Source organism: Mycobacterium sp. (genome assembly GCF_035640695.1).
GTDB lineage: Bacteria > Actinomycetota > Actinomycetes > Mycobacteriales > Mycobacteriaceae > Mycobacterium.
The window spans coordinates 1-56905 of the sequence record NZ_DASQVQ010000038.1 but is presented as its reverse complement, the minus strand read 5'-3'; the positions used below and the strand labels follow the sequence as shown (position 1 = coordinate 56905).

Sequence of the window (56905 nt, the reverse complement as noted above, 5' to 3'; positions counted from 1 at the left end):
ACAGCCCCAGCAGATACTTGTTGAACACGATGTCCGAGGCCACCGCCACCACCCACGCCATTCCGCAGTTGGCGTAGAAGCCCAGGATGGCGTTGAGGAAGTCAAACATGTCGGCTTCCATCAGGATCAGCGCGATCAGCAGGTTGACGCCGAGGAAGACGAGCCGGCCCGGGTAGCGCTTGGTCACCCGGGTGAACGAGTTCGTCCAGGCGAGCGAGCCGGAGTAGGCGTTGGTGACGTTGATTTTGATCTGGCTGAGCACCACCAGCACCACCGCGACGGTCAGTGCAAGCCAATGCGGCATGAAGTTGCGGTAGATCTCGAGGAACTGGTGCACCGGCTGGTTGGCGATGCCGGCCGACCCCGCGACATTGACGATGAGGTAGACCGCCAGGAACAAACCCAGGATTTGCTTGACGGCGCCGAAGAACACCCATCCCGGTCCGGCCAAAATCATCCACGTCCACCAGCTGCGCCGATTGGCCGGTGTCCGCGGTGGCATGAAGCGCAGGTAGTCGATCTGCTCGGCGATCTGGGCGATCAGCGACAGGCACACGCCCGCGGCCAACAATGCCGACCCGGCACTGGGTGCGGTGTCGTGCTGGCCGCGGTAGGCGAAGAACTGGCCGACCGAATCCGGGTGGCTGATCACCAGGTACGCGAACGGGGCAGCCATCAGCAGCAGCCACAGCGGCGTGGTCCAGACCTGCAGCGATGAGAGCACCTTCATGCCGTAGACGACCAGCGGAAAGATGATCAGCGTCGATGCCGCGTAGCCGAGCCACAATGGGATGCCCAGGCCCAGCTTCAGCCCTTGAGCCATGATCGAGCCTTCGAGGGCAAAAAAGATGAACGTGAACGTCGCGAAGATGACGTTGGTGACCACTGACCCGTAGTAGCCGAAGCCGCTGCCGCGGGTGATCAGGTCCAGGTCGATGTTGTAGCGGGCGCCGTAGTAGGCCACCGGAAATCCCGTGGCGAAGATCACCACCGAGAAAATGAGGATGCCCCACAGGGCGTTGGTGGTGCCGTAGGAGATGCCGATGTTTGCACCGATCGCGAAGTCGGCGAGGTAAGCGATGCCGCCGAGCGCGGATATGCCCACCACGGCAGTCGACCATCGTCGGTAACTGCGCGGCGCGAACCGCAGCGTGTAGTCCTCCAGGGTCTCCCTGGTGGCGGTCATGGTGTCGAGCTGTGTGTCGATGTCGGCGCCGATGTCGGGCAGCGCTTCCTTGTTGAGTTGCTCAGTCATGGCTCGTCCCTCCAGCGAACTCTGCGCGACGGTACGGTCGGGTTGTTTCGAGGTTGTGACAGCCGCATTCCGGCCGTGAGGCCGCAGATGACCAAGGCCTCTTAGCAGTCCTGCCCAGCGCAGCTGACCGTGGCATGATCGGCCCCCATGCGCTTGACACCGCACGAACAGGACCGGCTGATGATTTCCTATGCCGCCGAACTGGCCCGGCGCCGCCAGGCGCGCGGACTGCGGTTGAACCACCCCGAGGCCGTCGCGGTGATCACCGACCACCTGCTCGAGGGCGCCCGCGACGGCCGCACCGTCGCTGAACTGATGGTCAGCGGCCGGGCGGTGCTCGGCCGCGCCGAGGTGATGGACGGCGTGCCGGAGATGCTCGATGACGTACAGGTGGAGGCGACCTTTCCCGACGGCACCAAGCTCGTCACCGTCCACCAGCCGATCACCTAGCCGCGCGCATGATTCCCGGTGAAATCCGCTACGGCAGTGGTGATGTCGACATCAACGCCGGTGCCCCGCGGCGGACCGTGACGGTCGTCAACACCGGTGACCGCCCAGTGCAGGTCGGCAGCCACCTGCATTTCCGGCAGGCCAACGCGGCGTTGTCGTTCGACCGCGATACCGCATACGGGCACCGGCTGGACATTCCCGCCGGCACCGCGGTGCGCTTCGAACCCGGTATCGCCCAACGTGTCTCGCTGGTGCCACTCGGCGGACGCCGGGAGGTGCCCGGACTGACCCTGAGCCCGCCGGGAAGGCTCGACGCGCGATGACCGCGCTGTCACGGGCGCGCTACGCCGAGTTGTTCGGACCCACCACCGGCGACCGGATCCGGTTGGCCGACACCGATGTGCTGATCGAGATCACCGAGGACCGCAGCGGCGGACCGGGAAGAGCGGGTGACGAGGCGGTGTTCGGCGGCGGCAAGGTGCTCCGCGAGTCGATGGGACAGGGCACCGCCACCCGCGCCATGGGCGCACCCGACACCGTGATCACCGGCGCGGTGATCCTCGACCACTGGGGAATCGTGAAGGCCGACATCGGTATTCGCGACGGACGTATCGCGGGGATTGGCAAGGCCGGCAACCCCGACATCATGGACGGCGTGGATCCGCGGTTGGTCGTCGGCCCGTCCACCGAGATCATCTCCGGCAATGGGCGCATCCTCACCGCCGGCGCGATCGACTGCCATGTGCATTTCATCTGCCCGCAGATCATGACCGAGGCGCTGGGCGGCGGTGTCACGACGGTGATCGGCGGTGGCACCGGCCCGGCCGAGGGCAGCAAGGCCACCACGGTCACGCCCGGCGCATGGCATCTGGGCCGGATGCTGGAGGCGTTGGATTGCTGGCCGCTGAACATCGCGCTGCTGGGCAAGGGCAACACGGTCAGCGCCGAGTCCATGTGGGAGCAGTTGCGCGGCGGCGCTTCGGGTTTCAAGGTGCATGAGGACTGGGGCTCGACCCCGGCGGCGATCGACGCGTGCCTGACGGTGGCCGACGCGTCGGGTGTGCAGGTGGCCCTGCACTCCGACACGCTGAACGAGGCGGGATTTGTCGAGGACACCATCGGCGCGATCGCCGGGCGCACCATCCACGCCTATCACACCGAGGGCGCCGGCGGCGGCCACGCACCCGACATCATCACGGTGGCCGCCGAGCCGCACGTGTTGCCCAGCTCCACCAACCCGACCCGCCCGCACACCGTCAACACTCTTGATGAGCACCTCGACATGCTGATGGTGTGCCATCACCTAAACCCGGGCGTGCCCGAGGATCTCGCGTTCGCCGAGAGCCGGATCCGTCCGTCGACGATCGCCGCCGAGGACCTGCTGCACGACCTCGGCGCGATCTCGATGATCGGCAGTGACTCGCAGGCGATGGGCCGCATCGGTGAGGTGGTGATGCGCACCTGGCAGACCGCGCACGTGATGAAACGCCGCCGCGGTGCCCTGCCCGGCGACGGCGCCGCCGACAATCACCGGGCCCGCCGCTATGTGGCCAAGTACACGATCTGCCCGGCGATCGCCCATGGACTCGACCGCGAAATCGGCTCCGTGGAGATCGGCAAGCTGGCCGACCTGGTGCTGTGGGAGCCGGCGTTTTTTGGTGTCCGCCCGGACGCGGTGATCAAGGGCGGCATGATCGCCTGGGCCGCGATGGGCGACGCGAACGCGTCGATACCGACACCGCAGCCCGTGTTGCCGCGGCCGATGTTCGGGGCCGCGGCGCCGGCGGCGGCCGCAACGTCGGTGCACTTCGTCTCGCAGCAGGCCCTTGACGCGGGCCTGGCCGAGCGGCTCGCCGTGCGCCGGCGCCTGGTGCCGGTCGGCGATGTCCGCGGGATCGGCAAGGCCGACATGCCGCTCAACGACGCCTGCCCGCGCATCCAGGTCGACCCCGACACGTTCACCGTGCGCATCGACGGCGAGGTCTTCCACGAGCAGCCGGCAACCGAGTTGCCGATGGCGCAACGGTATTTCCTGTTCTGATGGCGACGTTCTGATGGCTGATCTGGCGACACTTCTGGCACTGGCCGACTCGCGGCTGCCGGCCGGCGCGCATGTGCATTCCGGCGGTGTCGAGGAGGCGGTCGCCGGCGGGCTGGTCACCGATGTCGCGACGCTGCGCGCGTTTCTGTGCCGCCGGATCCGCACTCATGGTTTGGTGACCGCGTCGGTGGCCGCGGCCGTGCATCGCGGGCGCCTGTCGATCCGCGCCGCCGACGCCGAAACCGACGCCCGCACACCGGCTCCCGCCGCGCGGCAGGCGTCGCGTGCCCAGGGCCGCGGGCTGGTGCGGCTGGCCCGGAGAGTATGGCCGCATTTCGACTGGGCGCCCCTCGGTGCGGCCCCGCATCTGGCGGTCGCCGCCGGGACGGTGGGCGCGGCCGCCGGGATCACGCCGCGCAACACCGCACTGCAGGTGGTGTACACGACGATGACCGGCTCGGCCACGGCCGGGCAGCGGCTGCTGGCGCTGGACCCGGCCGACGTGGCGACGCTGAGCTTCGAGCTGGCGCAGTTGTGCGAACAGACCGCCGCCGCCGCGTGCGCCGCACTGAGCGACCTGTCGGACCCGCTGCTCGACGAGTTGGCGCAGCGGCACGCCCAACGATCCCGACCGCTGTTCGTTTCCTGAAAGGCCCCCGATGCCACCACATTTCGTCGACGGCCAGCCACACGTCCATGTGGACCGGCCGAAGCGCCCCCGCCGGCCCGACGAGCCGCTGCGCATCGGCATCGGCGGACCCGTCGGCTCGGGTAAGACCGCGTTGGTGGCCGCGCTGTGCCGAGCGTTGCGCAGCGAACTGTCGCTGGCGGTACTGACCAACGACATCTACACCACCGAAGACGCCGACTTTCTGCGCCGCCATGCGGTGCTGCCCGATCGCCGCATCGCCGCGGTGCAGACCGGGGGTTGCCCACACACCGCGATCCGCGACGACATCACCGCCAACCTCGACGCGATCGATGACCTGATGGCCGGCAACGACACGCTGGATCTGATCCTGGTCGAATCCGGGGGCGACAACCTGACCGCAACGTTTTCCTCCGGGCTCGTCGACGTGCAGATATTCGTGATCGACGTGGCCGGCGGCGACAAGGTGCCCCGGAAGGGCGGTCCCGGGGTCACCTACTCGGACCTGCTGGTGATCAACAAGACCGATTTGGCCGCGTCGGTCGGTGCCGACCTGGAGGTGATGCGCCGCGACGCCGCGGCCGTACGGCGAGACCGGCCCACCGCGATGATTTCCCTGACCGCGGATCCGTCGGCCGGGCCGGTGCTGGCGTGGGTGCGCGAGCAGCTGCGCATCGCGCGGACGGTGTGATGCATTCGGACGTGCTCATCGCGGCGCACCCGGGCAGGCCCGCGTGCATCGAGTGCCGGGGGGCGGTGCAGGCACGCCGCACCGGGCCCGACACCGTTCACCTGGTGTCGGCGGCCGCCGGCCCGTTAGGCGGCGACACGATCCGGATGCGGGTGATCGTCGAGGCCGGCGCGCGGCTTCGGTTGCGCAGCGTCGCGGCGAGCCTGGCTCTGCCCGGCGCCGCCAGCGCGCGGTCGCGCACGTGCTGGCTGCTCGAGGTCGCCGGTGATCTCGACCTCGACCCGGAGCCCACCGTGGTGGCCGCCTCCGCACGCCACCACAGCGACACCCGGCTGCAGCTGACCGAGGCCGCGGTTGTGCGGATCCGTGAGCGCGCGCAGATCGGCAGAAGCGGCGAGCGCGAGGGGTTCTGGTCGAGTTCGCTACACGCCGACGTTGGGCCGGCACCACTGCTGCGCCACCGCGTCGAGCTGGGCGCCGGGTCGCTGACCGACGACGAGATCGCGGCACCGACCGCGCACGTCGGCGAATTCCGTTACCCCGCAGCCGAGACCGAGCCGGCCGGAGTGACGCTGGCGTTGGCCCGCGGCGGATGCCTGTCGAGCTGGCAAGGCGCTCGACTCGCTTAGGTCCGACGGAGACGCCCCGCGGGGCCTACGCGGCGACGGCCTCGATCACGCTGTGCGGAGAATCCGCCGTCAGCACCGCGGTGCGGCGCAGCCCGGCCCTGTGCAGCAGCGCGTCGAACTCCGGCAGCGAGCGTTCGCGCCCGTTGACGACTGCGAGCATGTTGAGGTCCATCAGTGGTGCCAGGCTGTCCTCGCCGTTATCGCCCACAACGAGTTCGATGATCGCGATCCGGCCGCCCGGTTCCATCGCCTCGCGGCACCTGCGCAGAATCTTCACGCAGCTCTCGTCGTCCCAGTCGTGCAGGATGAACTTCAGTAGATACAGGTCACCGGATGGAACCGAGTCGAAGAAGTCGCCACCCACGACCTCGGTGCGTCCGGCGAAGCCGTTTCGAGCGATGTCCGGCTCAGCGTCTCGGGCGATGTTGGGCCGATCGAACACGATTCCATGCAGACCCGGGTCGGCCTTCTGCAGCAGCGCCAGCAGCGCACCGCCGGCCCCACCGACGTCCACTGCGCACCGCACATTCGTGGTGTCGATCAGGGCGGCGAGTTCCGGCGCCCACACCGATGTGCCGCTGCTCATGCCGGCAGTGAATTCCTGCGCCAGCTCGGGGTTGTGTTCCAGGTAATCGAAGAAATCCATGCCGAGCGCGTTGTGTGCCTGGCTGTGGCCAGTGCGCACCGACGCGCCTAATTTGAGCCAGGGCAGCCAGGACGCCCTGTTGTTGAGCCCAATGGCCAAGGCACGCAGAGAACGGGGCGCTTCCGTGCGCAACGTGTCGAGCAGTGCCGTGCCTCGAAACCGGCCGGCGTCGTCGGTGGTGAGCAATCCGAAGGCAGCGCAGGCGCGCATCAGCCGGAAGGTGGTACCCGGCGCGGTGCCCTCGCGTTCGGCGATCTCCTGCGCGCTAAGCGGGCCGGCGGCCAGATGGTCCGCCAGCGACAGTTCGGCGGCCGTTCGGACGATCTGGCTGACACAGAAGCCGAAAATCATCTCCGTCATTTCTCGATGGGGGTCGACGACAAGGGCGTAATCAGACTGCGGCTGCGGCATCGGGTCTCCTTTCAACGATGGTGGGGACCGGTGCGGGGCCCTCCATGGGACAACGCCCCGTATGGCCGAAACCGTTCAATCGCGCAGGAGTTCCACAGTTTGTTTTATCTACGCTGGCCGTCCAGATCCGCGGTCAGCTGTTGAATCGTCTCGTCGAATCCCCGGTCGCGGCGGCCGCCGCCGTTGGCCTGCTGTCGATTTGGCTCGCGCAGTACCTGTGAGTGCGACTCGCGACGAGCGGCGGGTCCTAGCCGCTTTTCTCGAGCGCCACCATCGCGGCGGCGACCGCATAGTACTTGTTGTCGCCCAGTTGGCGAACGGTCTTGATGTTGAACGCCTTCTCCAGCGCCTTCGCGTCGTCGTCGGTGACGCCGGCCAGCGCCGCCGGGGACGCGTCCAGGATCTCCTTGAGCGACTTGTCCTCGTACGCCTTGTCGAGGGCCTTTGCGAGGTCAACGGATACCGACATGACTTCCCTCCGATCAAGCAGTGGTGCCCAACATCTCACGCCGAACGGAAAATACCCTAGTCCGCCAACCTCGGACCCAACAGACCTCCGCGCACGGCGATGTCAGGTCAGCGTGTAGCCCATCGGCAGCAACACGCTCTTCGACTGGCAGAAGTGCTCAACACCCTCGGGGCCGTTCTCTCGTCCTATGCCGGAATTCTTGTAGCCGCCGAACGGTGAACCCGGATCGAAGGCATACCAGTTGATTCCATATGTCCCGGTACGGATTTTCGCGGAAATCTCGATGCCCTTCGGCACGTCGGTCGTCCAGACGCTGCCGGCCAGCCCGTACACCGAGTCGTTGGCGATCCGGATCGCGTCGTCCTCGGTGTCGTATCCGATGATGCACAGCACCGGCCCAAAGATCTCCTCCTGCGCGATCGTCATCTCGTTGCCCACGTCGGCGAAGACTGTGGGCTGCACGAAGTAGCCGCTGTCCAAACCTTCGGGGCGGCCGCCGCCGGTGACCAGCCGCGCGCCCTCGGCGATGCCCTTCTTGATGTAACCCTCGACCCGGGCGCGCTGGCGCTCGGAGATCAGCGGACCGATCTGCGTGGCCGGGTCGGACGGCAGCCCGACGGGCAACGCCTCGACGAAATTCTTGATGGCTTCGACGATTTCGTCATAGCGCGACCGCGGCGCCAGGATTCGCGTCTGGTTCACGCAGCCCTGCCCGGCATTCATCAGGCCCGAAAACACCAGCATCGGCACCGCGGCGGCCAGGTCGACGTCCTCGAGGATGATGGCCGCCGACTTGCCGCCCAGCTCGAGCGTGCACGGCTTGAGCATGTCGGCCGCCCGCTTGCCGATCTCACGACCGACATCGCTGCTGCCGGTGAACGTCAGCATGTCCAGATCGGCGTGCGAGGTCAGCGCCTGTCCGGTCTCGACACCGCCGGGCACCACCGACAACACACCCTCGGGCAGCCCCGCCTCGGCGAAAACCTCCGCGAGCGCGTTCGCGGTCAGCGGGGTCTCCGCCGCCGGTTTCAGCACCACCGTGCAGCCGGCCAGCAGCGCCGGGCCGAGCTTGTTGACGGCAAGGAACAGCGGCACGTTCCAGGCCACGATCGCGCCGACCGCGCCGACCGGCTCCTTGCTGACAATGGTCTGCCCGTACGCGCCGTTGCGGGTCTCGGTCCACGTCACCTTGTCGGCCGCGCCGGCGAAGAAGTTCAGCGATCCGAGGGAGCCGGCCCAGTGCATGGTCTCGACGATGGTCGGCGGCGCACCGACCTCGCCGGTCAGCAGGTAGGTGAAGTAGTCCTTGCGGTCCTCGAGCAGCTTGACCGCGGCCTCGATCACGGCGGCCCGCTGCGCCGGCGGGGTGGACGGCCACGGTCCGTCGTCAAATGCTCTCCTGGCCGCCGCAACCGCCGCGTCGACGTCGGGCGCCGCAGCAAGTGGCACCCGGCCGACGTACTCACCGGTGGCCGGCGAATGGACCTCGATGACCTCGTTGGTCGACGGCGAAGTCCACATGCCGCCGATGAACAGCTTGTCCCATTCGGTCTTGTAGTCGGTCATGCGCCTCCTGTCATAGCGGAATCCAGGGCGGTCCAGTAGGTGCCGTCGAGCATCCTCACCAGCGTGTCACGGTGCAGGATCATGCTGTCCCGATCGTCGGGCAGTTCACCTTGACCAAAAGCAATGGCGCGCAATTGAATTCGCACCATGATGATGGCGTGCCGGAGCGCGGCGTACGCGGTGTAGAAGTCCAGGTCGGCGGGACGATGGCCGGTGATGTCGGCGTAGGCGTCGGCGACGTCGTCGCGACGCAGGAAGTCCGGCAGCCCGGGCAGGCCCGCGGCGTTGGCCAGATCCTGGAAGAACCGGTGCAGGAAGATCATCCAGCCCAGGTCGAGCTCCCGCGGGCCGAGCGAGGCCATCTCCCAGTCCAGCAGGGCCACCGGTGTGAAATCGCGGTAGATGATGTTGCCGATCCTCGCGTCGCCCCACGAGAGCACCGGGTCCGACTCGTTCGGCCAATGCTCGCGCAGCCAGTCGAAGCCGCGCTCGATCAGCGGCACGTCCGCGCCGATCCATTCGTAGTACTCCTCGGTGTGCCGGACATGGGCGTGCAGCGCCGTCTCGCCGGGACGCCGACGATCGAGGAATCCGAAATCGGCCGCCGCGGCGGCGTGCACCCGGGCCAGCTGTTCGACCGTCGCGTGCTGCAGCCGCCGCCGGTCGGCGGCGCTTGCGTCGGACAGCCAGGACCCGAACGTGTACGGCATCACGTCGGGGGGAATCTCACCGTCGATTCGGGTCATCACGAAAAACGGCGCGCCCATCGGTGCGGGGTCGTTCTCGCACCACAGCACCCCCGGCACCGCGGGCCGGTTCAGCTGTGTCCGCAGCCGCCGCAGGGTCAAGAACTGGCAGCGCATGTCGTAGTGCGGAAACACCGGGCGCGACCGCGGCTGCGGTGCGATCCGCACCACGAGCCGATGCGGTTCGCCGTCCCAGCCGGCGTCCACCAGGATCGTTTCGCTGGACATGCCGGTGGACGACGGCACCGTGGCCGACGCGACGGCGGCGCCGGGCTGGCGGCCGGTCAGCCACCGCTCGAAGTCGGCGCGCAGCAACTCGGGATCACGCTGCGACGCGCTGGGGCGGGCCCGCTCCGCAGCGGCGTACTCGGCCATCATCGACCACCCTAACCCAGCCGCAACCACAACGAGAACCTGTTCCAGTCAAGCATCAATGCGGCCGAAGAACCAGCACCAGGTTGCTGACCAGAAATTCCCTCAGCACCGGCGTGCGCATCATCCACCACGCCCATCGAGGGTGGTAGCGAGGAAATGCGGCCTCCAGTGCCCCCGTGGCGTCGGCCCACCGCAACCCGTCGGCCGCCGAGACCGCGAACAGTGAAGACCCGTAGTTGTTCTTCGCCGGATGTCCGTGCCGTCGGGCGTACCAGGCCGCCGCGCGGGCACCGCCGAAGTAATGCGTCAGGCCCATTTCGTGGCCGCCGAACGGGCCCAGCCACACCGTGTAGGACAGCACCGCCAGCCCACCCGGTTTGGTGACGCGCAGCATCTCATCACCGAGCCGCCACGGCCGCGGCACGTGCTCGGCGACGTTCGACGACAGACAGATGTCGACGCTGTCGTCGGCGAACGGCAGCGCCATGCCCGAGGCCCGGACGAAGTTGGCGGCTTCCCGGTCGACGGTCGGCCCGGCGTGCATCTCGGCCGCGTCGGGCTCGACGGCCAGGTACTGCACGCCCGCCTCGGTGAATTTCTTCGCGAAGTAGCCGGGACCGCCGCCGACGTCGAGCAGCACTCGGCCCGCCGGCGACGCACCGTGGGTGGCCCGCCACAGGTCGTCGACCATCGCGACGGTGTCGTCGGCCAGCGCGCCATAGAAACGATGCGGTTGTCGCTGCTCGAACCGGAACTCCGCCAACAGCCGCAGCGAACGACGCAGGGTTGCCCGCCCGGCGAAGATGTCGGTGGCCGCCATCGGCCTGAGGCTACGCTGAACCGGATGTCGTTCGCCGCGAGGAATCGAGGGGGCGTCGGCGCGGTGCTGCTGCTGTGCTGGCGCGACATCGGCCATCCTCAGGGTGGCGGCAGCGAGATGTACCTGCAGCGGATCGGCGCGCAATTGGCGGCCTCGGGGATCGCGGTGACGCTGCGCACCGCGCGGTATCCGGGTTCGCGGCGCGACGAGGTGGTCGACGGGGTGCGCATCAGCCGCGGCGGTGGCCGCTTCTCGGTGTACCCCTTGGCGCTGCTGGCGATGGCGGCGGCCAGGGTCGGGCTGGGCCCGCTGCGGCACGTGCGGCCCGACGTGGTGATCGACACGCAGAACGGGTGGCCGTTCTTCGCCCGGCTGGTGTTCGGCAGGCGGGTCGCGGTGCTGGTGCATCACTGCCACCGCGACCAGTGGCCGCTGGCCGGCCGCTGGCTGGGCCGGCTCGGCTGGTACTGCGAGTCGCGGCTCTCGCCGCGGATGCACCGGCGCCACCAGTACGTGACGGTGTCGCTGCCGTCGGCGCGCGACCTGGCCGACCTCGGCGTCGGCCCCGACCGCATCGCGGTCGTGCGCAACGGGCTTGACCAGGCTCCGCCACACACGCTGAGTCTGCCGCGCGCCGCGGCCCCGCGGGTCGCCGTGCTGTCCCGGCTGGTGCCGCACAAGCAGATCCAAGACGCCCTGGCGGCGGTCGCGGTGCTGCACAGGACGATGCCCGCTCTGCACCTCGACATCATCGGCGGCGGCTGGTGGCGGGACCGGCTGATCAACCACGCCGATCGACTGGGCATCTCTGCTGCGGTGACATTCCACGGACATGTCGGCGATGTCACCAAACACGAGTTGCTGCAACGGGCGTGGGTGCATGTACTGCCGTCGCGCAAGGAGGGCTGGGCGCTGGCGGTCACCGAGGCGGCCCAGCATGGCGTGCCGACGATCGGTTACCGGTCCTCGGGCGGATTGAACGATTCGATTGTCGACGGGGTGACCGGCATGCTGGTGGACGACCGGGCCGAGCTGGTCGAGCGGCTCGAGGAGCTGCTCTCCGATCCCGTGCTTCGCGATGAGCTTGGCCGCAAGGCACAGGCCCGCAGCGCGGAATTCTCTTGGCGGCAAAGCGCTTCCGCGATGCACACCGTACTGCAGGCGGTGCTGGCCGGCCAGCGGGTCAGCGGCCTGGTCTGACTACCGCACCTCGCCCGCTGCGGACCGCGCCGACCGCCATGCCCGCGGCGCCGGCCGCCAGCACCGCCAGCCACACCAGATGCGCGGCCACCATCAGCGCGCGCCGGCCGGCCGATGCGCCGGGCCGGTCGCCGCCGACCCGGTACACCGTCAGGTCGTGGTCGTGGTAGGCCACCGGCAGCTCACCGAGAGTCCTTGCCGCCGAGCCGGTTTCACCACCGGTGCCCGACTCGACGACGACCCAGCCGGTGCCTGCGCGAGCCAATGACGCCGGATCGGCGCCGGTCAGCAGCAGCCGCTGGACGTCGCGGGCGCGACGGCCCTCGCCGCGCACCGTCTGCCCCGAGATCGTCAGGTCACCGGTCGACAACACCTCGGCACGCACCCACCGCGGCAACGGATCCAGCACCGGCGCGGCACCCGACCACCCGAACCGGCGCATCGTGTCGGCGGGCAGCGCCGCGACCGGGCGCGGCTCGGCGTTGATCGTCGCCGCCACCGCCGCCCACCCCGGCGGGTAGCGCACCGCGACGACCTTCCCGCCGACACCCCAGGCCAGGTCCGCCAGCACCGCCACCAATGCCACGCAGCACGCCGCAGCGGCCAATGCCGGTCGCAGCCAACGCCGCAATGTCAGCACCGCGGCCGCGCCGGCCAGCGCATACCCGGGCATCGCGAGCGCAACCCACTTTTGCCCGTCGCGTACCACGCCGAGTTCCGGAACGGCCCGCAACACCGCCCCGACGAGCGACTGGCCCGGGCCGGTGGCCATCCCCGCGGGCACCAACACCGCCACCGCGCCCAGCACCAGCAACGCCACCGCGACCGGCCGGTGCCGCAGCGCCGGTACCCCGATCGCCACGATGCCGAGCAACACCGCGGCCGCAACCACCGCGAAAGGCGTTGTGCGGGAAGCGGGTACCGCACCGGCGTTCCAGATGCCGCCGAGTGACGCCAGGCTCGTCAGCGTGCCCAGACCCGGCTCGGCCCGCGCCGCGAACGCCGCCACACCGCCGTCCTGGGGTGCCGCCGGCGATCCGCCGAGCGCCGAGGCGCTCAGCCACGGCAACGCCACCAACACCGCGACGCCGAGCGCACCCGCCCCGCACAGCCAGCGTCGACACCCCGCACCGGGCGCCGCGACGCACACCAGCGCGACCGTTGCGGCCATCATCAGCCCGGTCGGGGTCAACCCGGCCAGCGCAATCCAGAATGCGAGCGACCACCACGCGGCCGTCGCCCCCGAACGCAGCTTGATCATCGCGGCAGCCACCCACGGCAGGCAGCCGTAGCCGACCAGCAGGCTCCAGTGCCCCTGCAGCAGTCGCTCGCCAACATACGGATTCCACACCGCGACCGTGGCCGCGACGAATTCGCCGGATCGCCGGGCGTCGGGCACGACATGGGCCGCCAACCGCGCCGCACCCGAGCCGGCCAGCCCCAGGCCGGCAATCAGCAGCGCCTTGACCACGACGCCGCCGTCGAGTACGTGCGACGCGACCGCGACGGCGAAGTCCTGCGGCAGCGCGCGCGGAGCCGACTCGGACAATCCGAGCGCGTCGTCGGACAGATACGACCGCGGGGTCGACACCGCGTCGCGCAACAGCAGGTAGCCCGGGGCCAGCAGCGGCGCCGTCACCACCAACGCGAGCACCAGCGCGTAGGCCGCCGGAGCCGCCCGGTCGGCGACATCCGGCGCTAGCCGGCTACCTGGGCGGCGCACCCGGTGGAGCGGTTGGCGGCGTCGGGCGCCGCGTCGGCAGTTTCTCGGTTGCCGCCTCGGCGCCGGACACCGGTTCGGCCGCCTCCCCGCGCGGCCCGAAGAACCCGTGGTCGGCGGTGTCGAGGCCCGGGTCGATCAGCGTGTCCTCGGCCCGCAGGCTGAACAGGCCCAGCAGCACGCCGCCGACGATGGCGATCACCCCAATCGCGGTGAACGTGATCGGCAGAATGCGGCCCCACAGCGCAATCTGATCGCGTTGGTCGCGCGCGGCGTTGATCTGAGACTCGACGGTCGGCTCCGTGGAGGTCACCGTGTAGTCGACAAACGTCGTCTCCGGCTTCAGCGGATCGCGGGCGTAGTACTGAAATGCCCGTTCCTTTTCCTTGACGATCGTGCCGCTGATCGGATCCACCCAGAAGTCACGTTGCGCGGCGTAGTACCGGGTCATCGTGACCGGGTCGTCGGGCGGGCCGGGCAGTCCCCACTCCGACGCGCGGGCGGTGACCGTGCCGTCCTCGCTGCGGTCATACAGCGACGGGTACTTGATCGGCTCGGCGAGCTTGCCGTCGTTGTCGTAACCGACGTTCTGCTTGAAGTGATAGGCGGTCAGCCCGTTGACGTCGTCCTCGCCGTCGTAGTTGGCATCGAACGGCTTCTGCGCAATCGGATCGAAGTACGGGTACGTCTTCTTCTCGACGTTGAACGGGAACCGGTAACTCAGTCCCTCGTGTGGTAGCACCACGTTGGTCGGGGGCTTGGTGTCCTCGATCGTGCGCGGCTTTTGCACGGCGCCACCGGGGTTGGTGTCGCTGGAGACGGCCATCGCGGTGGCGCGGTTCAGCGTGACTGTGTCGACCATGGCCAGCAGCAGGCCGTTGTCCTGTTGCTTGTCGGTCCGTCGCAGCGTGGTGCCCACTTGCAGCGTCACCACCTGAGCGTTTGCCGGCGACTCGACGGTCATCTGTTGCTGCATGGTCAGCGGAACGTTCTTGTCGATCACGAAGCGCGGACTCGCCAGTGACGCGGGGTCGAGCGCGGTGCCGGTTCCGGCGCTGACCAATGTGGTGTCGATGTCCAGCGGGATCTTCCTGACCCTGTCAACCGTGTACGTCGACAGCAATAACGCGGCGATGAGCAGCGCCGCACCGAAGCCGATGATGCCGCAGGCCGCGATACGCAACGCAACAGCCCGGTTCAAACCGTGCCTCCCTCCGGCCGTTTCGACGACCGAGCCCGGTCGCGTGACCATCCGCCGCCACATGCGCCACCAGGCGGTGGAGGCAAAACTCGTTTGACCCTAACAGCCGAATTTAAGGCCACGGCTCAGCCTCCTTTACCCAGTTCCCGGGCGCTTGCTTCACCCGGTTCCCGGCACCTGTGCACCGCCCGGCACACTATTTAACGTGCCCGTGCCCAACACCGAATCGGCGGTCGGCGGAACACGGAGCTTTTTGCCCGCGGTCGAGGGAATGCGGGCCTGCGCGGCGATCGGCGTGGTGATCACCCACGTCGCATTCCAGACCGGCCACTCCTCGGGCATTTCCGGCCGGCTGTTCAGCCGGTTCGACCTCGCCGTCGCGGTGTTCTTCGCGTTGTCGGGGTTCCTGCTGTGGCGCGGCCACGCCGCGGCCGCGCGGGGGCTCCGGCACACCCCGCCGACCGGGCACTATCTGCGCTCGCGATTCGTCCGGATCATGCCCGCCTACCTCGTCGCGGTGGTGGTGATCTTGACGTTGCTGCCCGACAACCACAATCCCAGCCCGACGGTGTGGCTGGCGAATCTGACGCTGACCCAGATTTATGTGCCGCTGACGCTGACGGCCGGCTTGACCCAGATGTGGAGCCTGTCGGTCGAGGTCAGCTTCTATATCGCGCTGCCGATCCTGGCACTGGTTGCCCGGCGCCTGCCGGTGTCGGCCCGGGTGCCGGTGATCGCGTCGGTCGCCGTCGCGAGTCTGGCCTGGGGCTTCATCCCGATCCACACCGCGCAGGGCCTCAATCCGCTGAACTGGCCGCCGGCCTACGCGTCGTGGTTCGCCGCGGGCATGCTGCTGGCCGAGTGGACCGTCAGCCCGATCGGGTGGCCGCACCGGCTGGCGCGGCGGCGGGCGCTCATGGCGGTGATCGCGGTCGCGGCCTACCTGGTGGCGGCGTCGCCGCTGGCCGGCCCCGAAGGACTGACGCCGGCCACGCTCAGCCAGTTCGTGGTGCGCACGTCGATGGGCGCGGTGGTCGCCGCCGCGCTGCTGGCGCCGCTGGTGCTGGACCGCCCCGACACGCCGCATCGGATTCTGGGCAGCGCGTCGATGGTCACGCTGGGCCGGTGGTCGTACGGCCTGTTCATCTGGCACTTGGCCGCGCTGGCCATGGTGTTCCCGGTCATCGGAAAGTTTGTGTTCAACGGCGACATGCCGGTGGTGTTGGTGTTGACGTTGGCCTTCGGGTTTTCGATCGCCGCGGTGAGCTATGCACTGGTCGAGTCGCCGTGCCGGGTTGCGTTGCGAGGCTGGGAGTTTCGTCATCAGCGGCCGACACCGCCGCTGGACAGCTCGGTCAGGGACGTGCCCGAGCCCGTCTCGCATTGACTCGGCCCGACCGACTCGGCCCGACCGTCTCGGTCGCCCTACAGCACTTCGTCGAGGTGACCGAGAGTATCGGTCAAGCGCAGATTTTCCGAGTAGTCAACCGGGCACGCGATCAGCGAAACGCCGTCGTCGTCGAGCGCGGCCTTCAACGTCGGCAGCAACTCGTCGGCGCTGTTGATGCGATATCCCTTGGCGCCGAAACTGTCCGCGTACGTCACCATGTCGGGATTGCTGAACGACACGTAGTGATGCTCACCGAGTTCGAGGTCCATCTTCCATTCGATGAGCCCGTAGCCGCCGTCCTCCCAGATCAGCACGACCAGCGGTATGCGCTCCCGAACCGCCGTCTCGATCTCCTGCGCGTTCATCAGGAATGCGCCGTCGCCCACCACCGCCAGCACCTTGGAGTCGGGTTTGGCGAGTTTCACCCCGAGCGCCCCGGGTAGCGCAAAGGCCATGGTGGACAGCCCGTTTGAGATCAGGCAGGTATTGCATTCATACGTGGGGTAGAGCCGGGCCATCCACATCTTGGTGGCGCCGGTGTCGACCAGCACGATATCGCTGCGGCCCAGCGCCGCGCGAGTGTCGGCGACGATCCGCGCAGGCGCCAGCGGAAAGCGTGAATCTTGCTGCCCACGAGAGAATTCCGCGCTGAGCAGATCGCGTCCGGGGGCGGCGTCGCCGTCGAAGTGCCGCCCGTCCAGCGCGTCGGTCAGCGCGTTCAACGACGCACTGATGTCGCCGATGATCCCGACATCCACCGAATAGTGCGCATCGACTTCGGCGGGGAAGCGGTGCACATGGATGATTTTCTTGTCGCCGTCCGGATTGATGCGAACGGGGTCGAATTCCTGCAGCTCGTATCCCACCGCGATGATGACGTCGGCGGTTTCGAACCCGAAATTGGCGTAGTCGCGGGTCATGAACCCGATCGTCCCGATGCTGGTCGGGTGATCGTCGGGCATGACGCCCTTGCCGTGGAAGGTGTTCGCGACGGGAATGCCGAGCCTGTCGGAGAACCGGATCAGCGCCGCGGTGGCCCGGGCGCGGGCGGCGCCGTGTCCGGCCACCACGACCGGCCGCTCGGCATTGCGCAGGATGTCGGCCGCCCGCTTGACCTGGTTGGGTGCCGGCGCCTCGGCCCGGACCACGTTGCGCGGCAGCGGTTTGAGGTCGTAGTCGGTGTCGTCGGCGTCGATGTGCTCGGGCACGGCCAGGTAGACCGCGGCCGGGCGCTCGCTCTCCGCGAGCTTGAACGCCTTGCGGAACATCTCCGGTATCGCGCGGGCGGTCGGCACGCCGTCGGCCCACCGGGTGATCGGCGCAAACATTGACACCAGGTCGACGTATTGGTGCGACTCCTTGTACTCGCGGTCCTGGCCGACCTGTGCGGAGATCGCGACCATCGGCGTGCTGTTGGTGGTCGCGTCGGCGACCCCGAGTTGCATGTTGATCGCACCCGGGCCCAACGTGGTGGACACCACCGCCGCACGGCCGGTTACCCGGCCGTACATCTCCGCCATGAACGCCGCGCCCTGCTCGTGCCGGGTCAGCACATAGCGCAGGCTCGACGCCGCCAACGCCCGAACCAATCGGATGTTCTCCTCGCCCGGTAATCCGAATACCACCGAAACGCCCTCGGATTCAAGGCACTTGACTATCAACTCGGCGGCCTTTGTCATCCGGCTCCTCCATCCGCGCCGCTCACTTCGCGGTCCTGCTCGCCACGATAGTTGCCCGGCCCGACCGTGATCGACACCACCGTCGCTGCAACTGCGCCAACCGCGATCAGCGCCAGCAACTGAACGCCCCACGAGTGTCCGACATAGCCGCCCACTGCGCGCCACGGGTGCCGTGACAGCACCGCTCCGGCGAGGATCAGGCCCCCGGCCGCGGTGCCCACCGCGACGGCGTCGCCGAGCCGTTGGCGGGTGCGCAGAACGTGACGTGCGGCCAACGCGATGCCGAACACCACGACTCCGGCCACGCCCGATATCAGCGCGCCGACGGCCAGCACCGCCACCGCCGCCAGCGGTCCCGGCCGCCATGGCCGCGCCGCTTCCTCCGGTCGCGGCGGCCGGCGCACCGGCAACAGCGCCAGCAGCACCAGCAGCGGCAGCAGGGCCAAGCCGCCGGCGAGGGCGGCGCGATAAAGGTCGTTGGACGCGAACGTCAGCGTTATCGTCCCGGCCGTCCCCGCGGGCACCACCCAGCCCTGCTGCCAGCCATTGACGGTGACCGGCGTCAACCGGACGCCGTTGGCGGTGCGCGCGACCCAGCCGGGGTTGACACTCTCCGGCACCACCAGGACCCGCGACATCGGCGCCGGGTCGGTGCGGACCTCGCGGCGGCCGGGGCCCCATGTGCCGGTGTCGGCCGGCCTGGTCGGGGCCGGCGTAGAGGGCCCCGTGGCGACCGCATTCGCGGTGTTCAGCCGCGCCCCGTCGACGATGAACGCCGCGCCGGGGCTGATCAGCAGTTCCTGTTCGCCGGCCGGCAGCGCGATCGGCGCTCGATCGCACGGCTGTGCGGGGATGGGCTGCCCGTCGAGCAGCGCACCGACCGTGGTGTGGATGGACGTCGGCACGAAGCGGCCGGCGATCGCGATCATCGGCCCGCTTCCACACCCGACGGTGACCGGCCGGGCCCGGTTGCGCGCGGCGTCGGCCGCCGCGATCGGCCGGCCGTCGCTGCCCAGCGCCGCCAGTTCGGCTATGCCGGGCGGCTTGAGCTGGTCGAAGCCCAGCGCGGTGCGGTCGATGACGTCGTCCCAATCCAGCACGCTGACCGTGACGGTGTCGGTGACCCGCGGCTTCAGCGCCAGCGTCTGCCCCCCGTCGCCGTCCCGGTCGGTTCGGATCTCGTGCACCTGCGGGCCGTCGCCGAGATCGACGGCCACCACGGTCGGGTGAGCGGGCAGGGTCGACGTGCTCGGTGTCAGCCGCAGCCCGGTCACCTCGGTGGGTCGGGGCAGCTTCAGCGTCAGATTGGGCGCGGTTCTGCCGTGCACCACGTTCTGCGGCGCGATCCACGCGGTGCGCGGATCGCCATCGGTGGCGGCGTAGGCCGAACCCAACACGTCGATCACGTCGGCGTCGCCGCCGGCGCGGGCGGTGCCCGGCTCGCTGATCAGGTCCGCGAGCGCCGGACCCTGGCGCGGTCGCATCCACACCGCCGGCGTCACCGAGACCGGCGCAGGCACCGTCAACGTGCGGCCGAAGTTGACGGGCTCCTCCGGCGACGCCGCCATCGTGGCCGCGCAGTGCATCCGGTCGGCGGCGGCCGCGCACCCCGGCCGCCCCTGAAACTCCGAGCCGAGATCCCACCCGTTGACCGTCGAACCCTTCGGCGGCGCCGGCACCGTCACCGTATGGCGCAGGTTGACCGGGTGAGCGAAACCGTTTGCGTCGTATTGCGTTACCGCGACGTCAATGATGCCGAATTGCACGCCGGCGGAGCCGTCGTCGGTGCCCGCCGCGGTGATTCGCACCCACGGTGTCTCGCCGTACGGCAGCGCCGCCGTGACCGGTTTGCCCGCCTGGTCGTACCGCAGCGTGGTGGTGCCGTTGACGGTGGCGAGCTGAACCTTGCGGACCTGCGCGCCGACGGCGGTGGCACTCGGAGTGATCGTGATCGTCGCGTTGGTGACGGGCTTGTCGAAGTCGACCTGCAGCCACTGGCCGATCGCGGCCTGCAGCGCATTGGACACCCAGCTGGTGGCCGAGTCGCCGTCGATCGCGGCCGCCGCCGCCGTCGCGGGCGCGACATTGGGCAGTGCGGTGGCGTCCGCCGCCGAACTGGACACGGTCAGCCGGCCGCCGGCCCAGTCGCCGTACCGCGCCTCGGTGCCGGCCGGATAGTCGGGCACCCGGTTGAACGTGTTGCGGCGATCGTCTTTGGCGCGGACCGCCGAGGAGTGGTCGTCGACGCGGCCGTAGTCGGTCTCCCGTGCCAGCGGGGTGTCGGTGACGGTGACCGACGAGGCGGGCAGCCCGGCGCGCCGGGCGTCGCTGGTCATCAGCACCGGGCCCACCGGCGGCTCGCCCGCCAGCCGCCGGCGCTCGTCGAGCCGCAGCAGCACCTCGGGCCCGCCGTCGACGCGGGTCATCGCGCCGGTGTCGGCGAAGTACGGCGCGCCGGGATTGCCGTTCGTGCGCACCTGGTAGATCTCGACCGCCGGATACCGCGGCCGCAGGTCGCTGTCGGCGACGAAGCCGGGCACCGTGCCCGCGCCAACCGGATCACCGAACTGGGTGACCTTGCTCAGCCCGGGGGAACCATCGATTGCCCGGTGCACCAGGATCGGCCGCGTCGACCGTGACGTGTCGGGGTCCAGATCGTTACGTACCACCACATACGAAACGCCTTGGCGGGCAAGGGTATCGGCCAGACCCGGGGACGGTCGTCCCGCGGCGATCAGCCGTTGCACCGAGTCAAGCGCGCGAATGGTCTGCGGCGGCGTCAGCGGGACCGAATCCCTTACCCCCCAAGGGCTTTCGCCGAGCACCTGCAATGGCTCGTCGTGGCTGGTGCCCCACACCTGGGTGGCGAACGGCGACCCGGGGACCACGAGCACCCGCCCGGGCGCCGGCGTGCCCGTGTTGTGTTCGGTCAGCCAGTCGGCGGCGTCGTGCCAATACCGCGGGATCGCGCTGAACGCGCCCGATGGTGCCAGCCGTCCCGTCCACGCCAGCGACGTCGCGGCGGCCAGCGCGGCGAGCACCACGATGCCGACCGCGACCCGCTTGTCGTGTTCGGGATGCGCGAACGCGTTGAGCCAGGCCCGTCGCGGCGCGGTGCCCGGCAGCGGGATACCGCCCAGCAGCTGCGCCAGCCCGAGTACCAGCGGCAACCGCAGCACCGGGTCGAGCTTGTGCACGTTGCGCAGCGGCGTGCCGGCCCCATCCAGAAACGCCTGCACCTCGTGTGCGATCGGCGAACCCAGGCCGCCCGAGTAGCCGGCGGCCAGCAGCACGACGCCGATCAACAGCATCGTCACCAACCGGCCGCGGGCAGGCATCGATCGCATCGCCAGTCCGACCAGCCCCGCCGCCGCGACCAACGTCGTCGCCACGATCGCCACCGGCCCGGTCACCAGCGACTGGGCCGCGGTGGCCGTCGGCGCGACAAACGGCGACCACGTCTCGGTGCCCCGCAACATCTCCACCAGCGAGGTCCACTGCGTCGTCACCCCGGACGATTCGATGAAGTCCAAGAACGGCGGGCTGATCCGGCCCAGCAGCACCAGCGCGACCATCCACCACGAAACGGCCAGCACGATGCCGAGCGCCCACCATCCGGTGAATCGCCACCACAACCGGTTCGGCCGGTGACAGGCCCACCAGATCAGGGCGGGCAAGCAGCCGGTCAGCGTGGCGACCGCGTTCACCGCGCCCATCAATGCGATCGCCACCGACGCGCGCGCCGCCAAGACCCGCATCGACCCTCCGCCCCGTAACGCGAGGATCACCGGCAGCATCACCCACGGCGCCAGCATGATCGGCAGCGTTTCCGACGAGATCGAGCCAAGCGTCGTCAGCACGCGCGGCGAGAGCACGAATGCGATCCCGGCGATGACCCGCGAGCCGGTGCTGCCGATGCCCAGCGCCTCGGCGACCCGCAGCACACCCCAGAAGCCGATCGTGAGCAGCAGCGCCCACCACAATCGCTGGGTCATCCACCCCGGCAGTCCCAGCAGATGCCCGAACAGAAAGAAGGTGCCGTGCGGGAACAGGTATCCGTACGCCTGGTTCTGCGCCTGGCCGAACGGCAGCTCGCTGTTCCACAGGTTCGCGGCGCGCTCGAGGAAGCGCAACGGGTTGGCGGTGAGATCGAGCTTGGTGTCGGGGGAGATCAACCCCGGGGACTGGGCGAACGATCCGATCAGTGCCGCGGCCCCGACGGCCCACAGCCAGCGGGTCGAAACTCCGTCGGTGACCGGCGGCGCAGCGGCCGCGGGGGGCGCCGGGCTTGGCGCCGCCGGGCTAACTGCGGTTGCCGTACTCGACCCGGTTGAGCACCGACGACTGCGGATCGCCGGCGGTCAGTGGCGGCTTGGTGTCTTGCTGCACCATCAGCGTGATTCCGAAGATCGCGGCTGCGCCCAGCAGCAGCCCGACCACGATGCTGGCCGTCGCGGGCAGCACGAACCGGTTCATTGTTGTTGACTCCTAGCGTTCGGCGCGCGGTTGTTCGACAAGGTAGCAGAGTCAGTCAGCGGCACGGCGGAACTACCGGCACCGGACGCGCGCGCACCGGTTTGCGGACGTGCATCTCATCATCCCCGCCGACCCCCGGTCGCACCGGCGCATGACAGCATGGCCCGATGCGCTTCCTGATCATGCTCGCCGCGGTGCCCGCGCTGGTGCTGGCGTGCACGCCGGCCGCCCACCCGCCGGCGAAACCGGACCGGGCCGCCGCCACCGTCCCGCCCGCGCCGGCGCCGTGCGGCAACGCGGCATCGATGTCGACCCGTGACAAGTTGGCGCAGCTGTTGATGGTTGGTGTGAAGGATGCCGCCGACGCGCGGGCGGTGGTGGCAGACCACCACGTGGGCGGCATTTTCATCGGCGGCTGGACCGATCTGTCGATGCTGACCGACGGCTCGCTGACCGAGATCGCCCGCACCGGCGGCCCGCTGGCGCTTGGGGTCAGCGTCGACGAGGAAGGCGGGCGGGTGTCGCGGCTGGCCGCGCTGATCGGACCGGCGCCGTCGCCGCGGGCGCTGGCGGAGACCAGCACTCCGGACGAGGTCTACGCCCAGGCGCGGGACCGCGGCCAGAAGATGCGCCACCTCGGCATCACGATCGACTTCGCCCCGGTCGTCGACGTCACCGACGCGCCCGCCGACAGCGTGATCGGTGACCGTTCGTTCAGCGCGGATCCCGCCGTGGTCATCGATTATGCCGGGGCTTACGCCCGTGGCCTGCGCGAGGCCGGGGTGCTGCCGGTGCTCAAGCACTTCCCGGGCCACGGCCGCGCGTCCGGCGACTCGCACGCCGCCGGCGTCGTCACCCCGCCGTTGGACCAGCTGCAGAGCGTTGACCTGGTGCCGTACCGAACGTTGGTGACTCAAGCGCCGGTCGGCGTGATGATCGGGCACATGCAGGTGCCCGGCCTGACCGGAAGTGATCCGGCGAGTCTTAGTCCGGCGGCGTATGCGCTGCTGCGGTCGGGCGGATATGACGCGCCGCCGTTCGGCGGGCCGGTGTTCACCGACGACCTGTCGACCATGCGGGCGATCACCGACCGCTACGGGGTGGCGGAGGCGGTGCTGCGCAGCCTGAAGGCCGGGGCCGACACCGCGCTGTGGGTGACGACGGACGAGGTGCCCGCCGTGCTCGACCGGCTGCAGTCCGCGCTGGCGGCCGGCGAGCTGTCGCAGGCCGGCGTCGACGCAGCTGTGCAGCGGATGGCCGCCGAAAAGGGCCCTAATCCGCGGTGCGGCGGCTGAGACGCAACGAATTGCTTACTCTTAAGTCAGCTATGGCTTCCCGAAACGGCACGAAAGGTTCACGAATGGCTGGGGGCACCAAGCGGTTGCCGCGGGCCGTTCGTGAACAGCAGATGCTCGACGCCGCGGTGCAGGTGTTCTCGATGAACGGCTATCACGAGTCGTCGATGGACGCGATCGCCGCGCAGGCGCGGATATCCAAGCCGATGCTGTACCTGTACTACGGCTCCAAGGAGGAGCTCTTCGGTGCGTGCCTGAGCCGCGAGCTGGCCCGGTTCGTCGAGACCGTCAGTACCGACATCGACTTCGAGCAGGGCCCGAAAGACCTGCTGCGTAACGCCATTCTGTCGTTCCTGCGCTACATCGACGCCAATAGGGCGTCCTGGATCGTGTTGTACACCCAGGCCACCAGCTCGCAGGCGTTCGCCCACACGGTGCGCGAGGGACGCGAGCAGATCACCGACCTGGTGGCGCGGCTGTTGCAGGCGGGCACGCGAAATCCAACGCCGGACGCCGACTTCGAGATGATGGCCGTCGCGCTGGTGGGTGCGGGCGAGGCGGTGGGCACCCGGGTCAGCACCGGCGACGCCGACGTCGACGAGGCCGCCGAGCTGATGATCGGCCTGTTCTGGCACGGCCTCCGCGGCGCGCCCAGTGCCGAGACGACGTCGAAGTCCGTCACCTCCGGGTCGGCTTAGAGCGAAGTCACCGTTCCGGTCAGGTGTGGGTCGCCCTTCGAAAGGTTGCGCAGCGCCAGCTCCCAGCCGTCGGAGACGCGGTCCACGTAGAGCCCGACCCGGGCCGGGAGCACAATCGGCTTGCCGAACCGCACCGAATAGTTCACCGCCTCCGGCAGCAGTCCCTCGATGTTGCCCAGTACCGCTGCGGCGGTGTACATCCCGTGCGCGATCACGGTCGGGAATCCGAACAGCTTGGCGGCGATCGGATTGGTGTGGATCGGATTGTGGTCGCCGCCGACCGACGCGTACCGGCGGATCGTGCCCGGTGAGATGGACAGCACCCCGTTGGGCGGCGGCAGCTTCTGAGGCTTCTTCGGTTCGGGCTTGGGCTCGTCAGACAGGCTGGTGCGTTGCTGGTGCAGAAACGTCGTGATCTGGTGCCACGCCCTGTCATTGCCGACGTTGACTTCGGTGACCACATCGACCAGCAGGCCCCGGCGGTGTTCACGCAGGTTCTCGGCGTGCGTTTTGACGTCAACCGTATCGGTCACCGAGATCGGCCGGTACTGGGTTATCTGGTTTTCCACATGCACCGAACCCATTGCGGCGAAAGGGAAGTCAAAGCCCGTCACCAGCTCCATCACCACCGGGAACGTCACCGCGAACGGGTAGGTCAGCGGGACGTGGTCGCCGTAGCGCAGGCCGGTTACTGCCGCGTACTGCGCGACGTTCGAGCGATCGATCTCGATGCCCTCGACGCTGATCGTGCGGTCGGGCAGCGTGTCGCCGCGCGGGATGAACGGCAGCGCGCCGGCGGCTGCCCGCAGCAGGTTGCGCAGCCCGCTCGGTTGGGAGTGTTCGGTCACGGTGCTCACCCTATGCGCCCATCATCGCCTGGCCGCAAACCCGGATGACGTTGCCGGTCACCGCGTTCGACGCTGGGCTGGCGAAATACGCGATGGTCTCGGCGACGTCGACGGGCTGGCCGCCCTGCAACAGCGAATTGAGGCGCCGGCCCACCTCGCGGGTGGCCAGCGGGATCGCCGCCGTCATCTGGGTCTCGATGAAGCCGGGCGCAACCGCGTTGATCGTGATGCCCTTGTCGGCCAGCACCGGCGCCATGGCCTGGGTGATGCCGATCATGCCCGCCTTGGTGGTGGCGTAGTTGGTCTGGCCGCGGTTGCCGGCGATGCCCGCCACCGACGAAAGACCGACCACCCGGCCGCCGTCACCGATCGACCCGTTGCCCACCAACCCCTCGGCAAGCCGTTTCGGCGCCAGCAGATTGACCGCGAGCACCGCGTTCCAGCGGTCGTCGTCCATGTTGGCCAGCAGCTTGTCGCGGGTGATGCCGGCGTTGTTGACGAGGATGTCGACGCGACCGTCGTAATGTTCACGCAGGTGTTCGGTGATCCTGTCGACGGCGTCGGCCGCGGTGACGTCCAGCGTCAACGCGGTGCCGCCGACGCGGGTGGCGGTGTCGGCCAACGCCTCCGCGGCCTTCTCGACGTCGACCGCGATCACCTTGGCACCGTCGCGCGCGAACACCTCGGCGATCGTCGCACCGATGCCGCGGGCCGCGCCGGTGATGATGCCGATCTTGCCGTCAAGCGGCCTGTCCCAGTCCGCGGGCGGCGTCGCATCGGCGGCGCCGACATAGAACACCTGACCATCCACGTAGGCCGACTTGCCCGACAGGATGAACCGCATCGTTGACTCCAGCCCGGTGGCCGCCGGTTTCGCGTCGGGCGCCAGGTACACCAGTTGTGCGGTCGCGCCCCGGCGCAGCTCCTTGGCAAGCGACCGAGTGAAGCCCTCGAGCGCGCGCTGCGCGATGCGTTCGTCGACGCCGCCGGCCGCCTCCGGCGTGGTGCCGACCACCACGACCCGGCCCGACCGCCCCAGGTTGCGCAGCAGCGGCGGGAAGAAGTCGTGCAGTGCCGTCAGCCCTTCCGGGGTGGTGATCCCGGTCGCGTCGAACACCAGGCCGCCGAACGAATCGGCCCAGCGGCCGCCCAGGTTGTTGCGTACCAGTTCGTAGTCCTCGGCCAACGCGCTGCGCAGCGGCTCGACGACGCGGCCCTCCCCGCCGATGAGCAGCGATCCCGCCAGCGGTGGATCGCCGCGCCGGTAGCGACGCAGCGTCGGCGGCTGCGGAACGCCCAACTGCTTGGCCAAGAAGGACCCTGGGCCGGAGTTGACGATTTGCGAGTACAGATCGGTCGGGGCCACTGAGTTGCCTCTCGTGTCGCTGATTGCCTGTCGAGGACGAACTTACTCTTCAGTAATAAGGGTGAGTAGTATGGCCCGTGAAGCCCGATCGACAGTGGAGGCACAGTGGCCAACGACAAGACTTTCCGGCGAGTCGCCGTCTTGGGCGGCAACAGGATTCCGTTCGCACGATCGGACGGTGCCTACGCCGAGGCGTCCAACCAGGACATGTTCACCGCCGCGCTCGGCGGTCTGATCGACCGCTTCAATCTGAGCGGCCAGCGGTTGGGCGCGGTGATCGGCGGTGCGGTGCTCAAGCACAGCCGCGACTTCAATCTGACCCGCGAATGTGTGCTCGGCAGTTCGCTGTCGTCGTACACGCCGGCGTTCGATCTGCAGCAAGCCTGCGGCACCGGCCTGCAGGCGGCGATCGCCGCCGCCGACGGCATCGCCGCGGGACGCTACGAGGTGGCCGCCGCGGGTGGCGTGGACACCGCGTCGGACGCTCCCATCGGGCTCGGCGACAACCTGCGACGGACGCTGCTTGGGTTGCGCCGTGCGAAGTCCAACGTCGACCGGCTCAAGCTGCTGGGCAAGCTGCCGACGTCGCTTGGCGTGGAGATCCCGGTGAACAGCGAGCCGCGCACCGGGCTGTCGATGGGTGAGCACGCCGCGATCACCGCCAAGCAGATGGGCATCAAGCGCGTCGACCAGGACGAGCTCGCGACGGCAAGCCACCGCAACCTCAGTGCGGCCTACGACCGCGGCTTCTTCGACGATCTCGTCACGCCGTTCCTGGGCCTGTACCGCGACAACAACCTGCGGCCCGACGCGTCGGTGGAGAAGCTGTCGAAGCTCAAGCCGGTGTTCGGCGTGCGGGCCGGCGACGCGACGATGACCGCCGGCAACTCGACGCCGCTCACCGACGGCGCGTCGGTGGCGCTGCTGTCCAGCGAGGCCTGGGCCGAGCAGCACTCACTGGAGCCGCTGGCCTACTTCGTCGACGCCGAGACCGCGGCCGTCGACTACGTCAACGGCGTGGACGGTCTGCTGATGGCGCCGACGTACGCGGTGCCGCGCCTGCTGGCCCGCAACGGCCTGAGCCTGCAGGACTTCGATTACTACGAGATTCACGAGGCATTCGCGTCGGTGGTGCTTGCGCAATTGCAGGCATGGGAATCCGAGGACTACTGCAAGGAGCGGCTGGGCCTGGATTCCGCCCTCGGGTCGATCGACCGGTCGAAGCTCAACGTCAATGGGTCGTCGATCGCGACCGGGCATCCGTTCGCCGCGACCGGCGGACGGATTGTCGCGCAGCTCGCCAAGCAGTTGGCGGAGAAGAAGAAGCAGACCGGCGGTACCGGCACCGTTCGCGGCCTGATTTCGATCTGCGCGGCCGGCGGGCAGGGCGTCGTCGCGATCGTTGAGGCCTGATCGAAAAATCTCGGATCGGCTGTAACGCGGCCGTCGCCGGCATCGATAAACCGGTAGCCCCGTGTTGCCGTCTGACCCCCCGACCCGACGACAGCACGGGGCATCCTTTCCCTCCGAGTGACCGCCGCCGGCAAGAGGGGACCCGGCGGCGGTCACTACTTCCTCGCCGGCCGTGTCCGGAGTAAAATGCCAGGCACGACGGGTTCGGGAAAGACTGGTCCGAAGAGCCGGCATAAGAGGTGAAAGCCGGCGGCGCAGGATAAGCGAGACGCCCTCAGGTGTCGTCCCGAACCCGCCCTTTATGCGCCGAGCAAGACATGCATGATCAGAAGGCCGCTTCGGGCAGCTCCATCACGTCGTTGTCGAGGTTTTCCACCACGGTGCGCGTGCTGGTCAGCAGCGGCAGGAAGTTCTTCGCGAAGAACGACGCCACCCCGATCTTGCCTTCGTAGAAGTCGCGATCCGCACCGGCGGCGCCCGCGTCCAGCGCCTGGATGGCCACCGCGGCCTGACGCTGCAGCAACCAGCCGATCAGCAGGTCGCCGACGCTCATCAGGAACCGCACCGAACCCAGGCCCACCTTGTACAAGCTGGTCGGATCCTCCTGAGCCGCCATCAGGTACCCGGTCAGCGACGCCGCCATGGCCTGCACGTCCTGCAGCGCCGTGGCCAGCAGCTCACGCTCGGCCTTCAGCCGGCCGTTGCCGTCCTCGTTCTCGACGAACTGCTCGATCTGCCCGGCCACGTGAGCCAGCGCCACACCCTTGTCGCGGACGATCTTGCGGAAGAAGAAGTCCTGCGCCTGGATCGCGGTCGTGCCCTCGTAGAGCGAGTCGATCTTCGAGTCGCGGATGTACTGCTCGATCGGGTAGTCCTGCAGGAAGCCCGAGCCGCCGAGCGTCTGCAGGCTCTCAGTCAGCTTCGCGTAGGCCTGCTCGGATCCCACACCCTTGACCACCGGCAGCAACAGGTCGTTGACCTTGACCGCCAGCTCGGCGTCCACATCGTGGACCGCCCGGGCGACCGCGGCGTCCTGGTAGGTCGCCGCATAGGTGTAGATCGCCCGCAAGCCCTCGGCGTACGCCTTCTGGGTCATCAGGCTGCGGCGCACATCGGGATGATGGGTGATCGTGACCCGCGGAGCGGTCTTGTCGGTCATCTGGGTCATGTCGGCGCCCTGCACGCGGTTCTTCGCGTACTCCAGCGCGTTCAGGTAGCCGGTCGACAGCGTCGCTATCGCCTTGGTGCCGACCATCATCCGGGCCTGCTCGATCACGTCGAACATCTGCGCAATGCCCTTGTGCACCTCACCGACCAGCCAGCCCTTGGCGGGCACGTCGTGCTGACCAAAGGACAACTCACAGGTGGCCGAGACCTTCAGGCCCATCTTGTGCTCGACATTGGTGACGAACACGCCGTTGCGCTCGCCGACTTCGCCGGTCTCGAAGTCGAACAGGAACTTCGGGACGAAGAACAGCGACAGACCCTTGGTGCCCGGGCCCGCACCCTCGGGGCGGGCCAGCACCAGGTGAAAGATGTTCTCGAACAGATCGCCGGAATCACCGGAGGTGATGAACCGCTTCACGCCCTCGATGTGCCAGGACCCGTCGTCCTGCTTGACGGCCTTGGTGCGCCCGGCGCCCACGTCCGAGCCGGCATCGGGCTCGGTCAGCACCATGGTGGATCCCCAGCCCCGCTCGGCGGCCAACACGGCCCACTTCTTCTGCTCTTCGGTGCCGAGGTGGTACAGGATGTTGGCGAACCCGGCGCCGCCGGCATACATCCAGACCGCCGGGTTGGCGCCGAGGATGTGCTCGTGCAGCGCCCACATGAACGCCTTCGGCATGGGCATGCCGCCCAGCACTTCTTCGATACCGGCCCGGTCCCAGCCGGCCTCGAGCACAGCGTGCACGGACTTCTTGAACGACTCGGGCAGTGTCACCGAGTGCGTCTTCGGGTCGAACAGCGGCGGGTTGCGGTCACCGTCGACGAATGACTCGGCGATGGGTCCCTCAGCCAGGCGGCTCATCTCGGCCAGCATCTCTTTGGCGGTGTCGGTGTCCAGCTCGCTGAACTCGCCCTCACCGAACACCCTGTCCACGCCGAATACCTCGAACAGGTTGAACTCCTGGTCGCGGACGTTGCTCTTGTAGTGGCTCACATTTCCTCCTCGTCGAGAAAGCCACCTGGGGTTGGGTACTCATTGCTAAGTTACCCACCAGTAACCTGACTCAAACTATACCGATCAGTAACTTGAACGCAAGTTAGTGTGACGAATATTCCAGTGGCTAACCCGGCGGCGCCTCCAATCCAAGCGGTCTTGACACCTGCTTAACAGCCGTTTACCTGTGCCAACGCATATCCGGCGGAGTCCGTGACGCGGATCACTCGCAACGCCTTTCCGGAAGCGTTGACGGACCGCTCGCCGGTACCGGTAAACCGCAGCTCGGGCGTAGGGTGAGTCGGGGAGGGTGGCATGGGCTCCGGCAACTTGACTGCGGCGTCGCTTCGCGAGGCGTTCGGGCACTTCCCTACGGGTGTCATCGCGATCGCGGCCGAGGTCGACGGCACCAGGGTGGGCCTGGCCGCCAGCACGTTCGTCCCGGTGTCGCTGGACCCGCCGCTGGTGTCGTTCGCGGTGCAGAACACCTCGCAGACTTGGCCGAAGCTCAGGGTCCTGCCGCGGCTGGGCATCAGCGTGCTGGGCGAGTCCCACGACGAGGCCGCCCGCGCACTGGCCGCCCGCACCGGTGATCGCTTCGCGGGGCTGCGGACCGTTTCCACTGCCAACGGCGCGGTGTTCATCGACGGCACCAGCGTCTGGCTGGAAAGCTCGATCGAGCAGTCAGTGCCGGCCGGCGATCACACCATCGTCATCCTGCGGGTCAACGACATCACCGTGCATCCCGACGTGGCGCCGATCGTGTTTCACCGGAGCACTTTTCGCCGGCTCGGCGCCTGACGCCGAGTCGCCGTTCGTGCACCCCTAGGGCCGCTCGGACAGTTCCTGGCGGTAACCCTGGATCCGGCGCTCGATCTCGGCCGCGTCGTCGTCACGGCCCTCTTTGCGAGCGAGGTCGGCGCGAGCGGATAGCTCCCGGATTGCCGTGCGAATGTCGTTAATGCTCGTCGCGTCCATGCTTCGAGGCTTCCCCGGTTGGACCGACACCGACACTGTGACGACTCGACAACTAGCGACGGAACAATTTGTTACCCAACCACACCACCGGGTCGTACTTGCGGTCGACCACCCGTTCCTTCATCGGGATCAGCGCGTTGTCGGTGATCTGGATGTTCTCCGGGCACACCTCGGTGCAGCACTTGGTGATGTTGCAGAACCCGAGGCCGTGCTCGTCCTGCGCCGACATGCGCCGCTCCAGGGTGTCCAGCGGATGCATGTCCAATTCGGCAATGCGCATCAGGTAGCGCGGACCGGCGAAGGCCTCCTTGTTCTCCTCGTGGTCGCGGATCACGTGGCAGGTGTTCTGGCACAGGAAGCACTCGATGCACTTGCGGAACTCCTGTGAGCGCGCCACGTCCTCCTGCTGCATTCGGTACTCGCCCGGCTGCAGCTCCTTCGGGGGTGCGAAAGACGGGATCTCCCTGGCCTTTTCGTAATTGAAGGAGACGTCGCTGACCAGGTCGCGGATCACCGGGAACGCCCGCAGCGGCGTGACGGTGATGACTTCGTCCTCGCCGAACGTCGACATCCGGGTCATGCACATCAGCTTGGGCCTGCCGTTGATCTCGGCCGAGCACGACCCGCACTTGCCCGCCTTGCAGTTCCACCGCACCGCCAGGTCGGGCGTCTGGGTTTGTTGCAGCCGGTGGATGATGTCGAGCACGACCTCACCCTCGTTGACCTCCACGGTGAAGTCCTGCAACGCGCCGCCGGAGCCGTCGCCACGCCACACCCGCAGGTTCGCGTCGTAGCTCATCTACCTTCTCCGTCCTGGATGGTCGGCCAGCTCTTCGTCGGTGAAGTACTTGTCGAGCTCATTAATCTCGAACAGTTCCATCAGGTCTGGGCGCATCGGCACCTGTTGCTCCTTGCCGATGCCGACGTCGGGGACGACGGGATCGCCGGCCGTTGCCCGGCACACCAGTAGCGTGTTGCGCCACTCGGGTTCCATCGAGGGGTAGTCGTCGCGGGTGTGGCCGCCGCGGCTTTCGGTGCGTGTCAGCGCCGCCTTCGCCACGCACTCACTGACCAGCAGCATGTTGCGCAGGTCGAGCGCGAGATGCCAGCCGGGGTTGAACTGCCGGTGGCCCTCGACCAGGATGTTGCGGAACCGCTCCCTGAGCTCGTCGAGCCGCGACAGCGCCTCGTTGATCTCGTCGGCGTTGCGGATGATGCCCACCAGGTCGTTCATCGTGTCCTGCAGGTCGATCTGCAGCTTGTACGGGTTCTCCGCTGCCGCGCCGTCTTTCGGTCCGTCGAACGGGGCGAGCGCCATCTTGGCGGCCGCGTCAACGGCCTCCGGCGGCACCGCCGGCCGGTCGGGAAGCGCGCGCACATAGTCGGCGGCTCCTAGCCCGGCGCGACGGCCGAACACCAGCAGGTCCGACAACGAGTTGCCGCCCAGTCGGTTTGACCCGTGCATGCCGCCGGAACACTCGCCGGCCGCGAACAACCCCGGCACCGTCGCGGCGCCGGTGTCCGGGTCGACCTCGATGCCCCCCATCACATAGTGGCAGGTGGGGCCGACTTCCATTGCATCCCTGGTGATGTCGACCTCGGCCAACTCCATGAACTGGTGGTACATCGACGGCAACCGGCGTTTGATCTCCTCGGCCGGCAGCCGGGACGCGATGTCGAGGTAGACCCCGCCGTGCGGTGAGTTCCGTCCCGCCTTCACCTCAGAGTTGATCGCGCGGGCCACCTCGTCGCGAGGCAGCAGATCCGGTGTGCGGCGCGCCGAGTCGTTGTCCTTGAGCCATTGGTCGGCTTCTTCTTCGGTCTCCGCATACTGGCCCTTGAACACCGGCGGGATGTAGTCGAACATGAACCGTTTACCCTCGGAGTTCTTCAGCACCCCGCCGTCGCCTCGCACGCCCTCCGTGACGAGGATGCCCTTCACACTGGGCGGCCATACCATCCCGGTCGGATGGAACTGGACGAACTCCATGTTGATCAGCGTCGCGCCGGCCCGCAGCGCCAGTGCGTGTCCGTCGCCGGTGTACTCCCACGAATTCGACGTCACCTTGAACGACTTGCCTATGCCGCCGGTGGCCATCACCACCGCCGGCGCCTCGAACAAGATGAATCGTCCTGTCTCGCGCCAATATCCGAATGCGCCCGCGATGCGGTCGCCCTCCTTGATGAGCTCGGTGACCGTGCATTCGGCGAACACCCGGATGCGGGCCTCGTAGTCGCCGAGCTCGGCCTTGTCCTCCTGCTGCAGCGAGACGATCTTCTGCTGCATGGTGCGGATGATCTCCAGTCCGGTGCGGTCGCCGACGTGGGCGAGTCGCGCATACGTGTGGCCGCCGAAGTTGCGCTGGCTGATCCGCCCGTCCTTGGTGCGGTCGAACAGTGCGCCGTAGGTCTCCAGCTCCCACACCCGGTCCGGCGCCTCGAGGGCGTGCAGTTCGGCCATCCGCCAGTTGTTCAGGAACTTCCCGCCGCGCATCGTGTCGCAGAAGTGCGTCTGCCAGCTGTCCTTTTCGTTGGCGTTGCGCATCGCAGCCGCGCAGCCGCCCTCGGCCATCACGGTGTGCGCCTTGCCGAACAGCGACTTGCCCACCACGGCCACCCGCAGGCCGCGCTCCCGGGCCTCGATCACCGCGCGCAGCCCCGCGCCGCCGGCACCGATCACGACCACGTCATACGCGTGTCGTTCCACCTCAACCATGAGTCCTCACTTGCCTTTTCGCGCCTCTGCGCGCAACGAACTGTCAGCCAATGAATCTCAGATCAGACATGGTGCCGCTGGCCACCAGCATGATGTAGAAATCGGTGATCGCCAGGGTGCCCAGCGTGATCCAGGCCCACGTCATGTGGCGGGTGTTCAGCTTGCTGACCTGTGTCCACATCCAGTACCGCACGGGATGCTTCGAGAAGTGCTTGAGTCGGCCGCCGGCGATGTGCCGGCACGAGTGGCACGACAGCGTGTATATCCACAGCAGGATCACGTTGACGGTCAGAATGATGTTGCCCAAACCGAATCCGAAACCCGACGGTGAGTGGAACGCCGTGATCGCGTCGTAGGTGTTGATCACCGAGACGATCATCGCCACGTAGAAGAAGTAGCGGTGACTGTTCTGAATGATCAGCGGAAACCGCGTTTCGCCGGTGTAGCGTGAATGTGGTTCGGCCACGGCACATCCCGGCGGGGATTGCCAGACCGCCCGGTAGTAGGCCTTGCGGTAGTAGTAGCAGGTGATCCGGAAGCCAAGCAGGAACGGCAGCACCAGCATGCCCAGCGGAATCCATGGCGGGAAGTGGCCGAACCAGACGCCGAGGTGGCTGGCGCCCGGTTCACACGATGCGCTGACGCAGGGCGAATAGAACGGGGTCAGGTAGTGGTATTGGTGCACCCAGTACGCGCTGCCCCAGAACGCCCGAACGGTCGCATAGATGATGAACGCGGCCAGACCGAGGTCGGTCAGAAGCGGACCCACCCACCACCTGTCGGTGCGCAGCGTGCGTTCTGGGATCGCCGCCCGATGCGGCGACAAGACGCCGGTGCGCTCGGTCGCGGGTGCGCTCACACTATTCGCCCTTCTTCAATTAGATAGGCCCTCGAGATTTCGGTTGCTCAGACCAACCCCGAGTCAATGCGGCAACAACCGTACACGCGCCGAAAGACCGGCCTCAACGCTGCCCGCCGACACCCTCGTCGTCGACGTCGCGCCAGAAGTCGGTGTCATATTGGGTGTCCGGCACCGGGATCTTCTCGCCGGGGTGCTGGTACGCCCCGGCGCGCCCGAGATCCAGCTCCGCAGCGTCGATGTCGAGCCGCTCGACGTCGTTGAGCAGCCGGTCGGCGTCGTTGACAAGGCGGCGCATGGCGGGGGTGTCGCCGCACTTGGTCTTCAGGGACGTCACGCATTGCCGCACGCTACCGATCAGGCGGTGCAGCTCGTCGAGTTCTGCTGGGGCGGTCAACGGACCTCCTTGGGTGACGGTGTCACGGATCACAGTGGTTGACTCGATGCTAGCGACATGATGAGGAACACGTGACACCGGTCACGGCCGCAAATGCGCTTACACCACGGAGGCTGGAGATGTCGGCAGCGGTACCCGCCAAACAGACTCTGCAAGATCGCGCGGCCGTGCTGCTGCGTCTGCACCAGCCCGGCAATCCGGTCATCCTGCCGACCGTGTGGGACGCGTGGTCGGCGGCCCTGGCCGTCGAGGCCGGGTTCGCGGCGCTGACGGTCGGCAGCCACCCGGTCGCCGACTCGATCGGCAAAGCCGACGGCGGCGGCATGCGCTTCGACGACGTGCTGGCCCGGGTGGCCCAGATCACCGCAGCGGTCGAGGTCCCCGTCTCGGTCGACATCGAGCACGGGTACGGCGAGCCCGCGGCGCGGCTGATCGACGGGTTGCTCGGTGTCGGCGCAGTCGGTCTGAACATCGAGGACACCGTGCACCACGAGGGCAAGCGGCTGCGTTCGGTGCAGCAGCACGCCGAGCTGGTCGGCGCGCTTCGGGCCGCGGCCGACGCCGCGGGCGTGCACGTGGTGGTCAACGCCCGCACCGATTTGTTCCTGCGTCGGGACGGCGACGAGTCCGACCGCGTCGACCGCGCGGTGGCCAGGCTGACCGAGGCGGCCAAGGCCGGCGCCGACGTGCTGTACCCGGTGGGTCGCCACGATCGGGATACGTTGCGGCGCTTGTGCGCCGAACTGCCGCTGCCGGTGAACGCGATCGCACTGCCCGACGTCGACGACCCGGCGTCGTTCGGCCCGCTGGGTGTGGCGCGGATCAGCTTCGGGCCATTTCTGCAGTCGGCGCTGGCCGGCCGGACTCGCGAAATCCTGCAGCGCTGGCGGTGAAGCCGGCCGCCATCGCGCCATCGCGCCATCGGGTGTGAACACCGGTCATCCAGTGTGAGCGTCGGGTGTCGCCACGCCGACAACTCCCGCCCAGGCCTCACGCTCGCCGCCCAGGCTTCACGCTCGGCGTTAATCCACCCGTTCGGCATGCACCACCGTGAACGGCAGATGCACCCGGCCGTCGTCGAGCAGTCCAGCGATGGTCGCGAACCGCTCGTTGACGCGGCTCATCTGTTCAACCGCCTCCGGTCCCATCTGCTCGCGGAGTTCCTGCGGCAGCTCGTCGATGTCGCCGAGAAACGCGTCGCTGTTCGCGAGATATGTCGTGGGGCCCAGGTAGTTGATCCGCCAGCCGGTGGCGCCGAGCGTCTCGCGGATGTTGGACTCCGGCACCCCAACCATCGGTGCGATCACACCGTTGACGTTGCCGTCGGAAAAGCAGTACAGGTGCCAGCGGGCGCCGGCACGCGTCGCGCGGTGCAGGCCCGCGGCGTAGGCCAGCCGACCGTCGTCGTCGAGGCAGTGGTACAGCGCGCTGTCGACCACGGTGTCGAAGCGCCCGTCGTAGCCGGTGAGGTTCGTCGCGTCGGCGACGTCGAAGCTCACCGTCACCCCGGCCTCGGCGGCCCGGCTCCGCGCTCTTTCGATCGCCGCAGGCGACCCGTCCAGCCCGGTGACCGAATATCCGCGGGAGGCAAGGAAAATCGAGTTCTCGCCGAGCCCACAGCCGATGTCGAGCACGTCGCCCACGATCCCGCCGAGGGCTTCGAGTTCCATCAATCGCGGCTGCGCTTGCCCGACATCCCACGGGATCGCGCGGGGTGGCGGTGCGCCATCGAACGCGGCCTCGCCGCGGTAGATCTTGTCGAAGGTCTCGGGGCTTGGTCGAAACGTCGGAGATGTCACGCTGTCCAACCTACGCGCGCTACCAGACTTCGCCGGTTCGCCAGTCGCACACCAGGTCCGCACCCGGATCGAGGTCCACGGCGACGGGCAGGACGAACACCGCGCCGTCGTCTTCCGTGGTGCGCTTGAGCCCGACCGGCGCCAGCACCGACGTCGGCCCCTTCCACGGGATCCAGCCGCGGTCCAGGTACAGCTGGCGCGCCGATTCCGTGGGGGTCAGGGCGCCCAACGCGTATGCGCCGCGAATGACCTGCTCGGCGCCGTCCATCAGCGCCGTGCCAAGGCCCTGGCCGCGCCAGTCCGCACGCACCGCAACGCCTTCGAGGTAACCGGTGCGCAGCGAGCTGCCCTTGTAGAGCAGCCGGCGCTGCACAACCGCGGCGTGTGCGATCAGCGCGCCGTGGTAGTAGACCAGCGCATGCATTCCGCCCAGCGTGTGGTCCCAGTCGTCGTCGCTGAAGTCGCCCTCGAACGCGTCGACGAGCAGCTCATGCGCGCTCTGCCGAGTCTCGTTGTCCAGGTCTGCGGTGTGGATGAGGCGGGCCGTGTGGACCTGCGTGCGCACAAAATCGGTCTACCACGGTCGGCGTGGCCGCGACCAGTGCAGGTGCACATGCTGACCGGGACGGATTTGCGCCACCCGATCGATGTCGTCGTCGGTCACCACGCCGATCACCGGATAGCCGCCGGTCACCGGATGATCGGGGCCGAGGATCACCGGCATGCCGTTCGGCGGCACCTGGATCGCGCCGCGGGTCGCGCCCTCGCTGGGCAGCTGGCGGCCGGGCCAGCGATGCTGCAGCGCAGGGCCGGCCAGCCGCATGCCGACCCTGTCGCTGCGGTCGGAGGCCACCCAGTCGCTGTGCACCAGCGCGTCCGGATCTTTGAACCAATCGTCGCGCGGACCGGGCACCACCGCCAGCTCGATGAGGTCCGCGGGGAACGAGGCGACCGGCGCCTGATCGAGCTCGGGGAAGTCGTCGGTGTGTTCGCCGACCGGCAGCACGTCGCCCGGTTGCAGCGGCTGCGGGCCGATGGCCGACATCACGTCGTAGCTGCACGACCCGAGCACTGGTTCGACGGCGATGCCACCACGCACCGCCAGATACGCCCGAAGGCCCGAGTGCGGTGGACCAAGCGAAATTACCTGGCCGTCGTGTATGTGCTGAATGCTATTGGTGCCGAACGGAATTCCGTTCACTGCGGGGTCGGTGTCGGCGCCGGTGACAGCGATCGCGACGTCACCGCCGCGAACGCGTGCGGTCAGCCCTCCGAAGGTCACCTCGATGGTCGCCCGGTCATCCGGGTTGGCCACCAGCCGGTTGGCCAGCGCGTGCGATCGCCGGTCGGCGGCGCCGGATCGGGTGACGCCGAGGTTCGCCTTGCCCGGTCGGCCCAGGTCTTGGATCAGCGCCAGCGGACCGGTGCGCATGATTTCGAGCGTGGTGGTCATGACGCCGCCCGAAACTGCACCCACATGCCGGACGTCAACAGCGCGGGAGGATCGCGATCGATGTCCCACAGCACCGCGTCGGTATGCCCGATCAGCCGCCAGCCGCCGGGCGATTCACGCGGGTAGATGCCGCTGAACTCGCCGGCCAGGCCGACAGCACCGGCGGGCACCCTGGTACGCGGTTCATCGCGCCGCGGCACCTCCAGCCGAGGGTCGCCGCCGGCCAGATACGCGAACCCCGGCGCGAAGCCGCCGAAGGCCACCCGCCACGGTGTGCCGCTGTGGGCAGCGACGACATCCGCCTCGTCGAGCCCGGTCATGGCCGCGACCTCGGCGAGGTCGGCACCGTCGTAGACGACATCAATCACCACGTCCGGCTCGGCGGGCGGTTCCAACGTGTCGGGGGGCTCCACCACCAGCTTTTCCAGCCGCTGCCGGGTCAGCTGCTGATAGCGGGGGCTTCCGAGCTTGATCAACACGGTGCGCGATGCCGGCACGAGGTCGATCACGCCGAGCAGATTGGCATCCCGCAGCGCGTCGGTCCACGCGATCACCTCTGCGGTGCTCTCGAACTGCAGCAGCAGAGCGTGGTCGCCGTAGTCGAGCACTCTCAAGCCTGTTGCAACGGTCATGTACTGAACTTACCGCCGAGTAACCACCACAGCCGCAAACCTTCGAGCCTTGCCAGAGGTGCCTTACCAAAGGCTCAAACTGGCCCTAGCTGATACGTCGGCTCGTGGCGCTTGACGAACGCGATCACCCGATAGGTGATCGGCAGCATGACGACCTCGACCATGGTCTTGTACACCCACCCCAACGCCGTGTAGGTGACGAAGTCACCGAAGCTGTTGATGCCGATCGCGCTGGCGGCAATGGTGCAGAACACCAGCGTGTCGCCGAGTTGGCCAGCGAATGTCGAACCGACCAGGCGCGCCCATAGGTGTCTTTCCTTGGTGTGCGCCTTGATCGCCACCACGACCCACGCGTTGATGGTCTGACCGACGATGAATCCGGCTAACCCGGCGACGATGAGTTGGGTGAACGCGTGCACGACGTTTTCGAACGACGCCTGGTTGGTGTAGAAGTCGGCGGGGGGCAGGTAGATGGTCACCCAGAATGCGAACGCCGCCAACGCCTCCATGGCAAAGCCCATGTAGATGGCCCGCCGGGCGGCGCGGAACCCGTAGACCTCGCTGAGCACATCGCCGATCACATATGTCAGCGGAAACACGATGAACCCGCCGTCGGTGATGATCGACCAATTGCCGACGATCGGGCCGAACGCCACGCCCTTGGTGGCGGTCACGTTGGAGATCAGCACCAGCCCGGTGAACAGGCCGACCAGCATCGGATAGTACTTCGACCCGACTTCGGCGTAGACGGCGCGGGCTTCGGCCTGTGTGCTGGTGTCGCTCGTGGTCACTTCGTCATCCAAGCACCGGAGCCTCAGCTGCGCTGTGACAGGTGCTTGCTGACATCGCCGACGAAGTCGATCAGCGTGTAGTCGCGATACGAGAAGCGCCACCGGCCATCGACCCTTTCGAACCGGTCGTGGTAGCGGCCGCTCACGATGGGCTGCAGGGGCAGGCCGTCGGTCTGCTGCAGCACGGTGTAGTAGCTGCGGCACGTCGCGGTGCCGGCGTCCTCGTCGATCTCAACAATCGGGTTGGTGGTGACGTGTTTGGTGCGCGGCGTGCCGTCCGGGTAGCGGATCACCAGATTGCGCAGGAACCTCAGCAGCCCGGCCGCGTCGATCGTCGCGTCGTCCGTGTCGCCAATGCGCAGTACCGCATGTTCGAACAGCGAAGTGGCGCCCGCCAAGTCGCCGGAGTCGATGTACTCGGCGTAGCGGTACAGCAGGTTGGTGATCTCGGTTACCGGGTTCAGCTCAACACCTTCGACAACATCGGCGTCAATTGGTCCGCGACCACCGGCAGACTCAGCGGTGACGAGAACGCGATCGCCCCGGACAGATCCTTGCCGGTGAACAGGTTGCGGTTCTGCTTGGTCGCCTTAAGCCGCTGAAACATCGGGTCGGCCACCAAACGTTTCTCCTCGTCGTCGCTTTCGGTCTTCCAGATCAGCGCATCGGCCGCATCGAGCGCCTCCACCGCCTGGTCACGCGGAAGGAACGCGCGGTCGTCGACCTTGAACGCGTCGATGGTGTCCGGCACGTCGATGCCCATCTGGTTGAGGAACTCCGTGCGCCAGCCTTTCCTCGTCGCGATCACGTTGTCCTGATAGAAGGTGCCCTGCAGAATCAGCACCTTCTTGCCGCCGAATTGCGGGTTGGTCTTGCCCAATTCGGTGAACCTGTTGTCGATCTGCGCGACCAGCGACCTCATCTGGTCGGCCTGAAACACCGCCTGGCCGATCGCGTTGGCCTGCGCCTTCCACGGTTCGAAGAACGGCGGCTGCCCGCTGGTCTGTGCGATCGTCGGCGCGATGGCCGACAGCCGCTTGTAGCCGTCCTGGTCCAGGCCGGCGTTGGTGGCGACGATGAGATCTGGCTTGAGCGTGGCGATTTGGTCGAACTGCAGGCCGTCGGTGAGGCTGAGCACCACCGGCTGTGCCGCGCCCAGTTTCGGTTGCGCCCACGGCCACACCGCGAAGGGCTGATCGCCCCACCAGTTCGTTACCGCGATCGGGACCACACCGACGGCAAGCAGATTGTCCTGTTCGGTGAAACCGGCGCTGACCACCCGTTTGGGTGGTGACGGCACCGTTGTCTCACCGAACTGGTGCTTGACGGTCACCGCCCCGGCGGGACCTTTCCCCGATTCGTTGGAGCCACAGGCCGCGGCGGCGAGCAGTCCGGCGGCGCCGGCCGCACCGAGGAACCCCCGCCTGCTCAGCATTCGCGTGAGCGTAGCTGAGATTGCTCTAATGGGGCTGGAAGTCCCCGCACAATACGGCCGCCGGAGAGCAGACCTATTTCAGCGGCATGCCGGCGTCCAGGAAGTCCAGCGCGCGAAAGACCACGTCGAAGGACCCGGGTACGTCGTTTACCTCATCGATGACGCCGAGCATCGCGCCGACGACCGCGCCGGTGAACACTCGAACTTCGAAGTCGTCCGGGTCGCGGCCCAACCGGCGGCCCAGGGCCTCGGCCGTCACCCTGATGGTGCGGTGATACTCGTCGAGTTGGGCGGCCTTCAGTTCCGGAATCGAGAACACCAGCCGCTGCCGGGTGCGTTCGAACTCCCATTGTTCGTCCGACATCGACTTGACTGCGATGTCGATCGCCCGGCGCAGCGCCTTGATCGGCGACAGGTGCCTCGGCTGCCGCTCCAGGGCCGCCAGTAGCACCGGATCCAGGTCGTCGGCGAGCAGCACGGAATCCTTGGACGGGAAGTAGCGGAAGAACGTGCTGGGCGACACCTCGGCGGCCTCGGCGATCTGCTCGACCGTGGTATTGGCGTAGCCGTTCTCCTCGATCAGCCGGAAGGCCTCGCGCCGAATCGTCTCGCGGGTTCGCAGCTTCTTGCGCTCCCGCAAGCCGAGCGGAGGTTCAGCGTCTGGCATATTCCGATTCTCGCGCATCGGCGAAGCCAGGTTGGCCGCGGTGCGCATGATGGCGCCCGCTCGACTGTGGCCGGAACGCGACCAGCGTGACCGCCGTGAGCACCGCGGCCATCGCCGCGCTGATCCACAGCATCGACGACATGCCATGCACGAAGGCCGATTGCACCGCGGCAAGCAGGTCGGGCCGCCCGGTGGCGTGCGCGACGGCCACACCGGCGGACACGCTCTCGTCGATTCGGTGTTGCAGGGCGTGGTCGGGCACCCGCGGCGTGGCACTGCGGTAGCCGGCGTTCAGGACGGTGCCGAGCAGCGCCACCCCGATCGCGCCGCCGGCCTGCCGCAGCGCCTGGATCAGCGCCGAACCGGAGCCGGTCCTGCTGGGCGGCAGGGTATTCAGAGCGGCGTTCATCGCCGTCGGCATCGCCAGTCCCATGCCCGCGCCGATCACTGCCTGCCATGCGGCTACCACCCAGAATGGGGTGGTGACGGTGGTCTGCCCACCGACCGCCAGGCCCGCGGCGATCAGTGCGAAGCCGATTGCGATCGTCACGCCGCTGCCCAGCCGCTTGCCCATGCGGTCGACGATCCGGCTGCCCACCAACAGGCCGCCGATCAACGGCAACAGGCGCAGGCCGGTGTTCAGCGTGGAGGCGCCCTGAACCGATTGGAAGAGCAGCGGCAACGCGAACAGCACGCCGAACATCATCAGGCCCATCATCGTCATAACGACTGTGCCCCAGCGGAATCCGGGCGTGCCGAACAGCTCGAGGTCGATCAACGGGCGGCGGGCGCGGAACTGCCACGCGACGAAGGCGGTGAGCGCCAGCATGCCGGTGCCGATCGCCGCCCACGCAAGCGTGTCGCTCCATGACTCTTGGCCGACGCGGATGAAGCCGAACGTCAGGCCGGCCAACCCGCCCGATGACAGGGCAACACCGAGCAGATCAATCGGATGCGAGCCCGAAGCCCGTGACTCTGGAATGAACGCGGCGACGGCGGCGAGCCCGACGATGACGAGCGGCACATTCATCAAAAAGATTGCGCCCCACCATACATGCGACAGCAGCCAGCCGCCGACGATGGGCCCCAACGGAAGGCCGACGGCCGTCGACGTCACCCAGATTGTCAGCGCGTGTGCGCGCTCGTCCGCGTCCGGGAAGATCGACGGCAGCACTGCCATCGACAGCGGGATCATCAGCGCCGCGCCGACACCCAAAACGACACGCGCGAAGATCAGCATGTCGGCGCCGCCGGAGTACGCGCACCAGACCGACGACGCGCCGAAAATCAACAACGCCAGCAACAGCATCTTCTTGTAGCCATAGCGGTCGCCGAGCGCGCCCGCGGGCAGCAGCAGCGCGGCAAGCACGAGCGTGTACGAGGTGGAAAACCATTGCAGCTGCGCGGTACTAGCGTGCAGATCCACGGCCAGCGTCGGCAGGGCCACGGACAGCACCGTGGTGTCCAGCCCGATCGTCAGCATGCTCAGCGCCAAGGCGGCCAGCGCCCACCAGCGAGTCCGTCGCGACATAATCCACCTCCTCAAACTGACAGTGTCTATATTATGATAGGCACTATCAAATAAGAGGAACTGTTAAAGTTCCGTAAAGATCATGATCCGAGCATTGCGACGCCGAGGCCGGCCATGGCCACCGCAATGAGCCCGTCCAGTGCGCGCCACGCCGTCGGTGTGGCGAAAAGGCTTCGCAGCCGCCGTGCGCCGAAACCCAGCGTGCTGAACCAAACCATGCTGGCCGTCACCGCGCCGACGCCGAAAAGCCAACGGCCGTCGTGGCGTTCGTTGGCCAGTGCGCCCAGGAGCACGACCGTGTCGAGGTAGACGTGCGGGTTGAGCCAGGTGAGCGCGAGGCAGGTGAGCACCACGCTGACCAGACGGGCCGGCGTCGAGTCCGACGGTGTCAGTCCAGTCGGCCGCCACGCCCGCCGGGCGGCCATCAGGCCATAGCCCATCAGGAAGGCGGCACCGCCGATCCTTGTCAGGCCGACGATGCCCGGGTATGCCGCGATCAGCGCGCCGAATCCCACGACGCCGGCCGTGATCAGCACGACATCGGAGAACGCGCATACCGCAACGACCGCCGCCACATGCTCACGGCGAATGCCTTGGCGCAGCACGAATGCGTTCTGCGCACCGATCGCGACGATCAGCGTCATAGCGGTGAGGAACCCGACGACCATGGTCACAAGATCGACGTTAAGAACTCTAGGTGCGACAGTACAGCTAATGATCCTTGCCCTACATTAGAACTGCTTATGTGGGGCTGAGCGCACCACCGCCCTCGTGGGACGCTAACCACCGCCCGACGGCGAAACCAAGGAGGAGACGGACGGTGCAGTACTTCATCCAATTTGACATCCACCAGCCGGTCGAGATGAGCCGCGATGAGCTCTTCGAGATCTGGCTCGAGGAGGCGCGCGCGGCCCAGGGGGCGGTCGATGCCGGGGCGGTGACCAACCTGTGGAAGGTCGTCGGCCAGCGCAGCGTCTTCGCCGTGCTCGACGTTCCGGACCACACGTCGCTCGACCAGGCGCTCGAGTCGCTACCGATCATCCAGAAGCTCGGCGGCTCGGTGGACACGCGCGCGTACGCGATCCGGCCCTACAGCGAGTGGGCCGAGGAGCTGCGCGTCGCGGTAGAGGGCGAGTAGCGGGCCGCCGGTTTCCCGGTCAGCTCGCCGTTTTTCATCAGAACATGCGAGGGGCTAGAACAGAACTGGCGCTCAATTTCCGCGAGTTCGAACCGCAGGATGACGCAACTGGTTGCCGCCCTGGCAGTGAGCGTGTTCCGGTTCGGACGCGACGATGTGCGCCCAAGCTCTGTTCCGCGGATCTCGGATTCTCGGATCCGGATTGGGGGCAGACCGCGCTGAGGTGAGCCGATGTATCTCGCAGCGGCCCCATCCCGCGAATTCGGACGCGACGGCTTCGGTCACCCGTCAACCGGCCCCAAACGGCGACGGAAATTCTCGTCACGAGTGGCCTCTCTGGCTGGCGCCTCCGAGGCATCCTGATTGGTTAAGACGCCGTCGGTCGGCTGCCGATCGTCGACGCCAACCGATTCCGGTCCTACCGCCATACGATCTTCTTTCTCGCCAGGGTGCCGTCCTGCGCGCTGCGGCAGGACCATGAGCAGCACGACGATTACGGCCGCGATTACCGCGGAAGCCAGCGGGCGGCTCAGGGCCAGACCGCCGTGGTTGACAGGCTTATCGAGGAAATCGCCCACGGTTGCGCCGAGAGGCCGGGTCAGGATGAAGGCGACCCAGAAGAGGGTGACGCGCGACACGCTTGTCCAGTAATACAGGGCCGCGACCGCGGCGAGACCCGCAGTGAATACCAGCGCACCGCCTTCATAACCAAGCCCGCCGGTGTCAGCGAGCCAATCGCCGAGTGCGGTGCCTAGAGTCTGCGAAAACGTGATTGTGGCCCAATAGAACCCCTCTACTTTCGGCGTCGAAACGGTGTTTACCGACACCGTTCCCTCCGACCGATGCCAGAACCCCAGGGTTGCCAAGAGACAACACAACAGCAGAAGCGATCCACCCGTGTAGCCGATCCCAAGCGATCGGTCGGCAAAGTCGGCAAGCGTCGTGCCGAACGTCGTCGAGGCGGCGATCGTCGCCCAGTACAGAATCGGGTGGAAGCGCTTGGCGACGATCTGCGCGACAACGAGCGCCACAAGGGCGCCGCCGAACAGCGCGACGCCGATCAGATAGCCCCAATTCCTTACGGTGTCAGCGTGCAAAATCGTCATCGTCACTGTGTCGCCGCCCGTCTCGCCGAGCGTCGTCGCCAAAATCTTGATGATCCAGAAGCCCAGGGTGACTGCCGGTACCTTGCTCAACCCGTGTTTCGTAACGTCATTCATGGGGTGATGGCCTACCGCTTTCGTGGAATGGCTGTGGGCTGGTGAACCGCTTCGTTTTTAATCGAGCAACTGCAAATCATTAGACAGACACGACGAGATCGACGGTGATCTCTCGCACTTCCAATGCGCTTGACGCCCAACCGGGCGCCACAGTTGTCGGTGCCGCATCCATAGTTTCGCAACCGTACTGAGAAGATACTGAGATCCGCTGTAAGTTGGCTGAAAGATGCCCTGGAGAAGGGCTTTCCGCTCTCGTTTGGGTGCGCCGCTTTCGCCGGCCGCAATACTGCTTCGGCCATCGTGAATGTATTCGTGAATTGTGCTCTCGGATAACGAGTTCGACACTAATCCGGCCGCCGGTTGATCAGGGGGCTCGTGGCGGAGAGACTGGGTCGTCAGTGCCAACACGTGGTGTGACAATTCCGTGACCAACTCGTGACTCCAGGGCAGACGAAAGACTGCGGGCAGCAAGAGGATTGGGTGAGCCGGAATACCGTGTCGCGGCCCGTCACTCACGGATCGGTTCGGCGGTGGCGAGCTCGTCTTCGACACCGTGTCGGCGATGGGGCCGCGGCTGTCCAAGGTGCTCACCAAGGGCACCAAGTGGGGCATCTGCGACGCCCGCGAAAGCGAGCGTGAAATTGAGCGCCTCCCCAATAGTGGAAAAAGACTAGCGATGACGCGGCTGAGGGTTTCGCTGACGTCATCGCCTGACCTATCCATGGTCGTAGTCTGCTCCACTTGGGTTCATCTGCAGTGGGTCGCGGCCGGTGAAAGCGATGAGCCGGTCGAAGGCGCCGGTGCCGGCGGGCACGGGCACGGGTGGATCGAATCCGGCCGTGGCGCGGCTTTGTGCAGTGAGGGTTTGCTGTGCCAGGCCGAGGACGTCCGCGGCGAGGGCGTCCGACACGCGAAGGGGATGATGGAGTGCTACGGCGAAATCCCAGCCGTGGACAAGGAGTTCGAGAGCCAGGATGCCAAGCGCAAGATTGGCGGGCAGTGTCCGCCCGCTGAACACAACATCGTCTGCCACCCCGCGACGGCGCCATCCATCCAGGATGGGTTGTGTCATTTGGTGAATGCGTTGATCGATGGAACCGCCGTCGGGGGCCGCGGTATGTATACCGGCGGCGGCACCCAGGCGTGAGATCGTGTCGATGAGATGGTCGGCGAGGGCCGTCACATCAAAGTCACGGCAGGGCGTGGGGCGGTGCAGGTCGTCGTCGCCAATCGTCTGGGTGACGAGGTCTACCACGGCCAACGCCTGTTCGGCACTGGTGAATTCGTCCACGGGCTCTCCTGACAAGCAGTTGGTTCCTACGGCGGATAGTCGGTACATCCATGGCGACCGGGTGTGTAGCGCATGGCGCGGTCGGACGGCTGGATCGGCGCTGGGGCGGCGAAGCTCAACGCGGCGGCCGTGAGCGTCGTTGCGGCACCAAGGCGCCGGTGATGTCGCTTCGAGGTAGGCACCCGTGTGTCGGCCCGCGTGGGCTAATCGGGGAAGTGATCCCCGAACATCGGCAGGCCGCTCTTTGACGATGCGCGGGTTGCCTCGTCCTGGATGACGTCCCAGTGCTCGGCGAGCAGCCCGTTCTCCAGGCGCACGATGTCCACGACAATCCACGGTCTGGGTTGGCCGTTATTGCTGAACCGGCCGTGCAGCAGCACGTAGTCATCTTCGGCGACGGCCAGGGCGTTCTCGTAGCGCAAGTCCGGTGGGGCGGCTTTGACCAGGTTGAACAGTCCGTCGCGACCGGCTTCGATGTGGGCGCTGTGCTGCAGGTAGTTGGGCGACCAGAATGCTTCGGCGGCCGTGTAGTCGCGCCGGTTAAACAGGGTGTCGAATGCGGTCAGCACGAAGGCCTTGTTGTCGTGCGGTGTGGCCATGGGATGGTCCTTTCCGGGCGGTGCTGGAGCTAGAAGTGGTGGGGCCGATCACCCGAGGATGCGAGCGTTCATGCTGGTGTCGCTTCGGGGTAGTCGATGTAGCCGACCGGGCCGCCGATGTAGAAGGTGGAGGGATCAGCGGCGGTCAACGCGGCGCCGGTCGCCAGGCGGGCGGGCAGGTCAGGATTGGCGATGAACGGCTGACCGAGGGCGACCAAATCGACCAGGTTCTCATCGATGAGAGCGTTGCCCGCCTCCGGCGTGATCCCGACGTTGGCGATCAGGGTGCCGTCGAACAGAGGCCGATAGTGCTCATACATGCCCCGGCCCTGCAGGTTCGCCAGGGGACGCCCGGACAGGTCGGCCATGGCGGTCATCAGGAGAAGATGAGATATCGGGTAATCGTTGAGCCGGCCGATCACATAGTCGCTGGTCTCCAGAGTGTCGTGGGTGGATTGAAACGCGCCGTGTTCGGCCCAGGCGGGTCCGGCCTTCACCCCGACGCGGTTCAAGTCAATGCGTTCACCGACGGCGTCGATGATCTCGAACAGCAGTCTGGCCCGGTTCTCGACGGAGCCGCCGTACTGGTCGGTGCGCAGATTCGTTGCGGGATTGAGGAACTGGCTAATCAGGTAGGAAAAGCCTGCCTGCAGTTGCACGCCGTCGAATCCGGCGTGCTGCGCGTTGGCCGCGGCCTGGGCGTAATCGGTGACCGTGGCGGCGATGTCGGCTCGGGTCATGGCACGCGGAACCACCGTGGGCTTCAGACCTGAGGGGGTGTGGGAACGCAGGCCGGGATTGACCGCCGACGGCGCCAACGGCGGTGTGCCCGAGAAGAAGTCGGGATGTGAGGACGATCCGGTGTGCCACAGCTGGGCGAAGATCCGTCCGCCCGCCGCGTGCACGGCATCGGTCACCGCCGACCACGCGCTGACCTGGGCGTCGGTGAACAGCCCCGGGACGTCGTTCCAGCCGACCGCGTCGCGGCTGATCCACACCCCCTCAGTGATGAGTAGTCCCGCCGAGGCGCGCTGGGCGTAGTACCTCACGTGTAGATCAGTTGGAGTCAATTCCACGTTGGTAGCGCGCGACCGGGTTAAGGGCGCCATCACCACCCGGTTGGCCAGCTGTAGGCCTGCCATCCTGTAGGGCGACAGCAGCGGTTGGGCGGATCGGTCGGGTACTTGAAGGCCTTCGCTCATGCACAGACCTAACGCAAAGATTTTTGCTTTTATTTCGTGGCGGTCTCCGCCCTGTCGATGAGCTGGTTCGCGGTGGCGCTTCGCTATTTCATGCGCGGGCCGCTGGACTTCTTTCGCAGCGCCCGAGGCCGCGGCAAAGCGGCCGGCGGACGGTGCCCGAACAGGGTGTCTATGAGCCGGTGCGCGTAGTCGTCGGTGAGCGTCGATGGCAGGAAGATCACGCGGTACATGATCGGGGCGAGCACGTGATCGATCACGTCCTGCGTGGAGACGGGAGCATTCCGTCCGGCGCGTTGGACCAGGATGGCGGCTTCGTCGAGTCTGCCTCGCAGGCAATCGGACTCGTCGTCGCCGGCGACCGCGGCGCCGCCGCGCAGGATAGCGGCGTTGATCGGCTTGCGATAGTGCATCAGGATTTCGTTAGCCCATGCGGCGATGTCGGAGCGCAGATCGCCGGTGTTGGGCAGCGGCCGGTCGGGGTCGAGCCGGTAGGTGGCCAGGTCATTGATCATCGTCGCGGCATCGGGCCACCGTCGATACACCGTGGTCGGGTTCACCCCGGCACGCTCGGCGACCATCGGAATCGTGACGCGCTCGCTGCCCCTTTCGGCGACAAGCTCCTCGACAGCGGTGCGGATGGCATCAGACACCGCGGCGGTCCGCCCACCCGGCCGTTTCGCGGCTTGCCCGGAGGCCATGCCCCAACTGTAGGACACGGCCTCGACAACTCCCGTGGTGAGCGAATGCGTCGCGAGACGTGCAGCGGGTGCCGGGGGGACCCGGTCACATTGAGTTGGCGCGCGGGTCGGCGAGTTAACTCTGCAACGACGTCGGCAGCGCAAGTGAGTGCCGCCGCGTGATGTCGAAAATGGCTGTGGATTGACAGAGGCGAGCGCGCGGCACTCGGCACTGGCCCTCCACTACGATTACGGCACCGAGACGCAACCCACGCCTGGCACGCAGCCGCCGCCACCGCCGGGACCGCCACCGCCGGTGGGACCACCGGGGATTTGGCCGCCACCACCGCCAGGACCGCCACCGCCGGTGGGACCCCCGGGGACTTGGCCACCACCGCCACCGGGACCGCCGCCGCCTGTGGGGCCTCCGGGTGCTGTGCCACCGCCGGTGGGACCCTCGGTTGCGGTGGGTGTCGTTGTCGCTGGTGTTGGCGAGGTGGTCGTCGTTGTCGTCGTGGTCGTCGTTGTCGTCGTAGTCGTCGGCTTATTACCGCCACCGCCGCCGCATCCGATCGCCAACATGAGGACGGCAGCCCCACCGAAGAGCGCGACCGCGGTCCTGCATTCTGATTTCATCAGACCCTCACTCTCATCCTGGGCTCCCTAGCCATACCCGCAACGCGCACCGGCAAAACGACGACAATCTGTCCCGATTCCATTGCTGGCAAGCGAGAATGGCAACACGGCCCGAATCACCCTGTACCCCAGTGTGTTAACGAATACGGCGATCTTATACCCGACATCCGAGCTGAAGCACCCAGTGCCGCACCGTCAGCGTTGCACCGTCGCGGTGTCCACGAACTACCCCCTTGACATGGCCGTAACGGCGTCTCGGCCTTGAGATCGCCGATTCCCTGCCGTGCGGCGCTAAGTGGAGAGACGGCCGATGAATTTGCGTTCTTGTGCTGTATAGAGGGGTACCAGGTGCCGGTCGGGCACGACACGAAGACGCGAAAACGAGGAGCGGACCAATGGTCATCGTTGCCGGACATGCCACCGTCGAGCCCCAGCAGCGCGAGGCCTACCTCGCAGGCAGCGGGATGATCGTCGAACAAGCACGCCGGGCAACTGGCTGCCTCGACGTCGCCGTCAGCGCCGACCTGATCGACCCCAGCCGCGTCAACATCTTTGAGCGCTGGGAGTCGCAAGCGGCCCTCGAAACCTTCCGCAGGAACAACCTCAGCAACGAGCAATTCCCGGCGGTGCTATCGCTTTCGCTAGCCGAGTACGACGTCGCCGATGTGCGGCCCTTGTCCTGGACAAGTACAGCCTGAACACAGCACAGACAGCGCCATGATGAGATCGGCGCGGCCACCCATCTGCGCCGGTAAGGCCGATGTTGTGTGCGGTTACTGGATTCGCCACGAAGATGAGAAGTCGCCTAGATAGGTTGGGTGTCCATTGCGCGCTCAGCTGGACATACCCAATGAGCTGACCATCTTATGTGGCTTGGCGATCGGCTATCCGGACCCCGCCTTCCCGGCGGACAGCCTCGCGATACCGCGTAATCCGGTCGAGTCGAACGTGGTGTTCCTCGATAGCTGACGTCTCCCGTCAGCGGGAGGCTCGTGCAGGGCGGGCGGGCATCCCGCCAAACACGCCGCGCCGCAGCGGTCAGGCGCCGTTGGTGCCGGAGTCTTGCGGCTCGGTCCACGGTCGCAGGTAGTTCAGTGCGAGGGTGGTGATTTCGTTTAGAAATTCGTCTCGGGTGATCGCGGGCCTATCGAGGATGTAGCGGATGGTGAGGTGTTCGACCATCCGAACCAGCATCCAGGATGCGGTGTCGAAACCGACGTCGGGGCGCAGCTGGGCGCGGTTTAACGTCAGATAGGCCAGCGTCAGTTCCGCGATGCGCTGCTCGAACGCAATCAGCTTGCTGGCCGCGCCTAGTCGGGGGGTGTGTTCCATGATGGCGCGTAAAAACTCGGGGTGAACGTCCAGTGCATCGAGCAGGGCGGCGATCGAGCTGCGCACATACACCGGCGCGGGCTGGTCGAGGCGCTCGGCGACGGTGGCGGCCACGCGAGCAGAAAGCGAATCGCTATAGCGGTCAATCACCGCCGCGGCGATCGCATCCTTGTTCGGGAAGTACTGATACAGCGAGCCGGGGCTGATGCCGGCGGTCGCAGCGATGCGATTGGTGGACGCTCCCTGGTAGCCGTGCGCGATCAACACCTCTTGGGCGGCATCGATGATCCGTTCCACCATGGCGCGCGAGCGTTCCTGCCGCGGTGTGCGGCGTGCACCGACGCGGGGGTGCCTGGGCATCAGAATGCGAATTGAAGGCGAGTAAACGCTCGTGTCAGCATGGGGTCATGGTCGCACAACAGGTCGCCTGCGGCTACCCGCACCGGTTCCGGCAGGCTGAGCACCGCAACCGCCGCCTTGGGCGCCCCCTGCAGATCTTGACCCGCACCGCCCGGCCCGATCCGCACTTGGTCGACGCCATTGGCCGGCGACTGATGCACCGCGATGAAGTCGGTGCGGCGTTGGTGGCGGCGATGCGCATCACCGATGCTGATCACCGCGACAAGGTGACGATGGGCCAATTCAAACGAGCCCTCGATTTCGGCGTCGACAGCGTGCCCGAGTGCCCACCACCGCTTCGCGATTTTTTCGCCTGCGTCGAGCAGGTGCCCGAGTGGGTGGACTTCGACCTGATCAACGACGGTGGCGCCGCCTACCGGCGGTTGGGCACCAACGCCGCCGATGTGATGCTGGCGCTGGCCCTGGTTGGCGGCTACCGCTTCGGTGGCCCCTCCGACCTGCTTGTCGAAACCGGCGGGCTAACTGGCACCAAGACGGTGCGCCGGCTGGCTGAAACGCAACAGTGGGCTGTTGCCGTCTCGCGACCAGATGCCCTGCGCCGCACCGGGGCTGGGTTCAAGACGACGGTGCACGTCCGGCTGATGCACGCCCTGGTCAACCAGCAGTTCGAGACCAACGGGCGATGGGACGTCGACCAGTGGGGACTGCCAATCAACCAGACGGACCAGGCCGCGACCCTGGGGTTGTTTAACGGGGCGCTGCTGTTAGGAGTTCGGCTGCTCGGTGTGCGCGTCACCCACGCGGAGTCGCGCGCCATCATGCACATGTGGAAATACGTTGGCTGGCTGATGGGTGTCGACGAGGACTGGCTGTGCGACACCGAACGCCAGCAGCACCGACTCAACTACCATTTCCTCATCACCCAGTCCACCGTGAGCGCCGCCGGCCCACCGCTGGCCAACGCCGTGGTCGAGGCCCAACGCCACCTGCACTACAAGAACTTCGCGGCCACCCGCGGGGCCTACGCGCGGGCCCGGTTACTGAGTATGCTGCGCTACTTCCTGCGCAGCGAGGGCATAAGCGATCTGCAACTACCGCGCGTGCTGCCGTTTGTCGTGCTGCCGGTGCTGGCGGCCAACTTCGTGCGTTACCACCTCGTGGCCCGCACCCGGTGGGGGAGAGCCTATCTGCAGCGTTGGGGTGAGCGTGCCAGCGCCGAGCTGTTGCGGAAGTACTTCGGCGACCAAGCCCACGACCTTGGGCAACTGACACTCTGAACGCCGACGTCAGCCACCATGAGGCCCGCAAACGCCATGACCAACCGCTTCCGCAGCCGCCTAGCGGTGACGATCGCCGCCGCGCTGCTTGCTGCGGCCGGCCTGTTCGCTCTTCGCTTCCCGGTTTTCCTGGATGCTTTCCATCAGTGGGGCTGGCAAATCAACTGCGGCAACGGATTTAGCCCCGACCTCACCCAGGCCGCCGCGGCCCAACCCGCCGGCGCCGACTTCATCGGCCAATGCCACAGCGCGGTGGCTGCGCGGCGGGCCTGGGCCATCCCGATCGCACTGATCGGCGCCGTGCTGATCACCACACGACTGCCGGCGGCTATGCGGCACGCGCCAAGCGCACCGCACCCCACCGAATCCACACCACCGCCGCGCTTCGATACGTGGCCCGACTGGATGAGACGCTGAACCGGTGGGTGCGCACACACGGCCGCCGGCCGGCCCGCGGCTCGACCTGGGACCCCAATCGCTGCTGTGGCGATGGGCCGGGGACATGCGCATCGCGTTCGAAGGCGGCACCGCTGGGTTGCTGCAGACCATGCACCCGGCCATCGGCCAGGGCCTCATCGATCACTCGAACTTCTTCGACGACCCGGTCGATCGCGTGTTTCGCTCGCTGCCGGGCATCCTGGGAACCATCTACGATGGCCCGCACGCCAACACGACCGGCGCCCGGGTGCGCGACTTCCACCGCGACATCAAGGGCACACTGCCCTCCGGCGTGCGTTACCACGCTCTGGATCCGCACGTCTATTGGTGGGCGCACGCCACCTTCCAGCGGATGGTGCACCGGGTCGCCGAATACTGGGACCGCCACCGGCTCACCGACCGCGAACGCGGGCAGCTGTACATCGAAGGCTGCGAATGGTATCGCCGCTACGGCGTGACCGATTCGGTGCTGCCTGCCGATCGTGCCGCGTTCAACCGCGAGTTCGACCGCTACTGTCGGGAAGTCTTGCAACCCAACCCGGCCGCCGATTACTTGATCGAATTCATCGGGCGCCGTGCAATCCCGGACATGAGTGCCTCACCGCACTACCCGACCCACCCCAAACTGCGGCCCCTGGCCAATGCGCTGCTACCCACCCTGCCGATACGGGCGGCCCTTGCACCACCCATGCGGCTGGTCATCTTCGGCGGCCTCCCACCAATCGTGCGTGAACGTTTCAACATCGCCTGGACTGCAGCCGACGAACGCCGCTACCGCTTGATTCGCGCCACGATCCGCGCGACGTGGCGATATGTCCCCGAATCGCTCAAGTGGCATCCCGCCGCTCGAAAAGGATGGCTGCGCGAAAAAGACCGGCGCGCACAAGCATTCGAATCAGGTCGCTGAGGGCCACACCTTGTGCTAACCGTGATCACAGCTGCCGGAACGCCTGCCAGCGTGCGCCACTCGCCGGGTTTCAGTGGGGTCGCCACAAACGGCGGCTACCGCGCTCCGCGAGGGTCCCGGACGCGATGCCTACGCCGGCCAACTAGCCGCCGTGGCAAAGCGCATCCCGGACGTCTTCGTTAGTTCTCGGCGGTTTCGGCGAACACGGCCAGCGCCGTTTGGTAGCTGTCGAAGGCGCGAGCGGCGCCGGCGTATGCCTCGAGGTGGATGAAGAGTTCGACCAGCTGTTCCTTGGTGACACCGCTTCTTAAGGCAATTCGTAATTGTCCGCGAAGCGGCTCGTGTGTGCCCAATGTGGCCGCAATTGCCACCGAGATCAAAGCCCGGCTCTGCGTGTCGAGTGCGCGGGTACGTGACCACGAGTCACCGAAGGTATGGACAGTGGCGAGGCGGCGGAAGTCGTTGCCCGCGGGCGGTTCGCCCGGGCCGATGGGTAGCACGAGCGGTTGGCCAAGTAGCCCTTCGGCGATGTTGAGCGCCTTCTCGTACTGGGCGTCGTCGTGTTCAGTCATTAGCATTCCTCAATGTGGTTGCACAACGGCGCGGACAGGGTCTGGGTTCGGCGAGGTCCTCCACCGAAACCGCATCGGGTCCGAGCTGCTGCGGGCTTATTCGCTAACTGGTGGTCCCAGGATGTCGCAGCCAAACCGGGCGGCGAGGTCTTTAATAAGGGCCACACAGACGCTCATGTCAGTATCCGCCCTGGTGGTCGAGGATCTTTCGGGGGTTTTCCACCAGCATGGTGGTGATTTGCTCTTCGGTGACGCCGCGCGCCCGCAGCGCCGGCAGCACGTCGTTGTGGATGTGCAGGTAGTGCCAGTTGGGCGCGACCTTCTGCAACAACTCTTCGGGTAGCGCGTCGAAATAGCATTTCGCGTCGTGGGAGAGCACCATCTTGTCGGCATGCCCGCGTTCGCACATGCGTGCCACCGTGTTGACGCGGTCTTCGAACGGCAGGACCAGGTCCATGCCGAAGCGGTCCATCCCGATGTAGGAGCCGTTGGCGATCAGCTCCTCGAGGTAGTCGATGTCGGTGCTGTCACCGCAGTGTCCGATGACCACCCGGGACAGGTCCACGCCCTCCTCGGCGAAGATGCGTTGCTGTTCCAGGCCGCGGCGGGTCTTCGCGTGGGTGTGCGTTGTGATCGGCACGCCGGTGTGGCGGTGGGCCTGTGCGACCGCGCGCAGTACCCGCTCGACGCCGGGGGTCACCCCGGGTTTGTCGGTGGCGCATTTGAGGATCGCCGCGCGCACCCCGGTGTCGGCGATGCCCTGCTCGATGTCGCGAACGAACATTTCGGTCATGATCTCCGGGCCGCCCAGCGGGGCGCCCGGACCCCGGTAATGAAAGCAGAACGGCACGTCGTTGAAGGTGTACACGCCGGTGGCCACCACGATGTTGAGCTCGGTAGCGGCGGCGACGCGGGCGATGCGCGGAATGTAACGGCCCAGCCCGATCACGGTCAGATCGACGATGGTGTCCACCCCGGTCACCTTGAGTTTGTTCAGCCGCGCGACCGCGTCGGCTTCGCGGGCGGCCTCATCGCCCCACTGTTCGGGGTAGTTCTGCATGACCTCGGTGGTCATGATGAAGACGTGCTCGTGCATCAGCGTGACGCCCAGACCCGAGGGGTCAATTGGGCCCCGCGCGGTGTTCACATGTGACATAGCGGTATCCGTTCAGATGCGTTGCGCGCCGGCGGCGCGCAGGTCGGCGATGGCGGGGAAGCCGTCGATGGCCATCAGTAGGTCGAGTTCGGCTAGCAGCGAACGCAATTGGGACACCACGCCGTCGGTGCCGCCGACGGCCAGTGCATACGCATAGGGCCGGCCGACGCCGACGGCGGTGGCGCCCAGGGCGAGCGCCTTGGCCACGTCGGAGCCGCTGCGTACCCCGGAGTCAAACAGCACCGGCATCCCGTCGGCTGCTTCCACCACCGCTGGGAGGGCGTCCAGTGCAGGAAGCCCACCGTTGGCTTGGCGGCCGCCATGGTTGGAACAGTAGATGCCGTCGATGCCGTAGTCGCGGGCCTTGCGTACGTCGTCGGGATGCTGGATGCCCTTGAGCAGGATCGGCAGCGTGGTCAGCGAGCGCAGCCAGCTCAGATCCTCCCAATGCAAGGAGTTACCAAACACCTTGGCCCATTCGAGCGCCGCGGCTCTCATGTCCTCCTTGGGCGGCTTGGCCAGCCGCTGGCAGAAGATCTCGTCGGTCAAGTAGTTCTGCAGCACGTAGCCGCGCAGCTGGGGGAAATTGCCGGCGTTGAGGTCGCGCGGGCGCCATCCGGTGGTCCAGGTGTCCAAGGTGACCACGA

The 56905-nt window shown here is 67.3% G+C and carries 55 protein-coding genes and 1 pseudogene (1 of these 56 cut by a window edge); 18 read left to right on the top strand and 38 right to left on the bottom strand.

The window, feature by feature from the left end; translation table 11 throughout:
• A protein-coding gene (locus tag VE759_RS04615) for a hypothetical protein (RefSeq protein ID WP_324928678.1) crosses the window boundary here: on the bottom strand, positions 1–1186 show its 5' portion. 413 nt of this gene lie to the left of the window's left edge; 1186 of the gene's 1599 nt are visible here — the first part of the coding sequence; the start codon lies at positions 1184–1186; its stop codon lies beyond the left edge, outside the window.
• A 216-nt stretch (positions 1187–1402) separates the two neighbouring features.
• Here VE759_RS04615 and VE759_RS04610 point away from each other — a divergent pair, with 216 nt between their 5' ends.
• Genes VE759_RS04610 through VE759_RS04585 form a run of 6 tightly spaced genes read left to right on the top strand, consistent with a single transcriptional unit; the run spans position 1403 to position 5715 of the window.
• On the top strand, positions 1403–1705 hold the full coding sequence (locus tag VE759_RS04610; RefSeq protein WP_324928648.1) for an urease subunit gamma: 303 nt from the start codon (positions 1403–1405) through the stop codon (positions 1703–1705).
• Positions 1706–1713: 8 nt separating this feature from the next.
• Positions 1714–2028 carry an urease subunit beta gene (locus tag VE759_RS04605; protein WP_324928646.1) on the top strand — a complete coding sequence of 105 codons (315 nt, stop codon included), beginning with the start codon at positions 1714–1716 and terminating at the stop codon, positions 2026–2028.
• Entirely contained in the window at positions 2025–3746 is a 1722-nt protein-coding gene (locus VE759_RS04600; RefSeq protein WP_324928644.1) for an urease subunit alpha, read from the top strand. Before VE759_RS04605 ends, VE759_RS04600 begins: the two co-directional genes overlap by 4 nt.
• A gap of 13 nt (positions 3747–3759) precedes the next feature.
• Positions 3760–4395, top strand: coding sequence for an urease accessory protein UreF (locus VE759_RS04595; protein WP_324928642.1), 636 nt, complete (start codon positions 3760–3762; stop codon positions 4393–4395).
• Positions 4396–4405: 10 nt separating this feature from the next.
• Entirely contained in the window at positions 4406–5086 is a 681-nt protein-coding gene (gene ureG, locus VE759_RS04590) for an urease accessory protein UreG (RefSeq protein WP_324928640.1), read from the top strand.
• Positions 5086–5715 carry an urease accessory protein UreD gene (locus VE759_RS04585; protein ID WP_324928638.1) on the top strand — a complete coding sequence of 210 codons (630 nt, stop codon included), beginning with the start codon at positions 5086–5088 and terminating at the stop codon, positions 5713–5715. Before ureG ends, VE759_RS04585 begins: the two co-directional genes overlap by 1 nt.
• A gap of 25 nt (positions 5716–5740) precedes the next feature.
• On the opposite strand, the gene VE759_RS04580 is transcribed toward VE759_RS04585, so the two are convergent.
• The 5 genes from VE759_RS04580 to VE759_RS04560 all read right to left on the bottom strand — a co-directional run bounded on the left by VE759_RS04580 (position 5741) and on the right by VE759_RS04560 (position 10748).
• The gene (locus VE759_RS04580; RefSeq protein ID WP_324928636.1) at positions 5741–6772 is read right to left on the bottom strand and encodes a methyltransferase; all 1032 of its coding nucleotides are present in this window, start codon (positions 6770–6772) and stop codon (positions 5741–5743) included.
• Positions 6773–7019: 247 nt separating this feature from the next.
• A complete protein-coding gene (locus tag VE759_RS04575) occupies positions 7020–7241 on the bottom strand; it encodes a hypothetical protein (RefSeq protein WP_324928634.1) in 222 nt (73 codons plus the stop codon).
• Between the two features lie 102 nt (positions 7242–7343).
• The gene (locus tag VE759_RS04570; protein ID WP_324928632.1) at positions 7344–8807 is read right to left on the bottom strand and encodes an aldehyde dehydrogenase; all 1464 of its coding nucleotides are present in this window, start codon (positions 8805–8807) and stop codon (positions 7344–7346) included.
• Positions 8804–9928 carry a phosphotransferase family protein gene (locus tag VE759_RS04565; RefSeq protein WP_324928631.1) on the bottom strand — a complete coding sequence of 375 codons (1125 nt, stop codon included), beginning with the start codon at positions 9926–9928 and terminating at the stop codon, positions 8804–8806. The genes VE759_RS04570 and VE759_RS04565 overlap by 4 nt, the downstream gene beginning before the upstream one ends.
• A 55-nt stretch (positions 9929–9983) precedes the next feature.
• Positions 9984–10748, bottom strand: coding sequence for a class I SAM-dependent methyltransferase (locus VE759_RS04560; protein ID WP_324928629.1), 765 nt, complete (start codon positions 10746–10748; stop codon positions 9984–9986).
• A 24-nt stretch (positions 10749–10772) separates the two neighbouring features.
• Here VE759_RS04560 and VE759_RS04555 point away from each other — a divergent pair, with 24 nt between their 5' ends.
• The gene (locus tag VE759_RS04555) at positions 10773–11948 is read left to right on the top strand and encodes a glycosyltransferase family 4 protein (RefSeq protein WP_324928627.1); all 1176 of its coding nucleotides are present in this window, start codon (positions 10773–10775) and stop codon (positions 11946–11948) included.
• Here the strand turns inward: VE759_RS04555 and VE759_RS04550 are convergent.
• Together VE759_RS04550 and VE759_RS04545 are read right to left on the bottom strand one after the other, a co-directional pair.
• Positions 11932–13671, bottom strand: a complete 1740-nt coding sequence (locus VE759_RS04550) for a hypothetical protein (protein WP_324928625.1) — start codon at positions 13669–13671, stop codon at positions 11932–11934. The two genes, VE759_RS04555 and VE759_RS04550, sit on opposite strands and share 17 nt — an antisense overlap.
• Positions 13655–14869, bottom strand: a complete 1215-nt coding sequence (locus VE759_RS04545; RefSeq protein ID WP_324928623.1) for a DUF3068 domain-containing protein — start codon at positions 14867–14869, stop codon at positions 13655–13657. The genes VE759_RS04550 and VE759_RS04545 overlap by 17 nt, the downstream gene beginning before the upstream one ends.
• Positions 14870–15140: 271 nt before the next feature.
• On the opposite strand from VE759_RS04545, the gene VE759_RS04540 reads away from it, so the two are divergent.
• A complete protein-coding gene (locus VE759_RS04540; protein WP_324928676.1) occupies positions 15141–16256 on the top strand; it encodes an acyltransferase in 1116 nt (371 codons plus the stop codon).
• Positions 16257–16294: 38 nt separating this feature from the next.
• On the opposite strand, the gene VE759_RS04535 is transcribed toward VE759_RS04540, so the two are convergent.
• The 3 genes from VE759_RS04535 to VE759_RS04525 form a co-directional block, all read right to left on the bottom strand.
• Positions 16295–17938, bottom strand: a complete 1644-nt coding sequence (locus VE759_RS04535; RefSeq protein ID WP_324928621.1) for an acetolactate synthase large subunit — start codon at positions 17936–17938, stop codon at positions 16295–16297.
• Positions 17935–22167, bottom strand: coding sequence for an alpha-(1->3)-arabinofuranosyltransferase domain-containing protein (locus VE759_RS04530; protein ID WP_324928673.1), 4233 nt, complete (start codon positions 22165–22167; stop codon positions 17935–17937). The genes VE759_RS04535 and VE759_RS04530 overlap by 4 nt, the downstream gene beginning before the upstream one ends.
• Positions 22168–22240: 73 nt before the next feature.
• Positions 22241–22414: a DUF2613 domain-containing protein gene (locus VE759_RS04525; RefSeq protein WP_324928619.1), complete on the bottom strand. Its 174-nt coding sequence runs from the start codon at positions 22412–22414 to the stop codon at positions 22241–22243.
• A gap of 167 nt (positions 22415–22581) precedes the next feature.
• On the opposite strand from VE759_RS04525, the gene VE759_RS04520 reads away from it, so the two are divergent.
• Together VE759_RS04520 and VE759_RS04515 are read left to right on the top strand one after the other, a co-directional pair.
• Complete coding sequence (locus tag VE759_RS04520; protein WP_324928617.1) at positions 22582–23709, top strand: glycoside hydrolase family 3 N-terminal domain-containing protein; 1128 nt, start codon at positions 22582–22584, stop codon at positions 23707–23709.
• A 65-nt stretch (positions 23710–23774) separates the two neighbouring features.
• Complete coding sequence (locus VE759_RS04515) at positions 23775–24407, top strand: TetR/AcrR family transcriptional regulator (protein WP_324928615.1); 633 nt, start codon at positions 23775–23777, stop codon at positions 24405–24407.
• On the opposite strand, the gene VE759_RS04510 is transcribed toward VE759_RS04515, so the two are convergent.
• A complete protein-coding gene (locus VE759_RS04510) occupies positions 24404–25255 on the bottom strand; it encodes a MaoC/PaaZ C-terminal domain-containing protein (protein ID WP_324928613.1) in 852 nt (283 codons plus the stop codon). The two genes, VE759_RS04515 and VE759_RS04510, sit on opposite strands and share 4 nt — an antisense overlap.
• 10 nt (positions 25256–25265) lie before the next feature.
• The gene (locus VE759_RS04505) at positions 25266–26621 is read right to left on the bottom strand and encodes a 3-oxoacyl-ACP reductase (RefSeq protein ID WP_324928612.1); all 1356 of its coding nucleotides are present in this window, start codon (positions 26619–26621) and stop codon (positions 25266–25268) included.
• Between the two features lie 105 nt (positions 26622–26726).
• Here VE759_RS04505 and VE759_RS04500 point away from each other — a divergent pair, with 105 nt between their 5' ends.
• The gene (locus VE759_RS04500) at positions 26727–28034 is read left to right on the top strand and encodes an acetyl-CoA C-acetyltransferase (protein ID WP_324928610.1); all 1308 of its coding nucleotides are present in this window, start codon (positions 26727–26729) and stop codon (positions 28032–28034) included.
• 325 nt (positions 28035–28359) lie between these two features.
• On the opposite strand, the gene VE759_RS04495 is transcribed toward VE759_RS04500, so the two are convergent.
• Positions 28360–30195: an acyl-CoA dehydrogenase gene (locus tag VE759_RS04495; RefSeq protein ID WP_324928607.1), complete on the bottom strand. Its 1836-nt coding sequence runs from the start codon at positions 30193–30195 to the stop codon at positions 28360–28362.
• Positions 30196–30510: 315 nt separating this feature from the next.
• Between VE759_RS04495 and VE759_RS04490 the strand changes: the two genes are divergently transcribed.
• Positions 30511–30996 carry a flavin reductase family protein gene (locus VE759_RS04490; RefSeq protein WP_324928605.1) on the top strand — a complete coding sequence of 162 codons (486 nt, stop codon included), beginning with the start codon at positions 30511–30513 and terminating at the stop codon, positions 30994–30996.
• 24 nt (positions 30997–31020) lie between these two features.
• Here the strand turns inward: VE759_RS04490 and VE759_RS04485 are convergent, their stop codons facing one another.
• The 5 genes from VE759_RS04485 to VE759_RS04465 form a co-directional block, all read right to left on the bottom strand.
• Complete coding sequence (locus tag VE759_RS04485) at positions 31021–31173, bottom strand: hypothetical protein (RefSeq protein WP_324928603.1); 153 nt, start codon at positions 31171–31173, stop codon at positions 31021–31023.
• A gap of 52 nt (positions 31174–31225) precedes the next feature.
• Positions 31226–31972, bottom strand: coding sequence for a succinate dehydrogenase/fumarate reductase iron-sulfur subunit (locus VE759_RS04480; protein ID WP_324928601.1), 747 nt, complete (start codon positions 31970–31972; stop codon positions 31226–31228).
• Positions 31973–33889, bottom strand: coding sequence for a fumarate reductase/succinate dehydrogenase flavoprotein subunit (locus VE759_RS04475; protein WP_324928599.1), 1917 nt, complete (start codon positions 33887–33889; stop codon positions 31973–31975).
• Between the two features lie 43 nt (positions 33890–33932).
• Positions 33933–34748, bottom strand: coding sequence for a hypothetical protein (locus tag VE759_RS04470; RefSeq protein ID WP_324928597.1), 816 nt, complete (start codon positions 34746–34748; stop codon positions 33933–33935).
• 103 nt (positions 34749–34851) lie between these two features.
• On the bottom strand, positions 34852–35145 hold the full coding sequence (locus tag VE759_RS04465; protein WP_324928595.1) for a hypothetical protein: 294 nt from the start codon (positions 35143–35145) through the stop codon (positions 34852–34854).
• Between the two features lie 119 nt (positions 35146–35264).
• On the opposite strand from VE759_RS04465, the gene VE759_RS04460 reads away from it, so the two are divergent.
• Positions 35265–36038: an isocitrate lyase/phosphoenolpyruvate mutase family protein gene (locus tag VE759_RS04460; protein ID WP_324928594.1), complete on the top strand. Its 774-nt coding sequence runs from the start codon at positions 35265–35267 to the stop codon at positions 36036–36038.
• Positions 36039–36167: 129 nt separating this feature from the next.
• Here VE759_RS04460 and VE759_RS04455 read toward each other — a convergent pair whose 3' ends face one another.
• The 10 genes from VE759_RS04455 to lysE all read right to left on the bottom strand — a co-directional run bounded on the left by VE759_RS04455 (position 36168) and on the right by lysE (position 44121).
• On the bottom strand, positions 36168–36944 hold the full coding sequence (locus tag VE759_RS04455; protein ID WP_324928593.1) for a class I SAM-dependent methyltransferase: 777 nt from the start codon (positions 36942–36944) through the stop codon (positions 36168–36170).
• Positions 36945–36963: 19 nt separating this feature from the next.
• Positions 36964–37509 carry a GNAT family N-acetyltransferase gene (locus VE759_RS04450; RefSeq protein WP_324928591.1) on the bottom strand — a complete coding sequence of 182 codons (546 nt, stop codon included), beginning with the start codon at positions 37507–37509 and terminating at the stop codon, positions 36964–36966.
• 9 nt (positions 37510–37518) lie between these two features.
• Entirely contained in the window at positions 37519–38397 is an 879-nt protein-coding gene (locus VE759_RS04445) for a 5-oxoprolinase/urea amidolyase family protein (RefSeq protein WP_324928589.1), read from the bottom strand.
• The gene (locus VE759_RS04440) at positions 38394–39029 is read right to left on the bottom strand and encodes an allophanate hydrolase subunit 1 (protein WP_324928588.1); all 636 of its coding nucleotides are present in this window, start codon (positions 39027–39029) and stop codon (positions 38394–38396) included. The genes VE759_RS04445 and VE759_RS04440 overlap by 4 nt, the downstream gene beginning before the upstream one ends.
• Before the next feature lie 74 nt (positions 39030–39103).
• Positions 39104–39745 (bottom strand): queuosine precursor transporter, encoded by a 642-nt coding sequence (locus VE759_RS04435; protein ID WP_324928671.1) that lies wholly within the window; start codon positions 39743–39745, stop codon positions 39104–39106.
• Positions 39746–39843: 98 nt separating this feature from the next.
• Positions 39844–40284, bottom strand: coding sequence for a nuclear transport factor 2 family protein (locus tag VE759_RS04430; protein WP_324928669.1), 441 nt, complete (start codon positions 40282–40284; stop codon positions 39844–39846).
• Positions 40281–41255, bottom strand: a complete 975-nt coding sequence (locus tag VE759_RS04425; protein WP_324928586.1) for an ABC transporter substrate-binding protein — start codon at positions 41253–41255, stop codon at positions 40281–40283. The genes VE759_RS04430 and VE759_RS04425 overlap by 4 nt, the downstream gene beginning before the upstream one ends.
• Positions 41256–41328: 73 nt before the next feature.
• Positions 41329–41922: a TetR family transcriptional regulator gene (locus VE759_RS04420; RefSeq protein WP_324928584.1), complete on the bottom strand. Its 594-nt coding sequence runs from the start codon at positions 41920–41922 to the stop codon at positions 41329–41331.
• Positions 41909–43453, bottom strand: coding sequence for a DHA2 family efflux MFS transporter permease subunit (locus VE759_RS04415; RefSeq protein ID WP_324928582.1), 1545 nt, complete (start codon positions 43451–43453; stop codon positions 41909–41911). Before VE759_RS04415 ends, VE759_RS04420 begins: the two co-directional genes overlap by 14 nt.
• Positions 43454–43533: 80 nt before the next feature.
• Positions 43534–44121, bottom strand: coding sequence for an L-lysine exporter (lysE, locus tag VE759_RS04410; RefSeq protein ID WP_324928666.1), 588 nt, complete (start codon positions 44119–44121; stop codon positions 43534–43536).
• Positions 44122–44273: 152 nt separating this feature from the next.
• Between lysE and VE759_RS04405 the strand changes: the two genes are divergently transcribed.
• Positions 44274–44591 (top strand): muconolactone Delta-isomerase family protein, encoded by a 318-nt coding sequence (locus tag VE759_RS04405; protein WP_324928580.1) that lies wholly within the window; start codon positions 44274–44276, stop codon positions 44589–44591.
• A 413-nt stretch (positions 44592–45004) separates the two neighbouring features.
• Here the strand turns inward: VE759_RS04405 and VE759_RS04400 are convergent.
• The 5 genes and pseudogenes from VE759_RS04400 to VE759_RS04375 form a co-directional block, all read right to left on the bottom strand.
• Positions 45005–45811, bottom strand: a pseudogene (locus VE759_RS04400) (hypothetical protein); the annotation flags it as partial.
• Positions 45812–46526: 715 nt separating this feature from the next.
• A complete protein-coding gene (locus tag VE759_RS04390; protein ID WP_324928578.1) occupies positions 46527–47102 on the bottom strand; it encodes a TIGR03086 family metal-binding protein in 576 nt (191 codons plus the stop codon).
• 203 nt (positions 47103–47305) lie between these two features.
• Positions 47306–47701: a nuclear transport factor 2 family protein gene (locus VE759_RS04385; protein WP_324928577.1), complete on the bottom strand. Its 396-nt coding sequence runs from the start codon at positions 47699–47701 to the stop codon at positions 47306–47308.
• Between the two features lie 68 nt (positions 47702–47769).
• On the bottom strand, positions 47770–48903 hold the full coding sequence (locus VE759_RS04380; RefSeq protein WP_324928575.1) for an alkene reductase: 1134 nt from the start codon (positions 48901–48903) through the stop codon (positions 47770–47772).
• A gap of 83 nt (positions 48904–48986) precedes the next feature.
• Positions 48987–49601: a TetR/AcrR family transcriptional regulator gene (locus VE759_RS04375; protein ID WP_324928574.1), complete on the bottom strand. Its 615-nt coding sequence runs from the start codon at positions 49599–49601 to the stop codon at positions 48987–48989.
• Between the two features lie 1010 nt (positions 49602–50611).
• On the opposite strand from VE759_RS04375, the gene VE759_RS04370 reads away from it, so the two are divergent.
• Positions 50612–50914, top strand: a complete 303-nt coding sequence (locus VE759_RS04370; protein WP_324928572.1) for a putative quinol monooxygenase — start codon at positions 50612–50614, stop codon at positions 50912–50914.
• Between the two features lie 340 nt (positions 50915–51254).
• Here the strand turns inward: VE759_RS04370 and VE759_RS04360 are convergent, their stop codons facing one another.
• Positions 51255–51848, bottom strand: a complete 594-nt coding sequence (locus VE759_RS04360; protein ID WP_324928571.1) for a TetR/AcrR family transcriptional regulator — start codon at positions 51846–51848, stop codon at positions 51255–51257.
• Positions 51849–51955: 107 nt separating this feature from the next.
• Here VE759_RS04360 and VE759_RS04355 point away from each other — a divergent pair, with 107 nt between their 5' ends.
• Genes VE759_RS04355 through VE759_RS04345 form a run of 3 tightly spaced genes read left to right on the top strand, consistent with a single transcriptional unit; the run spans position 51956 to position 54530 of the window.
• Positions 51956–53185, top strand: coding sequence for an oxygenase MpaB family protein (locus tag VE759_RS04355; protein WP_324928569.1), 1230 nt, complete (start codon positions 51956–51958; stop codon positions 53183–53185).
• 36 nt (positions 53186–53221) lie between these two features.
• Positions 53222–53602, top strand: a complete 381-nt coding sequence (locus VE759_RS04350; RefSeq protein WP_324928568.1) for a hypothetical protein — start codon at positions 53222–53224, stop codon at positions 53600–53602.
• 4 nt (positions 53603–53606) lie between these two features.
• A complete protein-coding gene (locus VE759_RS04345) occupies positions 53607–54530 on the top strand; it encodes an oxygenase MpaB family protein (RefSeq protein ID WP_324928566.1) in 924 nt (307 codons plus the stop codon).
• A gap of 179 nt (positions 54531–54709) precedes the next feature.
• On the opposite strand, the gene VE759_RS04340 is transcribed toward VE759_RS04345, so the two are convergent.
• The 3 genes from VE759_RS04340 to VE759_RS04330 all read right to left on the bottom strand — a co-directional run.
• Positions 54710–55102 (bottom strand): carboxymuconolactone decarboxylase family protein, encoded by a 393-nt coding sequence (locus VE759_RS04340; RefSeq protein WP_324928565.1) that lies wholly within the window; start codon positions 55100–55102, stop codon positions 54710–54712.
• Positions 55103–55280: 178 nt separating this feature from the next.
• Entirely contained in the window at positions 55281–56258 is a 978-nt protein-coding gene (locus VE759_RS04335) for a phosphotriesterase-related protein (RefSeq protein WP_324928564.1), read from the bottom strand.
• A 12-nt stretch (positions 56259–56270) separates the two neighbouring features.
• Positions 56271–56905 (bottom strand): alpha-hydroxy-acid oxidizing protein (locus VE759_RS04330; RefSeq protein ID WP_324928562.1); only part of this gene is annotated, 635 nt, incomplete at its 5' end.

Bases quoted from the DNA above. Each gene is read 5' to 3' on its own strand.
- VE759_RS04610 (WP_324928648.1), top strand. From the start codon at position 1,403: ATGCGCTTGACACCGCACGAACAGGACCGGCTGATGATTTCCTATGCC.
- VE759_RS04605 (WP_324928646.1), top strand. From the start codon at position 1,714: ATGATTCCCGGTGAAATCCGCTACGGCAGTGGTGATGTCGACATCAAC.
- VE759_RS04600 (WP_324928644.1), top strand. From the start codon at position 2,025: ATGACCGCGCTGTCACGGGCGCGCTACGCCGAGTTGTTCGGACCCACC.
- VE759_RS04595 (WP_324928642.1), top strand. From the start codon at position 3,760: ATGGCTGATCTGGCGACACTTCTGGCACTGGCCGACTCGCGGCTGCCG.
- ureG (WP_324928640.1), top strand. From the start codon at position 4,406: ATGCCACCACATTTCGTCGACGGCCAGCCACACGTCCATGTGGACCGG.
- VE759_RS04585 (WP_324928638.1), top strand. From the start codon at position 5,086: ATGCATTCGGACGTGCTCATCGCGGCGCACCCGGGCAGGCCCGCGTGC.
- VE759_RS04580 (WP_324928636.1), bottom strand. From the start codon at position 6,772: ATGCCGCAGCCGCAGTCTGATTACGCCCTTGTCGTCGACCCCCATCGA.
- VE759_RS04575 (WP_324928634.1), bottom strand. From the start codon at position 7,241: ATGTCGGTATCCGTTGACCTCGCAAAGGCCCTCGACAAGGCGTACGAG.
- VE759_RS04570 (WP_324928632.1), bottom strand. From the start codon at position 8,807: ATGACCGACTACAAGACCGAATGGGACAAGCTGTTCATCGGCGGCATG.
- VE759_RS04565 (WP_324928631.1), bottom strand. From the start codon at position 9,928: ATGGCCGAGTACGCCGCTGCGGAGCGGGCCCGCCCCAGCGCGTCGCAG.
- VE759_RS04560 (WP_324928629.1), bottom strand. From the start codon at position 10,748: ATGGCGGCCACCGACATCTTCGCCGGGCGGGCAACCCTGCGTCGTTCG.
- VE759_RS04555 (WP_324928627.1), top strand. From the start codon at position 10,773: ATGTCGTTCGCCGCGAGGAATCGAGGGGGCGTCGGCGCGGTGCTGCTG.
- VE759_RS04540 (WP_324928676.1), top strand. From the start codon at position 15,141: ATGCGGGCCTGCGCGGCGATCGGCGTGGTGATCACCCACGTCGCATTC.
- VE759_RS04535 (WP_324928621.1), bottom strand. From the start codon at position 17,938: ATGACAAAGGCCGCCGAGTTGATAGTCAAGTGCCTTGAATCCGAGGGC.
- VE759_RS04525 (WP_324928619.1), bottom strand. From the start codon at position 22,414: ATGAACCGGTTCGTGCTGCCCGCGACGGCCAGCATCGTGGTCGGGCTG.
- VE759_RS04520 (WP_324928617.1), top strand. From the start codon at position 22,582: ATGCGCTTCCTGATCATGCTCGCCGCGGTGCCCGCGCTGGTGCTGGCG.
- VE759_RS04515 (WP_324928615.1), top strand. From the start codon at position 23,775: ATGGCTGGGGGCACCAAGCGGTTGCCGCGGGCCGTTCGTGAACAGCAG.
- VE759_RS04490 (WP_324928605.1), top strand. From the start codon at position 30,511: ATGGGCTCCGGCAACTTGACTGCGGCGTCGCTTCGCGAGGCGTTCGGG.
- VE759_RS04485 (WP_324928603.1), bottom strand. From the start codon at position 31,173: ATGGACGCGACGAGCATTAACGACATTCGCACGGCAATCCGGGAGCTA.
- VE759_RS04480 (WP_324928601.1), bottom strand. From the start codon at position 31,972: ATGAGCTACGACGCGAACCTGCGGGTGTGGCGTGGCGACGGCTCCGGC.
- VE759_RS04475 (WP_324928599.1), bottom strand. From the start codon at position 33,889: ATGGTTGAGGTGGAACGACACGCGTATGACGTGGTCGTGATCGGTGCC.
- VE759_RS04460 (WP_324928594.1), top strand. From the start codon at position 35,265: ATGTCGGCAGCGGTACCCGCCAAACAGACTCTGCAAGATCGCGCGGCC.
- VE759_RS04445 (WP_324928589.1), bottom strand. From the start codon at position 38,397: ATGACCACCACGCTCGAAATCATGCGCACCGGTCCGCTGGCGCTGATC.
- VE759_RS04440 (WP_324928588.1), bottom strand. From the start codon at position 39,029: ATGACCGTTGCAACAGGCTTGAGAGTGCTCGACTACGGCGACCACGCT.
- VE759_RS04435 (WP_324928671.1), bottom strand. From the start codon at position 39,745: ATGCTGGTCGGCCTGTTCACCGGGCTGGTGCTGATCTCCAACGTGACC.
- VE759_RS04425 (WP_324928586.1), bottom strand. From the start codon at position 41,255: ATGCTGAGCAGGCGGGGGTTCCTCGGTGCGGCCGGCGCCGCCGGACTG.
- VE759_RS04420 (WP_324928584.1), bottom strand. From the start codon at position 41,922: ATGCCAGACGCTGAACCTCCGCTCGGCTTGCGGGAGCGCAAGAAGCTG.
- VE759_RS04415 (WP_324928582.1), bottom strand. From the start codon at position 43,453: ATGTCGCGACGGACTCGCTGGTGGGCGCTGGCCGCCTTGGCGCTGAGC.
- lysE (WP_324928666.1), bottom strand. From the start codon at position 44,121: ATGGTCGTCGGGTTCCTCACCGCTATGACGCTGATCGTCGCGATCGGT.
- VE759_RS04385 (WP_324928577.1), bottom strand. From the start codon at position 47,701: ATGGCCACACCGCACGACAACAAGGCCTTCGTGCTGACCGCATTCGAC.
- VE759_RS04380 (WP_324928575.1), bottom strand. From the start codon at position 48,903: ATGAGCGAAGGCCTTCAAGTACCCGACCGATCCGCCCAACCGCTGCTG.
- VE759_RS04375 (WP_324928574.1), bottom strand. From the start codon at position 49,601: ATGGCCTCCGGGCAAGCCGCGAAACGGCCGGGTGGGCGGACCGCCGCG.
- VE759_RS04370 (WP_324928572.1), top strand. From the start codon at position 50,612: ATGGTCATCGTTGCCGGACATGCCACCGTCGAGCCCCAGCAGCGCGAG.
- VE759_RS04360 (WP_324928571.1), bottom strand. From the start codon at position 51,848: ATGGTGGAACGGATCATCGATGCCGCCCAAGAGGTGTTGATCGCGCAC.
- VE759_RS04355 (WP_324928569.1), top strand. From the start codon at position 51,956: ATGGTCGCACAACAGGTCGCCTGCGGCTACCCGCACCGGTTCCGGCAG.
- VE759_RS04350 (WP_324928568.1), top strand. From the start codon at position 53,222: ATGACCAACCGCTTCCGCAGCCGCCTAGCGGTGACGATCGCCGCCGCG.
- VE759_RS04340 (WP_324928565.1), bottom strand. From the start codon at position 55,102: ATGACTGAACACGACGACGCCCAGTACGAGAAGGCGCTCAACATCGCC.
- VE759_RS04335 (WP_324928564.1), bottom strand. From the start codon at position 56,258: ATGTCACATGTGAACACCGCGCGGGGCCCAATTGACCCCTCGGGTCTG.